Below are 55922 nucleotides of genomic sequence, written 5' to 3'. Positions count from 1 at the left end.
CACGTTGCGCTGGATTGCCGAGGTATGGGCGCTTTATGCCGATACGCTCTGGCGTACGCTGATCGTGGCGCTTTCCACCCTGGCCATCGTCACGCTCGTCGGGGTGCCGTTGGCCTGGATCCTGACGTTGATGCGCGGCCGGCTGGCGCGCGCAATCGAAGAGTTGATCACGCTGCCGGTCGCCGTACCGGGTCTGGCCACGGCGCTGGCCCTCATCGTGTCGTGGGGCACCGTGGGCGGCCTTCGGGCCAGCACGGCCTTCATCGTCATCGGCCATGTGCTCTTCACGCTGCCCTTCATGGTGCGGGCCGCCGGCGCCACGATGCAGGGGCGCGACCTGCCCGCGCTGGACCAGGCCGCTGCCACACTGGGGGCACGGCCGATCGTCCGGTTCCTGACGTTGATCGTCCCCAATGCCGCGCCTGGCATCGTGAGCGGTGCCCTGACGGTACTCACCTTGTCGATCGGCGAATTCAATCTCACGTGGCTGCTGCACACCCCACTCACAAAAACGTTGCCCGTGGGCCTGGCCGACAGCTATGCGTCGATGCGGCTCGAGATCGCCTCGGCCTACACCCTCATCTTCCTGGTGCTTCTGATGCCGCTCCTGATCGGCCTGCAATGGCTGGGCGCACGCGGTAACCGCGCCAACACTTTTCCCACTGCGCCTCGCGCGACTTCCCTATGACGACGCCTCCTGTGAACGTGGCCCTGCGTGCCTGCGCCAAAACCTGGCCCGACGGCACGCGCGCCCTGCACCCGGTCGATCTGGACATCCCCGGCGGCGAGATCCTCGCCTTGCTGGGACCTTCCGGCTGCGGCAAAACCACCCTGCTGCGCATGATCTGCGGCCTGGAAACGCCGGATCGCGGCGGTACGATTCTGCTCGATGGCGAGGACGTGGCGGCCCAACCGCCCGAACGCCGCGGCATTGGGGTCGTGTTCCAGAACTACGCCCTGTTTCCCAATATGAGCGTGCTGGAGAATGCCGCCTATGGCTTGCGCGTGCGGGGCTGGCCTGCCGCCAAGCGCGATGCGCGAGCGCGCGAAATGCTCGAACGGGTTCGCTTGCAGGACTTCGCCGATCGGCGCATTACGCAGCTCTCCGGCGGGCAGCGCCAGCGTGTGGCGCTTGCCCGTGCATTGGCGATCGAGCCGCGCGTGCTGCTGCTCGATGAGCCGCTCACGGCGCTGGACGCCAAACTACGCGAACACCTGCGCGTGGAACTGGCGCAGATGCTGCGCGCGTTGCGCATTACGACCGTGATCGTCACGCACGACCAGGACGAAGCGATGATGCTGGGCGACCGCATCGCCGTCATGTCGGCCGGGCGGCTTGAGCAACTCGGCACCGCCGAGTCGCTGTATCGCCAGCCCGCCACGCCATTCGTGGCCTCATTCCTGGGCACGCTGTGCACCGTGCGCGGTGCGCTGCATGACGACGTGCTGATTGCAGGCGACGCGGCGCTGCACTTCCGGCCGCATGAGGCGTCGCTGATGCCCACCACCGGGCTGCAGGCCACGATCGTCGATCGTTTTTTCTTGGGCAACACGATCCGCTACGAAGTGCGCCTGGACGATGGCCAGGCCTTTCCGGTGATCGCGCCGCCCGATAGTCCCTACGTTGCGGGCGCGCGTATCGGCGTGCGCCTGACGCCCGTCACACCGCCCGTCACACCCGCCCCTGCGTCGCCCACCCCCTCGAGCCTGCCATGCTGATCGCCCAGATTACCGACCTGCACATTCGTCTACCGGGACAAAAAGCCTATCGCGTCGTGGAAACCGACCGCTATTTGCCGCCGGCGGTGCAACGGCTGAATGCCATGCAGCCACGACCCGACCTGGTGCTGGTGTCGGGCGACCTGACCGACTTCGGCCGCCCCGCCGAGTATGCGCATTTGAAGCAGATGCTCGACCTGTTGGCGATGCCCTATTACGTCATGCCCGGCAATCACGACAGCCGCAGCGCCCTGCGTGAGGCGTTCGTGGGTCACGACTATCTGACCGGTCAGGATGGCTTCCTGCATTTCACGCTCGAGACGGGCCCGGTGCGCATCATTGCGTTGGATACGACCGTACCGGAACAAAGCCATGGTGCGCTATGCGAGCGCCGGTTGGCATGGCTGACAGCGCGGCTGGCCGAATCGCCTGAGACGCCCACGCTCGTCGCCATGCATCATCCGCCGTTCGACACAGGGATCGCCCACATGGATGCGATCGGCCTGTTGCAGGGGCGCGATGCACTCGACGCGTTGCTGCGCGGCTACCGGAATATCGAGCGGGTGATCTGCGGCCACGTGCATCGCACGGTGTTTACGCGGTTTGGCGGTACGGTCGCAAGCATCTGCCCTGGCGTGGCCCACCAAGTGGCACTGGACCTGACGGCCGCCGGGCCTTCAGCCTTCAGGCTCGAGCCACCCGGCTTTCATCTGCATCGCTGGGATGGGCGCCAACTGGTCACCCACGCAGCGGTGATCGAAACCTTCGCAGGGCCCTATCCCTTTCATGAAGATGGGGGCCTGATCGACGAATGAGGTCAGATGCGTGCTGCGGCCGTCCGAGCCGTGCCGGGCAGCTCTCGCCGCGCCAGCGCCTGATCGAGCCGTGTGCTCGCAGCACGACGCTTTACCGCACGGCTCCACCATGAACCCAGAAACCAAACAGCCAGGATGGCGATGGGCCAGAGGCCGAAAAACAGCGAGAATTCTTTGATCAGGGGGTCCATGCCAGCATTCCGAAAGCGTCGTATGGGCGCATCGTACGGACAATGCCGGCGTTTGACGTCGCTTTCTCATAGCCCGTTACAACACTCAAATATTTGAGAAGTAAAGGGGATGCCCGCAAAGTTGGTACTTTCGCAACATCAGTACAAACCCCAGGTAAGCTCGAAAACACCTGAATACCTGATGCTACAGAGTTGAAATGAATCGACTTTATTGCGTTTTTTCGAATTTTTCGTAACTGCCTATCGTCCGTCAGGGTTAAGCCTGCTTTGTGGCGGCTTCGCACGCTTGCGTCACACCCGGAAATCTTTAGCCCATAGGCCTCACAGCCCTTCGGGGGCCGAGATTACGCCTGATGCTCTAGTCTTTTCCTCGTCCGCATTGACGTTTGTCCCAAATGCAGGATCAGACGACTGTCTCCTTTGGTCCGTGCGAATCTCTTCGCACGCGTTGCGCTGTTGCAGCGCGCCATCCCTGTCAAAGGAAACACCATGTCGCCTACACCCTTTCACTCGCTCCCTGATGCTGCAACGGCTCGACAAGACCTTCTGCCTCGTCCAGAAGAACGCCTCCCCTTCACCGTTCGGGTCGTCACCGACACCGATGCACTCGGCAAGGCGATCGATATGCGCCGCGCGGCTTACGGCCGACATATCCCGACATTGGCGGCCACCATGGGCGCACCGGAACGGCACGACAACGATCCGGGCGCGGTCGTCCTGCTGGCCGAATCGAAACTCGACGGCGCGCCGTTGGGCACGATGCGAATCCAGACCAATCGCAACGGCCCGCTCTGGCTCGAACAGTCGGTTCAGTTGCCGGATTGGCTGCAAGGAAAATCACTTGCTGAGGCAACTCGTCTGGGCACCACGGCGGGCACGATCGGCCGACTGACCAAGCACGTCCTGTTCAAAGCCTACTACCTCTACTGCGTCTCCGCTGGCATCGAATGGATGGTCATTGCCGGACGTTCGCCACTCGATCGGCAGTACGACGCCTTGCTGTTTCAGGAGGTTTTCCCGGGGGCTGGATACATTCCGATGCGTCATGCCGGTAACATTCCCCACCGCGTGCTCGCGTTCCATATCCCGACGGCGCAAGCAAAATGGGAGGCAGCCGATCATCCGCTCTACGACTTTATCGTCCGAACGGTGCATCCAGACATTACAATCGTCCCTACTGTCTCGCCTGCAGGTGACCTGAGCGTCGAAAAGCTGTTGCTGGCTGCCGCGCGAGGGATTGAGCATTGATCATAAATACGGTGGGGCTTCGTGAGCGAAAGGAACGACGCGTTTCAAGTGATCGATTTTGTCGATGCGCTCGTTCGCAGGTTTTCGTATTACGTGATCCCTGCCGCGATCGCAGTGTTTTCGCTGTTCATGCTCTTTTCGGGGGGCAGCGTCTACCAGCCGCATGGCGGGATGACGCTGCCCTTCCAGGTGCTGGCGGATCCCGAAGCCGCCCTTACCCCTGAGGCCGCGCGCGCGCAATTGACGGCGCCCACGGCCTCTACCGTCACGTTCGAAGATACCCACCTGGCCGAAAGCCCATTCTGGGTGACCGTGGCGATGAAGCCCGCGCCGCGCGAGCATGACGTCGTCCTCGACTGGCCGTCGCGCCATCTGCGTACCCTACAGTGCTGGGACAACGCCACCCTGGCGCCGTTGGGGAGTGGCGATCGGCACGGGACGCAAGGCGTGGTTGTGGTCGAACGCGCGGGCTTCATGCTCCATCGAGCCATCGACGGCCTGCCGCCGCAGATTCTTTGCCGGGCCACTTTTTCAGGGCCCGCCCGCATCGCCCTCTCGCAATGGCCCCGTGCCCAGATGATGACGGCCAACGAAGCCTTCCATCACAGCGCCGGCTTGCTCGAAGGCGGTTTGCTCACGCTTGCCGCGTTCGTGCTGATGACGGCGCTGATCAATCGCGAATCGCGCTATGTGCTGTTCGGCGCCTGGCTGGTCGGCAATCTCCGCCTGGGTGCCATCTCGATGGGCTGGGATACGCAATGGCTCGGGCGTCCCATCGATCCGGAATGGATCGCGCTCACGCGCCAGATCACGATCGCCAGCTACTACCTCCTTACCTATACGCTTTTCACGCAATTCTTCAAAAGCGAACTCAAAACCCTGGGCTACGGCTGGCTGCTGCGCGCCGTGATGTTCTCGGGCATCGCGCTGCTGGCGCTGTCGTTCGTATTGCCGTTCGCCCTGTTCCTTCCGGTCATGTGGACCATCGTCGCCTTCGGTATCGTGGCGGTGATCTTCTGCCTGGGCCGCATCATCGTGCTGCGCCGCTCGGGCATCGCCATCTGGTATGCGGCTGCGCTGGGCACCGTGCTGGCGGCATCGATCTCCGAAGTGATTGCCGCGGCCTGGGATTTCAAGGGCCTCGTCGGATCGTTCAACAGCGTGACCGCCGCGCTGGCATCGAGTCTGATGGCGGCTTGTGCTTTTGCCGAACAGATGCGCGAAGAGCGCGATTCCCGGATCGACGCGCAGCGTGAATTGCTGCGCACCTACGATGTCACCCCTGTGGGGCTGTTCACGCTGGAATCCGACGGCCGCTTCGTGCGGTTGAACACGGCAATGCAGCGCAAGCTCGCCATCTCGCAAGAGGATCTGGACCACCTGAACTGGCGCGACTTTTTCGAGCCCAGCGCCTGGGAAGCGCTGCGTGCGGCGGCCGCCGATACGCGCACACCCGATATCGAGATCCGCGGATTGTCGGTGCCGCCGGCCGAACCGCGCTGGTACGCCGTGCGCGCGGCGTACGCCGGCGATCGAATCGAGGGTTCGCTGCAGGACGTTACCGAACGCCGCAAAGCCACGGATCAACTGGCCTATCTGGCCGATAACGACTCCCTGACGGGCGTGCTGAACCGTCGCGGGATCGAACGCATGCTCGATGCTGCAGTCCAGGATGAACGCCAGGCGCACCCGTTGGCGTTGGCCTACCTCGATCTGGACCGCTTCAAGCTCGTCAACGATCTGTATGGCCACCAGACCGGCGATGAGGTGCTGCGCGAAGTCTGCCGTCGGGTCAATCTCGTGATCGACGCGCATCACTCGCTGGGCCGCATCGGTGGCGACGAGTTCATCATCGTGATGCGCGACACCACCATGGCGCAAGCGCAAGCCGTCAGCCGGCGCATCGTGGAAGCCATTTGCGACCAGGCCGTGCAAGTGCGCCACCGCGCCTTCCAGATTCGTGTGTCGATCGGCGTGATCGAAATCGTGGCGGAGCTTGCCCCGCAGGATGCCATCGCGGCCGCCGATCATGCTTGCCGCCAGGCCAAACAAGGCGCGCGGGGGCACATCGTGGCCTACGATCGCAACGCATCGGCCTTCGCCGAGCGGGTCGAAGCCATGCGGGTCATCGAAGCGCTCGGGACAACATTCACGCCACACGGGCTGTTCCTCGAGATGCAGCCGATCATGTCGCTGCGCAATCCGTTCGACGCGCTGGACTTCGAGGTGCTGCTGCGCATGCGCGCCGACGACGGCAGCATCGTGCCGGCCAACCGTGTGATTGCAGCGGCGGAAAGTAGCGGCCACATGGGCGAGCTCGATGCCTGGGTGCTGGACACCACGTTGACATGGATGGGCCGCAACGAAACAGCGCTGGCCCATACCCGCTTCGTGTGCGTCAATCTGAGTGGCGCATCGCTCAACGACGAAGCATTCATCGACACCGTCTTCAAAGTGCTGGCACGTCATCGGCGCAGCATGCAGAAGCTGTGCATCGAAATCACCGAGAGCGTTGCCCTGCACGATCTGGAAAACAGCCGCCGGTTCATCGACCGGGTACGTGGCCAGGGGGCCAAGATTGCGCTGGACGACTTCGGCGCCGGATATACGTCGTTTTCATATTTGAAAGCGCTGTCGGCCGATGCACTGAAGATCGATGGTTCGTTCGTTCGGAGCATGAATCAGCATCCGGCCAACGTCGCCATCGTCGAAGCCATCGTGGAACTGGCGCGCAACCTGGGCATGCGCAGCATCGCCGAGTGGGCCGAAGACGCCGCCACGCTCGAAACATTGATCGAGCTCGGGGTGGACTATGTGCAGGGTTGGGCCGTCGCCCGGCCGATGTTGCCCGAAAAGCTGTTGAGCGGCACATCGGCCGCGTCATTCATCACCGATCCTGAGGTCGCAGCGGTCGTCGCGCGTCTGGTTGCGCCCGACGAGGATGCGGCCAGCGTGGCGCGCCCGCCTCGCACGGGCTATCACTGAGCCGGGCGCGCGGGTTGCGGGGCGCGTTACACTCGCGCCAACGCGCACACGCGCCCTAACTAAGAGTGATGCATTCATGTCGCCGCAAGACCGCTTGTTTTTGGCTGGCCAATACCTGTTGCCGCACCGACTCGTCACCGGCGTATTCGGATTGGCTGCCGAATGCCGATATCCCGCCTACAAAAACTGGATGATCGATCGATTCATCCGTAAATACGGCGTCGATATGAGTGAGTCGGCGATCCAGGATTCGCACGCGTTCGAGCATTTCAACGCATTCTTCACGCGGGCACTCAAACCCGGCGCCCGACCGCTGGATGCGACGCCCGGCGCCGTCTTGAGCCCGGCCGATGGGGCCATCAGCCAGCTGGGCCGTGTGCGCGATGGCCGCGTCTTTCAGGCCAAGGGACATGACTACAGCGTGACCGAGTTGCTCGGGGGCAGCGAACGTCGTGCAGCGCCGTTCGCCGGCGGCGACTTCGCCACCATCTACCTCGCGCCCAAGGACTATCACCGCGTGCACATGCCCGTGACGGGCACGCTGCGCGAGACGATCTACATCCCTGGCCGCCAGTTCTCGGTGAATCCGCTGACCGCGTCGAATGTGCATGCCCTCTTCGCGCGTAACGAACGTCTGGTCTGTATGTTCGACACCGATTACGGCCCGGTGGCGGTGGTGCTCGTGGGTGCGATGATCGTGGCCGGCATCGAAACCGTATGGGGTGGCCGCGCCGGCCCCACCGCCGATACCGTGCACACGCAAACCTATGGCCCGCATGCCGAAACGCCGATCACGCTGCAAAAAGGCGACGAGCTGGGGCGCTTCAAACTTGGCTCCACGGTCATCATGCTCTTCGGCCCGGGTCAGGTGCCCTGGCCCGCCACGCCCACCGCGCTGGGTCCGGTGAAGATGGGCCAGGCACTCTCGCTGACCTCGCTGTAATCGCTGGCTGACCGCCCTCGTCTCACCGACGTGGGTTTTTTTCGTTCAATTAGGTGGTATGCCACCTAAATGCGCCATAACCGTGCATGACGGCGTGCGCTGTGCGCCAACGTTGTGCAGACGCATGAGCCGCCGCCGTGAACAACCTGCCGATCATCCTTGGGGCATACCCTAATGCGGGGTATACCACGTATTTTTATAGACGCTGATAATCAAAAATTCCTATTATTTATCAACGCATTAGAAAATTCTCGATCTCGCGAACGCCGAAAGTTGGCATACATATTGCTTTGCATCCTGCATGTCTCAAGACGATGCGAGGATCATCATGACAACAACGGTGCTGAGCGGTGGACGGATCATCGATCCGGCTTCACACACCGATCGGGTAGGCGATCTCGTCATCGTCGACGGCAAGATCGCGGGCATCGATGTGCCCGCTTCGGACGCGGCCGAACGTATCGATTGTCGCGGCAATCTCGTACTGCCTGGCCTGATCGATACCCACGCGCATGTGTTCCGCTACGTCACCGGCCGCTTCGGGCTCGATGCCGACATGTGCGGCGTGCATTCGGGCGTGACCACGCTCATCGACCAGGGCGGTGCGAGCTGTATCACCCTGCCCGCCTTCCGGCATTTCATTGCCGAGCCTGCGGCCACGCGCGTGCTGTCGTCGCTGTCCGCCTATCTCGTCGGCGGCCTGGAAGGCCACTACTACCCTGAGCTGTATCGCCCCGAGTGTCTGGATCGCGCCGCCACCGTGAAGGCCGCGCTCAGCAACCGCGATCTGGTCGTGGGCATCAAGGCGCACGCCGAACTCGGCGGCTTTCGCCGCTGGGGGCTCGACGTCATGCGCGTGGCGGCCCAGATCGGCCACGACACGGGATTGCCGCTCTACATCCATTTCGGCCAGCTCTGGCCCGATCCCAGTGCCAACACGCACGATATCGATCCCGACACGATCCTGCCGCAAGTGCTCGATCTGCTCAAACCGGGCGACGTGCTGGCCCACCCCTTCAGCCGTCATCCGGGCGGCTTCGTCGAGCAGAACGGCAGCGTGCATCCGCTGGTGAAAGAAGCTGTCGATCGTGGGCTGAAAATCGACGTTGGCCACGGTTCGCACTTCAGTTTCGATATGGCGCGCCGCGTGCTCGACGCGGGCTTCGTGCCGCATACGCTGGGCGCCGACATGCACGGCTACAACACGCCCATTCCGCCGCCCGCCGGCACGCCGGACGAGCATCCGGATGAAGGCGACCACATGTTTGCCAGTGCCATCCGCTTCTCGCTGGTGTCGACCATGACCAGCATGCTGGCCTTGGGGCTGACGTTGGAACAAGTGATTCCCATGGTGACCACGCATGCGGCGCAATTGGCGGGCATGGCTGGCACGCTGGGCCATCTTGGCGCGGGCGCGGTGGCCGATGTGACGGTGCTGGCCGACGAACGCGGCAAATGGACCTTGCGCGACAACGAGCACAATCAAGTGGTGGCGCAACGCATGCTGCGCCCGCGCTTCTGCCTGCGCGCGGGCACGCGGTACGACGCCGAAGCGGCCATCCTGCCGTCGGCCAAAGCGGCATGAGCCCGCGCGACCTCCCCGCTCATACCGATGCGACCGACACCGGCCGCGGGATCGGTGCACGCCTGCCGCGCAAGGAAGATGCGCGGTTCCTGCTGGGTCGCGGCCAATACGTGGGCGACCTGCGGATGCCCGATATGCTCGACGTGGCGTTCGTGCGATCGCCAGTCGCGCACGCCTTCGTGCGCGGCATCGAAAAACCTGCCGGGTATGAGTCGCTGGTGTACACCATGGCCGATCTGGTGGATGTCAAACCCATTCTTGCCGCCTCGGGCCTGCCCGGCTTTCGCAGCTCGGTGCAGCATCCGTTGGCGCACGACAAGGTGCGTTTCGTAGGTGAAATGGTGGCGATGTGCGTGGCGCCCACGCGCGCGCAAGCCGAGGATCTCGCCGGCATGGTGATGGTCGATTACGACGATCTGCCGGTGATCGCCGACATGCAGACCGCCACCGATGCCGGCGCCGCGACGCGCCTGCACGATGGATGGGACGGCAACGTATTTCTCGAAACGCATGTCAATCATGGCCCCGCCGAGCTGCCGCCCGGCACGATCTCGGTCACGCGTCAGTTGGCCACGTCGCGCCAATGCATGGCCCCGCTGGAAGGCCGCGGTGTGGTGTGCTGGTGGGACGATCGGCTCGATCAGCTGGTGGTGACGAGCGCGGCGCAATTGCCGCATATCAACCGCACGGGCCTGGCTGAATGCCTGGGCTTGAACGAGGGGCAGGTGCGCGTCGTATCGCCGGACGTAGGCGGCGGCTTTGGCTACAAAGGCATTCTGCTGCCGGAAGAAATCTGCTGCGCATGGCTCGCCATGCGGTTGCGCCGACCCATCCGCTGGCTTGAAGACCGTCGTGAGCACCTCGGGGCCAACGCCAATTGCCGCGAGCATGCCTACGACATTACCGTGCACGTGACGCCGGAAGGCCGGCTGGTCGGCATCGATTGCGACGCCATCGTCGACTCCGGGGCCTACTCGTCGTATCCGTTTTCGGCGTGCCTGGAAGCCGCGCAAGTGGGGTCGATCCTGCCCGGCCCCTACAAGATGGATCATTTTCGTTGCCACACCCGGTCGGCCGCCACAAACAAGCCGCCGATCCTGCCCTACCGCGGCGTAGCACGCACGGGGGTGTGTTTCGCCCTGGAAGTGGCGCTCGACGCGGCTGCGCGCACCCTCGGCATCGAGCCGCAAGTGTTGCGTGCGCGCAGCCTGGTCGAGGCGCGCGACATGCCGTTCACCAATATCACCGGCAAGCTGTTCGATTCGGGCGATTACGGCCAGTGCATGGCACGCGCGCTCGATAGCCTGGATTGGACCGGTTGGCGGGCGCGCCAAGCCTCGCGCCATGCGCAAGCGCAGCCGCAGAAGCGGCTCGGCCTCGGGCTGGCCGTGTTTTGCGAACAAGGCGCTCACGGCACCTCCGTTTATCACGGCTGGGGCATCCCGATGGTGCCAGGCTATGAACAATGCAGCGCTCGCATGACGGCCGACGGCATTCTCGAGTTGCAGTTGGGCGTGCATTCGCACGGTCAGAGCATGGAAACCACCATGGCGCAGATCGCCCACAGCGTGCTGGGCATCGATCCCGCCCGCGTGCGCATTCTGCACGGTGATACGGCCACCTCGCCTTACTCCACGGGCACCTGGGGCTCGCGCTGCGCCGTCATGGCGGGCGGCGCCGTCGGCAGCGCCTGTGAAGCGCTGGGCGAACGGCTCAAAGCGATCGCAGCGGCGCTGCTGGCGGTACCGGCCGAGCATCTGGTGTTTGACGACGGCGCCATTGCCGCCGTGCAGGGTCCAGAACGGATGACGTTGGCGCAGGTTGCGCACACCTGGTACCGCGCGCCGCAGCGCTTGCCGGCCGATGTGAACCCCGGCGGCCTGGGACTCACCGCGGGCTATCGGATGCAGCCCGACTCCGGCACGTTCAGCTATGCCTGTCATGCCTGTGCGGTCGAAGTGGATACCGTGACGGGGCACGTGGCCATCCTCGATTACGCCGTGTGCGAAGACGGCGGCGTGCTGCTCAACCCGATGGTCGTCGAAGGCCAGCTCCTGGGCGGCTTGGCGCAAGGTATCGGCACGGCGCTCTACGAAGAGATGCCGTTCGACGATCAGGCGCAGCCGCTGGCGTCGACGCTGGCCGACTACATCCTGCCGGGTGCGGGCGAGATGCCGGACGTGCGGCTGGACCACATGGAAACGCCCAGCCCCTTCTCCAAGTTCGGCCAGAAGGGTATCGGCGAAGGCGGCGCGATCGCGCCGCCCGCCGCCATCACCAATGCCATCAACGATGCGCTTGCCGGCCTGGGCGCCGAGATCCACACCATTCCTGCGAGTCCGCAACGCGTGTTGGCCGCGCTGCAACGCGCCCGGGGCATCGTATGAAAGCCGTCACCTATACGCTTGAACGCCAGCCCGATCTACCCGGCGCCTGTGCCCAACTCACCCGTGAGACGTACACCAAACCGATCGCAGGCGGCCAGTCCCTGGGCGCCATGCTCAACCTGCGTCTCGCGCAACCCGAGGCGCTCGTCGACCTCGATGCCATCGCTTCATTGCGCGCGTGCGATGAAAGCCCGCACGGCCTCACCCTGGGCGCAATGACCGCGCATGCCGCCGTCGAAGATGGCGTGGTGCCGGACGTCACACAAGGCTTTCTACCCAAGGTGGCACGCGGCATCGCATATCGCGCCGTGCGCAATCGCGGCACGGTGGGTGGCAGCCTCTGCCATGCCGATCCGGCGGCCGACTGGATCACCGCCATGGCGGCAGTGGGCGCCGTCTACACCGTACAAAGCGCGACCGGTACGCGCCGCATCGAGGCCGGCGATTTCATGGTGTCCGCATTCGAAACCCAACTGGCGGCCGACGAACTGCTTACGGCGATCGACGTGCCGCGGTTGAGCCCGGACGCCCGCTGGGCCTACGTCAAGTTTTGCCGCAAGACCGGCGAGTTCGCCCTGGCGATCGTTGCCGTGGTGATCGACCCCGCCCGCGACGTGACGCGCTGGGTCGTGGGTGCGCTCGACGGTGCACCCCGGGTGTTCGACGATCCCCGGTTGGCGACGATGTTCGCCGATCCGCTGGCACGCGCCGCCTGGCTGGCGAATCCCGCATTGGATCTGGACACCACCCGCCGCGCCTTGCTCGACGATCTGATCGCGCAGGCCGTGCGCGAGCTTCACCCCTGACCCGAGGCCAATCGATGCGACCCGAACTGGTTTTTCCGCCTACGCACGAGATCGACATTCGCTTGTCGGTCAACGGCCGCCAATATGCCGTGCGCACGGAAGCGCGTACGCATCTGGCCGATGTGCTGCGCGAGCATTGCGGACTTACGGCCACCCATATCGGCTGCGAACAAGGCGTGTGCGGCGCCTGCACGGTGGAGGTCGATGGCGCCCCACAACGGGCCTGTTTGCAGTCGGCCGCGCGATTCGAGGGCAAAACGGTGCGCACGCTCGAGGCCTTCGATGACGATGCCTTGACCGCTGAATTGCGCGCCGCCTTTACCGCCGAACATGCGCTGCAATGCGGCTACTGCACGCCGGGCATGTTGATGACCGCGCGCGACATCGTGCAACGACTCCCTGACGCCAACGAGGCACGGATTCGCGAAGAACTGGCGGGCAATCTGTGCCGCTGTACCGGTTACCGCGGCATCGTCCGCGCCATCGCGCATGTGCTGGCCGCACGTCGCATTCAGGAACCCGCCCATGCAACTTGAACAGCACTTCCTCGTCGCCGTACCGCTTGCGCGCGTGTGGGAGGCCTTTCACGACCCCGAATTGCTCGTGTCGTGCCTGCCCGGTGCCTCCCTGCGCGGTCCGGCCGAAGGCAGCACGCTGCCGCTGCTGTTCAAGGTCAAACTGGGACCGATCGCTGCGGCGTTCGCCGGATCCGGCGAACTCACGCTCGATGAGGCGGCGCACTGCGGCGCGTTGAGCGGCCAGGCCGCCGATGGCAAGAGCAACAGCCGCGTCAAAGGCGATGCCGCGTTCGATCTGACTGAAGCCGAAGGCGGCACGCGGGTGGGCGTGAACGTCACCTTCTCGATCACGGGGTCGCTCGCGCAATTCAGCCGCGAAGGCATTGTGCGCGCGCTGGCCGATCAACTGACAAGGCAGTTCGCCGACAACCTGCAGGGCGTGCTGGCGCAGGATGCGATCGGCGAAGACGCGCTATCGGACGCATCCTCGTCCCCACTTCCCGCTCATGCGCATGCCCATGCCGATGCGGCGAGTGCAGCGACGCCGTCTTTTGCCGCAGCATCACCCGCTACGACGGCACCGGCATCGTCCGGCCCGGTTCACGCACCTGCCGTCGCACCGCCGAGCGCAGCAGCGACCGCCAAGGCGGCTGCAAAGGCGAGACCGGCCGCAGAGGCCCCTGCGCTCAACCTCTTCACGCTGATCGGCGCGGTCATCCGCGATTACTGGCGCAAGTTCTTCAACCGGAAGCCCTCGTGATGACCGCCTTGCCCCACCTGGATGCGGTCGCAGCCGCCACTGACCACGCGGCTCCCGCCCGCACAGCGGCCACGCTCGCGGCCGTCTTCGCCGGCGCCCGCTGGCAAGACGTTCGACGCCTGCGCGACGCGCTCCCCGACCTGCCCGACACCCTGCTGCTGCACGCCGGTCCCACTTACGGCGACCAGGCGGTGCCGGCCCCTGTGCGCCATGCCGCCGCACACGCCATCGTGTACGAAGGCGCCGCCGGCAGCCTGGCACAGGCGCTTGGATTGATCGACGACGGCACCTATCGTTTCGTGCCCGCGCAAGACTACGGCGTGGTCACGCCGCTGGCGCAAGTCGTGACCCTCGGCATGCCCGTATTGGTCGTGGGCGACGGCGACACTGCCTCGTATGCACCCATTGCCGAAGGACCGCCGCCGGCATTGCGTTTCGGCTCGCCCGATCCGGTGTGTGTGGCCAACATGCAATCGATGAGCGCCCTGGTGCTCGGCCCGGTCGCCCGCGCCGTGCGCGCCGCGCCGGTCGCCCTGACTGCCGTCATCGAAAACGCCTTGCAGGGCCAGGATGAATGTCACGCACGCACTGGCGCTGCCAACGCCACCCTGCTTACGCAACTCCCTGCCTTGGACGACGTCAGTCGCGCCGCCCTGGCTGCCAACCCCGGCTTCGTGCTCACACTGATCATGGCCGCAAGCGCGTGGGTATTGCGTTACGGCCAAGGCCCGCTCCTGTCCGCCGGCGGCAATGGCTTGGCGTTCGGCATTCGAATGAAAAACGAAACGGTGTGGCGCACGGTTGCCGCCACGCCGCCCGTAGGCAACCTTTTCCCGGCACACGCCGCAAGTACGCCAATTGGCGCGATCGGCGATAGCGCCGTCATCGATTGCTGCGGCCTTGGCGGCCAGGCGATCGCATTCGCGCCGGCGCTGCTGCAAGAATGGGCGGCGAGCTTGCCCGCAGACGCCGCCGCACGCGGCGCACAGGTCATCGACCCCGCAACCGGTGTCATCGATCCCGCACGCATCGCCGCCACCGGCCATGCGCCCGCCATCCACTTGGCAATGGTCGACCGCGCGGGGATGGCCGGGTTGATCGGCCGCGGTGCCTACACACCACCCGTGTCGCTCTTCGCGCCCAAGGATCCATCATGAGTCTCGACCACGCCGTGGCCATCGTGACCGGCGGTGCCATGGGCATCGGGCGCGCCATCGTCCTCCGCTTGCTCGAACGCGGCGCGCGCGTCGTGATTGCCGATCGCGCCGGCGCCGAAACCACCGCGACCGAACTGCGCGCGCAAGGCCACGATGTGCTGGGCGTCGCTGTGGACGTGTCCGACGAAGACCAGGTGCAGGCCATGGCCGACGCCGCCTGCGCAGCCTATGGCCGCATCGATGTGCTCGTCAACAACGCCGGTATTTACTCGTCGCTCACGCCCACGCCCTTCGACGCCCTCACTGTGGCCGATTGGAGGCAGGTACTGGACGTGAACGTGATCGGCACCTTCCTCGCCTGTCGCGCCGTGACGCCTGCGTTCAAACGCGCGGGCGGCGGACGCATCGTCAATATCTCATCGGGCGTGGCGTTCAAGGGCAACCCGCTGATGGCCCATTACGTGGCGAGCAAAGGCGCCGTGATTTCATTGACCCGCGCCCTCGCCACCGAAATGGGCGCTTTCAACGTGCTGGTCAACAGCGTGGCACCTGGCTTTACGTTGAGCGAAGGCGTAACGCGCAACCCCACCCTGGTCGACGGCGTCAAGGGGCCCTCGCTGCGCAATCGCATCCTGGCGCGCGATATGGTGCCCGAAGACCTCGTCGGCGCGGTCGAGTTCTTCGCCGGCAATCAATCCGCATTCATCACCGGCCAGACGCTGGTGGTGGATGGCGGCGCGTACTTTCACTGATCGGAGCGCCCATGTCCGCCACCCTTCCCGTTATCGATCTGACGCCGGCCTTGCACGGCAGTGCCGCCGACCGATTGCACGTTGCGCAGCACATCGACCGCACCTGCCGCGAAATCGGTTTCTTCACGATCTGCGGCCATGGCGTACCGCGCGAGTTGATGACCAACCTGCGCGCGCGCGCCTACGATTTCTTCAATCAACCGGTGGAGCAGAAACTGCTTGCGGCGCCCGCCGATCCCAAAGTGCCGCGCGGTTATCGCGCGTTGGGTTTCGAAGCGCTGTCGTTCGGCAACGCGCAAGAGACGCCGCCGGACTTGAAGGAGTATTTCCACTTCGGACGGGAGTCCTGGCCCGATGACGCGTACTACACCACCGGCGAAGGTCCACGCTACTTCATCCCCAACGTCTGGCCCGCGACACCGCTCGGATGGCGCGACGCCGCCCACGCTTATTACGCCGCGATGGAGGGCCTCACCGAGCAGATGATGGCGCTGACCGCACTGGGCCTCGGGCTGAACGAATCGTTCTTCGCCGACAAAATCGATCGCCACATCACGGCCATGCGCATCAATCATTATCCGGCGGCCACCGCGCCGCCAATACCGGGCCAATTGCGTGCCGGCGCCCACACCGACTACGGCTTGCTCACGATCCTCAATGGCGAAAACGTGCCCGGCGGCCTGCAGGTACAAACCCGCGCGGGCGACTGGCTCGGCGTGGAGACCGATCCGGACACCTTCGTCGTCAATATCGGCGACCTGCTGATGCGCTGGACCAACGACCGCTGGGTGTCCAACACGCACCGCGTCGTCAACCCGCCCGACGACGGCCGGCCCGCGCAAGCGCGCCTGTCCATTGCCTTCTTTCATCATCCCAACTACGACGCGCAGATCGAATGCGTGGCGGGCGATGACGAGCCCAAATATCCCCCGGTGTCATCCGGGGCGTATCGCGATCTCAGATACCGGCAAACCCGCGTTTGAGCCCGACGCATTGCGAGCTGTTCCCTCTCACCCTCAGGAGTGTGCATTATGTGGACGACTACCCGGCTGTTTGCCCTGTTGACGCTGGCGGCCAGTACTGCTGCGCCAGCCCTGGCCCAGGAAACCATCAAGATCGGCGTCACCCAGCCGTTGACCGGCGCCGTCGCGGCGTCGGGTAACTACGTGACCAACGGCGCGCGCATTGCCGCCGAGCAGATCAACGCCCAGGGCGGCGTACTGGGCAAGAAAATCGAACTCATCATCGAGGACAACAAGTCCAATCCGCGCGAGGCCGTCAACTCGGTCGAAAAATTGATCTTGCGTGACAAAGTGCCCGTGCTGATGGGCGCATGGAGCTCGACGTTTACGCTGGCCATCATGCCCAAGCTGATCGAATACAACGTGCCGATGGTGGTTGAAACGGCATCGTCGAGCAAGATCACGACGGCCGGCAACCCCTGGATCTTTCGCGTCAGCCCCACGTCGAAAATGGAAGCGCTGGCCTTCGCGAAAGAACTGAAGAACGTCCAGCCCGCCATCAAGAAGGTCGATTTCCTTTCGGTGAACAACGACTGGGGCCTGGGTGCCGCCACCGAGTTCCGCGCCATGTTCGCCGAACAAGGCATTCAGGTCGGCCGGATCGAAACCATGGCCCCGGATGCGACCGATCTGTCGGCCCAGTTGGCCACGCTGCGCGATTCCGGCGCCGACACGCTGATCGTGACCTCGGGCGTGGAGCAATTGACGCTGGCCATTCGCCAGGCCGCTGAGCAACGCCTGCCCCAACGCATCATCACCACCGGCGGCTCGTTCCCCGAACCCCTGCTGGATAACCCCGGTCCCAAAGGCTACGCCAGCACCCATCTGCTGTTTTTCGCGCCTTGGGCGGTCGAACGCGCCAAGTACCCGGAGGTTGCCAACGCCTACGTGAACGCGTGGAAGGCCAAGAACCTGCCGTTCGCTGGCTTGACGGAAGGCTTCCGCGGCTATGACGGTATCAAGACGATCGCGGCGGCCATCACGTCGGCCGGCAAAGCCGATTCCGAGTCGATCCGCGCCGCCTTATGGAAGGTCAACGTGCAAGGCGTCAACGGCGACATTGCCTTCATCAAGGAAGGTCCGGAAGGCAAGGAAAGCGGCCAGAACTCGCCCAATGTGTATGTGGTCAAGTTGATGGACGGCAAGGTCACCGTGCAGTAAGACGCCGGCGGGTGGTGGCATGTTGCCGCTGCCTGCCCTCAGTACTGTCCGGCGGCTGCGGGCCGCCGGCTTCGGGAGATCGACGTGGATCAATTTTTACAGCACCTGGTCAATGGTGCCGTGCTGGGCGCCACCTACGCCCTCCTGGGCATCGGCCTGACGCTGATCTTCGGCATCATGAAGGTCGTGAACTTCGCCCACGGCGAGTTGTACACCCTTGGCGCCTATGTGGCCTACGGCCTCGTCTCGGTGCTCAAGCTGGATTTCTTTTCATCGTTGCTGATTGCGGCAGCGGTGGGCTTCATTTTCGGCGCGATCGTCGAATTCGTCTTGCTGCGGCGTCGCGATCTGGCCAATATCGATGAGGTCATGCTCATCATGATCGGTGTCATGATCATCATGCAGAACGCTGAATTGTTGTTCTGGGGCGGCGTGGCCAAGATCGTGCCGTCCCCCTTCTCGCAAGAACCGCTGGTCTTCGGCAGCGTCGCCATTTCGGCCACGCGTCTGTTCGTGCTGGCGGCCGCTGCGGTGTTGCTGGTGGTGTTCTATTTCGGCATCGAGCGCTCGCGCCTGGGCATGGCCATGCGTGCGACCTTTCAGGACCGCGACGCGGCCAAGATCGTGGGCGTGAACGTCTCGCGCATCTATACGCTCACGTTTGCGCTGGGGTCGGCGCTGGCGGCCACGGCCGGCGCGCTGCTGGCGCCGGTATTCATGGTGAGTCCGGCCATGGGCGATCTCGCCAGCCTGAAAGCTTTCGCCATCGTGATTCTCGGTGGATTGGGCAATCTGGCGGGCGCCGCGCTCGGCGGCTTCGCGTTGGCCATGATCGAAGAATTCGGCGCGGGTTTTGTGTCCACCGCCTATCGCGATGCACTGGGCTTTGCCGTCATTCTCTTTGTGATGATCGTGCGCCCGCAGGGCCTTTTCGCAATCAAAGAACGGGTGGGCTGACACATGCGACGTCTTGTCTTCATTCTTTGCGCCCTCGCGCTCGCCGCCCTGCCCTTGATCTGGCCCGATCCCTACATGCTGTCGGTCGTGGCGGCCGCGGGCATCATGATCATCGCCGCCATGAGCTTGAACCTGCTGTTGGGCTTCACCGGCCAGCTGAGCCTGGGGCATGCCGCGTTCTTCGGCATCGGCGCCTACACCAGCGCTTTGCTCTCGCTGGGCTTCGATGTGGATCTGGGAGTGGGCGTGCTCGTCGTGACCCCAAAGCCGGTATGGCTGGCCTTCATCTCGGGCATGGCGGTCGCCGGTTTCTTCGGATGGCTGGTGGGCCGCGTGGCGTTTCGCGTGCGCGGCGCGTACTTCGTGATCGTCACGATCAGCTTTGCCCAGGTCATGCGCATGGTGGCGCTCAACTGGGTCGATCTCACCGAAGGCCCGATGGCCCTCACTTCGATTCCACCCCTCACGTTCTGGACCCCCTCGGGCATCGCCGACGTCACCACCAAGGCCGGCACCTACTGGCTGGTGCTCGGCGTGGCGGTGGTCGCCTATATCGCCATTGCCCGTCTCGTGCATTCGCGACCCGGGCGCGCCATGATCGCCCTGCGCGAAAACGAAACGCTCGCGCGCTCGATCGGCATCCGCGTCACGCACTACCTCGTCATCGCCTCCATCGTGTCGGCGGCCATCGCAGGCGCGGCTGGCGGCCTCTATGCCCACACCGTACGCATCATCGATCCGGATGTTTTCCTCTTCATCTACACCATCACGATGGTCATCATGGTGATCGCCGGCGGCAAAGGCACGCTGGCCGGCCCGGTAGTGGGCGGCCTGATCTTCGGGCTCCTGCCCGAGATGCAGCGCGGCTATGTGGCGCCCGAAGTGCAGTGGATGCTATACGGCGCCCTGATGATTCTGATCCTGCTCTTCCTGCCGCGCGGGATTGTGCCGTCGGGTGCCGCGCTCTACGCGCGACTGCGCCGGCGATCCGCCACCGAACCTGGCGATCCGCCCCGCGCCGATGCGCCGCTCAACACCACGTCCGCATCGGGAGTTCGCTCATGACGACCGCTACGCTCGCCGCACCTACGCCGGGTGCCATGACGCCACCTGCCCATCCCCGCGCCGCGGATGGCATGGCGCCCGTGCTTGCCCTGGAGGGGGTGACCATGAAGATCGCCGGGCTCACGGCCTTGAATGACGTCAGTTTCGACGTCATGCCCGGACAGATCGTGAGCCTCATCGGCCCCAATGGTGCCGGAAAAACCACCGCATTCAATGTGATCTCCGGCTACATGCGCCCGACCTCCGGACGCGTTCTGCTGTTCGGCGAGAACATCGTGGGCAAGAAACCCGAGGCCATCGCGCAACGCGGACTGGTACGCAGTTTTCAACGCACCAGCGTGTTCGACAACGCCACCGTTTTCGACAACCTGCTGACGGCGTTTCATCTGCAGGGCGCAAGCGGCCTGGTAGGCGCATGGCTGCGCACGCCGTCATTCAAGCGCGATGAAGCCCGCCAGCGCGAACGCGCACTCGAGATGATGGCCTTTCTCGGCCTTACCCGACGGGCAGACGAGGTGGCCAAAACGCTCTCGTACGGCGAGCAACGCTTGCTGGGCGTAGGCATCGCGCTGGCCGCGCAGCCCAAACTCCTGCTGCTCGATGAACCGGCAGCGGGCCTGAATCCGTCGGAAACCGAAGCGTTCAAGGCGCGGATTCATGAGATCGGCGCACGCGGCGTGACGGTGCTGCTGGTCGAACACGATATGCACATGGTCATGTCCATCTCGGACCACATCATCGTGCTCAATCAAGGACAACGCATCGCACAGGGCATCCCCCGGGCGATTCAGGAAAATCCGGAAGTCATCAGGGCTTATCTGGGATCGGGGTTGAAACGTGCTCAAACTTGAAGACATCACCGTGCGCTACGGCGCCACCGTCGGCGTCGATCGCGTGTCGCTCTCAGTGGGCGAAGGCGAACTGGTCACCCTCATCGGCGCGAACGGCGCCGGAAAATCGACCACGCTGCGCGCCATCGGCGGACTCGAGCCGTTGGTATCTGGCCGCATCACCTTCGAAGGCACGACGATCAGCGGCGCGCCCACCCCTGAAATCATTGAACGCGGTATCGCGCACTGCCCCGAAGGCCGGCGTGTGTTCCCCCAGCTCACCGTGCGCGAAAACCTTGAAATGGGGGCCTACCGCCGCCGCGACCGGCAACGCGCGCGCGACGACATGGAAAAAATGCTCGATCGCTTTCCGCGCCTGCGCGAGCGCATCAAGCAACCCGCCGGCACGCTCTCGGGCGGCGAGCAGCAGATGCTCGCCATTGCGCGCGCACTCATGTCCAGGCCTCGACTCATCATGTTCGACGAGCCGTCACTGGGGCTGGCGCCCAATTTCGTCGAACAGGTGTTTGGCCTCGTCATGGACATCCGCGCAGAAGGCACGACGGTACTCATGGTGGAACAGAACGCCTATGCTGCACTCGAGATGTGCGACCGGTCCTATCTCCTGGAAACGGGCCGCGTGGTCTCGCACGGGAGCGCAGCCGAGATGCTGGCCAATCCGGATATCCGAAAGGCTTATCTGGGGGGATAGCGGTTGATCACAACCGGAACGGCACCGCGCCCGCGTCGTTGTTGGCCTCAACCAGCCGGATCAACTGCAGCATCAACGCATCGCGCCCCTCGGGCGCCAACGCCTCCAGCGTGCGGTCGTGTGCGCGCTGAACGGCCGGCGCCATCTTGGTCACCAGCAACTTGCCCTTGCGCGCCAGCTTGACCAAACGCACCCGACCGTCTTCCGGACTCACCCGCCGCGTGATCAGTCCACGCGCCTCAAGTCGCGTCAGCACTTCGGCCACGGTGGTGCGTTCCAGCCCCACTTCGCGTGCGATCGAAATCTGATCGCTCTCGCCACGCCGGTCCAACGCGGTCATCAAACTGAACTGCACCGGCGTGATGTTGAAGGTCGCCGTCTCTTCAAGAAACAGCGAGCAGTGAATCTGATGCAACCGCCGAATCAAAAAGCCCGGCCGACCCAACAACGGCGACCGCTCACGCGCCGCCGCCAGATGTGCGGCCGCAGAAACGTCGGCTGGAGGTGCCTCCACGGCAGACGCATCCCCTGCCGACGACACCGTGGTTGACGTCGCCTTCGACCGTGTCTTGGTGTTTGTCATCAGATCGTCGCGATACGAATGCCGTCATGCGTCAAGGCCTCGCGGATGCGGCGCGCAAACACGGCCGCACCCGGCTGATCGCCATGAATGCACAGCGTATCGGCGCGCACAGGCACCCGCTTGCCGGTTTGCGACGTCACGTACCCGCCCACCACCATACCCTTGACCTGCGCGATCGAAAGATCGGGATCTTCGATCATGGCATCCGCCTGCGAACGCGGCGTGAGCGTGGCGTCGTCCTGATAAGTGCGATCCGCAAACACCTCGTAGGCGACAGGCAAGCCCAACGCCGTGGCGGCATCGGCCATCGTCGAGGTCGCCACGTAGACAATGAGCGAGGGATCCACATCGCGCGTGGCGCGTGCCACGGCGTCGGCGATCGCAGGATCCTTTGCAGTCATGTTGTAGAGCGCGCCGTGCGCTTTCACGTGATGCAATGTGGTGCCGGCCGCGCGCGTGAACGCCCAAAGCGCGCCGATCTGATACACGGTGAGGTCGTACACTTCTGCCGGCGACAGCGCCATCACCCGGCGGCCGAAGCCTTGCAGATCCGGCAAGCCTGGATGGGCACCCACTGCCACGCCACGCTCGACGGCGGCCTCCACGGTGCGATGCATCACGCCCGGGTCGCCGGCATGCATGCCGCACGCGATGTTGGCTGACGTCACGTGCGCCAGGACTTCCAGATCGTTGCCCATCACAAAGGCGCCGAAGCTCTCGCCCATATCGCAATTGATATCGAGCGTGGGCGCAGTTCTGGCCGGGGATGCATCGGTTGGCGCAGCGGCGTCGCCGTCAGCCGGGCGTTGCGTTTCAGCGGATCTGGATGAAGATGCGGACAGTGCGGATGCGGTTGATGTGGTCATCGCGATTCCTAGTGAGCGATCGATTCGAGTGTGGCGGCAGCCGCAGCGGCGAAACGCGCCAGGTCGGCAGCGCGCTGCTGTGCCAGCTGTTGGGCCTGGGCCAGCGAGACAAGGTGAAAGCGTACGACATCTTCGGGCATGGCTTGCGCGAGCTGCGGAAGGTCGACGCTGGCCACATAAGCAATCTTGGGATAGCCGCCGGCAGTCTGGCGATCCGCCATCAACACGATCGGCTGCCCATCGGGCGGCACCTGCACCGTACCGAACGGCGTGCCTTCGGAAATCATCTCGAGCGGTGCGGCCAGCGCCAACGGTTCGCCGCTCAAGCGATACCCCATACGATCCGAACGGCTGTCGATCTTGTAGCCCAGCTCGGCGAACGCAGTGTGCGACGTCGGTGAAAACGCCGCCCATTGCGGCCCGGCCACCACCCGCAACGTGGCGACCGCGTCGCCGGCATCAGGCATCGGCCACGGCACCACGGGCGCTGCGGCGAACGGCACGCCGGCCTGCACCATCAATCGCAGCAATCCGCGATACGGCACCGCCGGCGCACCCGTGGGGACCCGGTCGTCGCGCTGCAGCGCCCGGCCCTCGAAGCCGCCGTATCCTGCGCGCACGAAGGTGCTGCGGCTGCCCATGACCATCGGCACATCGAATCCGCCGGACACCGCAAGATACGCCCGCGCACCGGTTCGGCGCGCGCCGAAATGCACGGTCACGCCCGCACGCAGCAGCACGGCACACTCGCGCGGCAAGGCAACGTCATCGACGCGCGCATCCAGATCGCCGCCCGTGATCGCGATCAGCGCGTCGCGCTCGAAACGCAATACCGGCCCTTGCAGCGTGCATTCGAGCGTTGCCACGTCCGGTGCGTTACCGACCAGGGCGTTGGCACGACGATGCGCATCGTTATCCATCGCGCCGTTGACGGGCACACCGAATTGTTGGTAGCCAGTGCGGCCCAGATCCTGCAAGGTGCTGAGCGGACCCGGTTTGATCACGCGCATCATGCCCATGTCTGCGCTCCCGCGTCCAAGGCCGCGTATTCGGCTTGCGATATCGGGACGAAACGGAGACGGTCACCGAGGCGCAACCGCACGGGAGGCGTCTGCGCCAGATCGAAAAAACGCATCGGCGTACGACCGATGATGCTCCATCCACCCGGCGTTTCGAGCGTATAGACAGTGGCCTGATTGTTGGCGATGGCCACCGAGCCTTTCGGCACACGGGTGCGCGGCGTCTTACGGCGCGGCACCGACAACGTCGGGTCCAGGCCCACGGCAAACGGCGTTCCGGGCGAAAAGAAAAAGGTGCACACGATGAGTTCGGACGCGCCGTGACGGGCGATCACGTCTTCGCGTTCGATCCCGCAACGCATGGCCACATCGTCGAGATCCGGCGCAAAGGTGCCGTCGTAGCACACGGGAATCTCGATCGTGCGGCCACCGGTGGCGACCGCCGGCAAGCCCGCCCGCAATGCGCCGTCGATCGCTGCGGACAACACGTCGAACGGCGCATCTTCAGGCCCGTACGCGCTTGGATCGTAATGCACCGCGAGCGTGGTGAAGGCCGGCACGATATCGGTCACACCGTTGAGCGGATGCGCCAGGAAGTGGGCCGCGGCTGCCTGCACGCGCAAGCTGGTCGCGATATCGACACGGTCGCCGAATGCGATGATCAGGCAGCGATCGCCGCCGGCCACAATGCGCCAATCGGCAGGCGTTTCAGACAATGGGATGTGAGACATGAGAAACCGTCAGGGACGCAACACGCGCCGAATGCAACAGAACAGCCAAGGATGCATTCTACGGTAGCAATCCGAGGTAAGCCACGCTTTCACCCGCGCGGATGATGTTGAGCGTGCAACGCTTTCAGGCGTTCGCGCGCAACGTGCGTGTAGATCTGCGTGGTGGAGATATCGGCGTGTCCGAGCAGCATCTGCACCACCCGCAGATCGGCACCGTGGTTGACCAGATGCGTGGCAAAAGCATGGCGCAATACGTGGGGCGACACCGGTGCCACGATACCTGCGCGACGGGCACAGGCGCCAATCATCAGCCAGAAGGTCTGCCGATGCATGCTATCGCCCCGAATGGTGACGAACATCGCATCCGAGCGCATGCCGTTGAGAATGCCGGTGCGCGCCTCATCGAGGTAACGCGCAATCCAGTGTGCGGCTTCCGCGCCCAGCGGCACCAGCCGGTCCTTGCCGCCCTTCCCATGCACCACGCGCACCACGCCCTCGTTCAAGCTCACATCCAGCACATTGAGCCCCACCAGTTCCGAGACGCGCAACCCGGTGGCATACAACGTTTCGAGCATGGCCTTATCGCGCAGTCCCAGTGGCGTCGCCACATCGGGCGCATTGAGCAAGGCGTCGACTTGCGCTTCGGACAAGGTTTTGGGCAATCGGCTGCCGGCCTTGGCCGACACCAGCGATTGACAGGGATCACCCGTAACGACCCCAGCCCGTAACGCCCATTGGAAATAACGACGTAACGACGACAGTCGCCGGTTGGCCGTGGCGGGCTTGGTATGCGTGTGCACTGCGGCAAACCAGTCTTGAATGTCGATCGTCGTGGCTTGCGATAGCGCCGTGGCCGAGCGCTCACGCATCCAGATGTCGAAACTCGCGAGATCGTTGCGATAACTCGTGCGGGTGTTCTCGGCCAAACCATCTTCAAGCCACAACCCATCGAGAAAGCGATCGATATTCGGGTCGACATCGGTGCGGCTTTGCACCGACGGCACGGCATCGGTGGGACCGGTCAAACGGCGGCGCGGCATTGCGAACACCCATCAAGGAACATCGCGAAAGTGTAGGCCATGCGCGAGCCATCTGCGACAACGCAGCGTAAGTGCCACTCGCCGATGCCGTGGTGGACGAGCGATCAGGCCGCCTGCTTATCGCGCTCGGCGATGGGATACGTCAATCCAACCAGGCGCTCGATAAGCTTGGCGCGCGACGTGCCCCCAATGGATGGCGTGCCGAAAAGTTCGGCCGACCAAAGACTATCCACGGCAAGGCGAGCGATCCACGCGCTTTCGCATGCCTGGGTTTCCGATTCGACGGCTTGCTGGTAGCGCCGCAAGGTATCGCGCCACAGATGCAGCAACGACGGATCCACGACGAACGCCGTCGCCAGCCCGCCCCAGCGCCGATTCTGCTTCTCGCCCAGACGGGCGATCGTGAGGATATACGCCCGCGTCATGCGGCAATTCGGCTCGCTGTCTTCCAGCGCAGCTGCTTGCACATCGTTCCAGAACTGATCGACGAGATCGCGCACGACCGCCTCGACCAGCACGCTTTTGGTGGGAAAGTGATGCAGCAATGCCCCTTTGCTGAGACCCGCCCGTTTGGCGACGCCATCGAGCGTAAAGGTGGTGGCACCCGCTTCCGAGATCGCGTCGCCCGCGGCACGGATCAGGAGCGTACGCGTAACATCAGCTTGTCGTTTGATCATGTCGGACTCCTCGTTCAAGAGACGCCACCATACCGGCCAGACGGTTACCAACCTAGTAAAATCGTCACTCTGGAGTTACTTTCAGATTTTTCCCAAATGCGCATGATAAAGGCCGGCGCAACGTGCACCGGCCTTCACGATCGTGACGCCGCAGTGATGCGGCGTCGTGCTTCGATCAGGGCGAGATCTTGTTGATCTTGGCACCCGTCAACGACACGCCAGCCATCAGGCCGGTGTTGTTGACCACGAAGCCCACGATGGGCTGACGAATCGTGTTGCTGTCGATGCTGCCGTTCGCGCCAATCGTGGCGACTGCGATCGTGGCGTCAGCGCCAACCGTCCAACCATTGCTATTGCGGAAGTTATCCAGCGACTGTTGGGTCATGAACAGAACGATGATGCTCTTGTCCTGGGCGCCAGCCTGGAAGCCGATCGAGCCGGCGGTGGTGCTGTAGTAACCCGTGGTCTTGCCATCGACGCGCAAGGCGCCACGGCCGTACTCACCGCCGACCACGAAGCTCGCGCCGACGACCGACGGGAACACCAGCACGCCCTTGGCACGCGACACCAGGTCACGCGAAGCCGGTGCCGAAGCGTAGAGCTTGGACAGCGCTGCATCCACACCCGAATTGATCTGGGCGCGTTCGGTGGCCGGCGTGGCGGCGTCGTGCGGTTTGGTCGTCGTGCAGCCCGTGAAGGCGAGGCTCGCGGCGACGAGGGCCAGCGCAATTCCGGAGGAGCGGAAGGTTGTACGATTTTTTTGCATAGTAAAGCTCCATTGAGAAAAAGTCGGCCGGTCTTCATAGACTTCGCACGACGAGACAACTTCGACGGGGTAACCCGCCAAAAATAAATCAGGGTGTGGTGGTTCTGGGCTGTTGATTGATCGTGTCGGTTAGTTCGGGCGCCTTGACCGGATCGAAATCCGTCCAGGCCCCCTGAGACCAACGCCCTTGAGCGCGCTCCACATCCATGCCGCCGCTATCGCGCAGAATGCGCGCCACAGTGGCTTCCTTGGCAGGATCGCACTGCACAGCCAACAATACGCCCGCTTGACGCAGCGGCGCATGCTCCATCTCAGGATCTTGCGCCGGCACTGAATTGCCGCGTTTTGCAGTCACATTCCGCTTGCGGCCACGGCCGGCAAGTTGCATGGCACCGATAAGCGAGCCCAGATAGGCGCCTACGGCTGCCGCAATAATGCTGACGATGCCCGACTGACCCGTACTGAATGCGATCAGCGCACCGATCGCAGCACCTGCCATGCCAATCACAGCAGCGCCCGCGATCGCACCAAATTGCGCACCGCTGGCATCGGGATCACTCGTACGATCGCCGCCCACAGGATGACGGTCGTGCGCGCCCGCGCTATTGACGTAGAACGTATGCAAGGCATCGTCGTGAAATCCTTCTCGATGCAGCAACTGGGCAGCATTGGCTGCCTTGTCCCAACTTTCGAATCGAGCCGCAACGATCAATGACATACGTTCCTCCAACGCGATACGCGGTCACCGGGCATCGCCCGGTTACCCGATATCATTCCCAGCGGCCGCCCGTTTTTTTCACAGCGGTGCGAGCCAAAAGGCTGACGCCAATACCAACCAACGCAGCGATGCCCATCGACTTCCATGCGTTTTCGTGCACATACGCATCGGTTTCCTTCGACAGACGGGCCGCGCGATCGGCAGCCACATCTTTCCAGTCGCTGGCGCGACCACGCAGGCTTTCAAGTTGGCCCTTCAGCTTGCGGCGTGCGTCGTCGACGCCTTCGCCGGTCTTGTCGGCCGTGGAACGCAGGAGTTCTTCGCTGGCGGCGAGCAGGTCGTCCAGATCGCGCCCGAGGCGTTCCTGGCCGTTTTGTGCTTCATCACGTGCGCGTTTCAGACTGAATTTCATACGTTCTCCTTATCCGGTTCAAATAGTGTCGATCGCCGCAATCGACTGACGCGTGTTACCTAGCAGGTAGCGTGCCTGAGCAAGTTCCCGTCGTCACAAAAAAGAATTCCGCATCCCAAAAATATTCGCGAACCTCATTGCCACGGCTGCGGCACCGGCACGCCCACGTAGAATGCAAAAGCCCCGCCCATCCACCCCCCCTATGGTTCCCATGCGTCCCTCATCCTTTCTCGTCCGTTTCATCGCCATGGGCGTCGCGCTTCATGTTTATGTTGGCGTGCGTCTGATTCCCGCGCTTGGGTTGTCGGGCGCGGGAGTCGCAGGTGCGGTGCTGGCCCTCGTCGCCTTGGTGTGCATTGCGCCAGCCGGCATGCTGAGTCGTCGCATCGTTCGCCAGCCACTCTCGGACCGCGTGGCATGGGTTGGCTTCATGGCAATGGGATTTTTCTCATCGCTGTTCGTGCTGACACTATTGCGCGATGTGGGTCTGATGCTCTACCGGGTCACATGCTGGGCAGGCGGTTGGACTGAACCGGCCATGCTCGCTCGTGATACCGCTGGGCTGGTACCGATCGCCGCGATCCTGATTACGATGGTCGGCCTTTACAACGCGCGCCGCCGTGCCCCATTAAGGCACGTCACGGTGCCGCATGCCGAACTCCCTGCGGCCCTGGCATCCCTGCGCATTGTGCAACTGAGCGATATTCACGTTGGACCAACGATCAAACGCGGCTACGTGCAAGCTATCGTTGACGCTGTGAACGCACAGCAGCCGGATGTGGTGGTGATTACGGGCGACCTGGTAGACGGCAGCGTCGCAGCGCTTGCACCGCACATTGCACCCTTGGCTGCCCTGCGCGCACGCTACGGCGTCTTCGTCGTCACCGGCAATCACGAGTACTACGCTGGCGCGCCGGCATGGGTCGCGCATTTTCAGGTGCTGGGCATGCGCCCATTGATGAACGAACACGTCGTCATCCACCATGAAGGCGCTGCATTCATCTTGGGTGGCATCACCGATTACAACGCTGGCGGCTTCGTTGCCGGGCATCGCAGCGACCCCATGAAAGCCATGGCCGGCGCGCCCACGGATCTTGCCGTGCGTATTTTGCTTGCGCACCAGCCACGTAGTGCGCCCGCCGCCGCAGACGCAGGATTTACGCTGCAGCTTTCGGGCCACACCCACGGAGGGCAATTCCTGCCTTGGCCCGCGTTCGTCCGGTTTCAACAGCCTTTTGTGTTTGGACTGCGGCAACTGAATGGGATGTGGGTATATATCAGCCGCGGCACGGGGTATTGGGGACCGCCAAAGCGCTTCTTCGCGCCCTCGGAAATTACGTGTCTGCGCCTGCGGGCAGCGTAACGCTCAGCCTATCCCTAGTGACCACTTGTTAGCTCGCAACGACTTGATTTCGGCCCTGATGTTTGGCGGCGTAGAGATTGCGATCGGCGGCATCCACCAGCGCAGTGAATGTTGTGCCCTGCTGAGGCACCATCGTCGCGGCGCCAATACTCACCGATAAGATATCGCCGGTGGTTGATGCCTTGTGTTCGACAGCGAGCGCTGCCACTGCACGGCGCAACTTCTCGCCGATCAAGCGCGCGCCGCCGAGCGAGGTATTGGGCATCACCAACGAAAACTCCTCGCCGCCGTAGCGCGCGGCCAAGTCGGTCGAGCGATCGGCCGCGCCCTGCAGAGCCTGCGCGACCTGCTTGAGCGCCCCATCGCCGGCGAGGTGCCCGTAGGTATCGTTGTAGCGCTTGAAGTGATCGACATCGACCATCATGAGCGCAATATCCCGCTGCTCGCGCATGGCGCGTTGCCACTCCGCACCCAGGTACTCGTCAAAATAGCGGCGATTTGCCAAGCCGGTGAGGCCATCGAGATTGCTCAGTCGGCGCAGCTCCAGATTCATCTCCAGCAATTGCTGCTGGCTGGCGTGCAGCGCACGATACGCTTCGTCGCGTTCGCGCAGCGCAAGATAGGATCTCGAGTGATAGCGTATGCGAGCGATGAGCTCGATCGCATCAGGCAGTTTGACGAGATAATCATTGGCGCCGGCGGCAAATGCCGCGCTCTTGGTGATGGGATCTTCTTTGGTCGACAACACGATGATCGGCACGTCGCGCAAGGTCGGGGTATCGCGATAAGCACGCACCAGTGTCAGTCCGTCCACCCGCGGCAGGACGAGATCCTGAAGAATCACCGTCGGTTTCAGACGCTGCGCCTCACTCACGGCATCGTCGGGATTCGGACAAAAGTGATAGACCACATCGCGTTCTTGCACCAGTGCCCGCCGGATCGCCTCGCCCACCATGATCTGATCGTCCACCAGGAGAACGGTGACGGGCAATATTGGTGCAAGCGGGGTGTCGGCGACTGCTGCCATAGGTTGAAACTCCAGAATCAATATCGTTGCGAAGGCGATGGATACATGGCACACAATCGCGGGCCGATGCTGGCGAGCGGCTTGATTTCAACCGCTGCCCCCAACTCGGCTGCCGCTTTCGGCATGCCGTATACCGCACAGCTATCCTTGTCTTGGGCGATGGTGAGCATGCCGCGATCGCGCAAGGCCTTCAGCCCGAGCGCACCATCGCGGCCCATGCCGGTCAGCAACACGCCGACCGCGTCGCCGCGCCAATGAGCGGCCACACTTTCAAAAAACACATCGATCGATGGGCGGTACAACATCTCGCGCGGCGCGGCGCTGTACGACAACACGCCGCTCGCACACAGCCGCAAATGATCGTTGGTGCCGGCCAGCAAAGCGGATCCCGCGCGCGGCATCTCACCTTCGCGCGCAATCCGCACGTTCAACGGCACCTGGTCGTTCAACCACTTCGCCATGCCTTCCGCAAACATCGCATCCACGTGTTGGACCAGGACGATCGGCACGGGGAAATCGGCCGGCAACGCTGCCAGCAATTGGGCGAGCGCCGGTGGCCCGCCCGCGCTTGCGCCCACCGCGATCAGTGCCCGCGATCCCGACGACGGCGTGGCCACGCGCACGCTTTCGTTGCGCGGCGCAACGCGCTCGCCGATCAGCCACGCCACATTGCGAATCTTGCGCAAGAGCGGCGCGGCGGCCTGTTGCGGATCGACCCCGCCCAATGCCGGCGTGTCGACCGCGTCGACGGCACCGTGCCCCATCGCTTCGAATACGCGCGCGGTGTGCCGTCCCACATCGACCGTGACGATCACGATCGCGCAAGGCGACTCGGCCATGATGCGGCGGGTGGCCTCAACGCCGTCCATCACCGGCATCATCAAATCCATCAGCACCACGTCGGGCTTGTCGCGGGCGCACAGGTCCACCGCTTGAGCGCCGTCTTCGGCCACCCATGCCACCTCGAGCGACGGATCCAGCATCAGCGCACGCCGCAGGGACGCAACGGCCAGAGGCAAATCGTTGACGATGCCGACTCTCATGCGCTTGCCCCGCCGATCAGATCTTCGACCGCATCGAGGAGTGTTTCGTCGTGGAAACTGCCTTTCGCCAGGTAGTAATCGGCGCCAGCGTTCAACCCCCGTTGGCGGTCTTCCTCACGGTCTTTGTAAGACACGATCATGACCGGCAAATTATGCAAACGCGGATCGTTCTTGATCATCGTGACGAGCTCGATGCCATCCATTCGCGGCATATCCACATCCGAGACGACGAGATCGAACGACTCGGCGCGCAATTGATTCCAGCCGTCGATGCCGTCAACGGCCACCGCGACGTCGTACCCGCGATTGGACAGGAGCTTGCGTTCCAGTTCGCGCACGGTCAGCGAGTCGTCGACCACCAGCACCCGCTTGCGGCGCTTGCCGCGCTCGTCTTGAGCGTGTGCGGCAATCTGCGACAGGCGCCCGTCGCTGACCAATTTCTCGATCGACCGCAGCAGATCCTCGACGTCCAGAATCAAGGCCGGCGTGCCGTCATCGAGCAAGGCGCCCGCGGTCACATCCTGCAGTTTGCCCAGGCGCGCATCCAGCGGCTGCACGACCAGCGTGCGCTCGCCCAGGAACCGGTCGATCGCCACGCCGTAGAGGCGCTCGGTATCGCCGATCACGACGACGGCGATGTCGCCGTCAATATCGCGGCTGGGCGCATATTGCAGCAGTTGGCGCGCCGACACGAGGCCGATATGCCGGTCGAAAAAGCGGAAATGCTGATGCCCTTCGAGCTGCTCGATTTCGGTGCGCGGCACGCGCAACGTATGATTGACGAAGCCCAACGGCAATGCATACGCTTCATCGCCGATCTCCACGAGCAGGCTGCGCACGACCGACAGCGACAGCGGCATCTCGAGTGTGAAGCGGCTGCCCTGCCCGTACCGCTGCTCGACGCGCACGGCGCCGCGCAACTGCCGCATCGTCTCGTGCACGGCATCGAGACCCACGCCGCGTCCGGAAATCTGGGTAACGGATTTCTTGGTGCTGAAGCCGGGCAGGAACAGAAATGCCAGCAGTTCCGACTCGCTCATGCGCGCCGCGGTATCGGCCGTCGACAACTGCCGCTCGACCACGGCGGTGCGCAACGCCTCGACATCGATGCCGGCGCCATCGTCGCTGATATCGATGATGAGCATTCCTGCGCTATGCCGCGCTTCGAGCGTAAGCACGCCATCTGCGGATTTGCCCGCCTCGCGGCGTTCTTCAGGCGACTCTATGCCGTGATCGATTGCGTTGCGCAGCAGATGCGCGAGTGGCGCGTCCAGCTTCTCGAGAATGTCGCGATCGACCGGCGTGCGTTCGCCGATGATGTCCAGGCATACCGGTTTGCCCAGTTCGCGCCCCAGATCGCGCACCATGCGCGCCAAGCCGCCCACGCCGTCGGCGAGCGGCCGCATCCGCGACGCGAGCGCGGTGTCATAGAGACGCTGCGACAGATTGCCGATGCGCCAGCTGAATTCGTCGATATCGGTGAGACGCTGTGTCAGCGCCTGTTGAGTTTCGGTCGTGACGCGCCGCACTTCCGCCAGCGCCGTGGCGACAACCGGATCGACGGCGCGCTCGCCCAACGTCAGCCGCAGCGTATCGAGCAGATGATCCACCTGCCCGTGCTGTCGCTTCAACCGCAGCATGTTGCCAGCGAACGGCGTGAGCCACTGCGTTTCAACCAACGCCTCGCTCGACAATCCCAGCAGGCGATTGAGCGTGCCGGCGGTGACGCGCAATACGCGCTCACCACTCGTATCCACGTCCGCCACGTCAGCCACCGTGACGGCCCGACGATCGACGAACGACTCGTTCCAGCCGCCCGTGGCATCCCGCGCAGGCACGGGCGCACCTGGCGCGGCCGCCGAAATCGGTTCCACGATCGGTGTCGTCGTCTCGTGTGCGCGCCCCACGGTGTCGCGTTCCGACGCTTGCACGCCCGTGTCCATTGGCGCCACGGTGTCCGCGTAGATTGGTAGCGGCGCAGGTGACAGCGTGGCGGCGTCGCCCAACAGCGCGCTCAGCTTCAGCACATAAGCGTCGACGTCGGCAGGCGTGGGATCGGGCGACGTGGCGGCGGGATCCGACGCGCCGATGCGCAGCAGCAAGTCCACCCCGGCCAAGAGCGCATCGATATGCTCGGGGGTAAGCCTCAACCGCCCTTCTTGCGCCGCGACGAACGCGTCTTCCATGACGTGCGCCACGGGCACCGCCACTTTCAAATCGACGATCCGCGCTGCACCCTTGAGAGAATGCGCAGCACGCATGCAGGCTTCGAGATGGTCGGCCGCTACAGGATCGCGTTCGAGGGCGATCAACCCCGCACTGAGCACATCCGCTTGCGCGCGCGCTTCCATCTGGAAAAGTTCCAGCATGGATGCATCGATGTAGGACGAGGGACTCATCGCAAACTCCGGGCGATGTGATCTCGCAAGCGGCCATCATCCAGCACGCCGATATCGCGATCGCCTTCGCGAATCAAGCCGCGCGCCAGGCTCGATGACGCGCCCGACACCGTGGACGGCAACGGGCGAATGGCCTCCGACTTGATCCGTCGTGCGCCATCGACCTGATCCACCGGAAGCACCACACTGCTTGCACCCGTCGTCACCATCAGCATGCGCCCTTGCGAAGCGACCTGGGCATGAACGCTATCCGTGCCATAGGCTTGTGCGCCGCCCAGACCGAGCAGCACGGTCGGCGATAAACAGACGGTCAGATTGCCCCGTACGTTGGCCACGCCCAGAATGGCGCCGCCGCGACGATGGGGTAACGAGTGGATGCGGCGCAACGTACCCACCTCTTCGAGCGCACGCGCGGGTAAAGCCAGCCATTCGCGCCCTACCCTGAAAACGATGAGTACTTCGTCGGGCTGTTCACGCGCGCCCTCACCCGCCAGATGCGCATGCAGCACATCGGTCGCAAACGACGTGGTCATAGAATCGGCGTGCGCCTGCCCCGCCGGCAGCCGGTCGAGCAAGGTTTTTGCGGCAGCGGCATACACCGGGCAGTTGCGGCACAGGACATGATCGGTCAACCGCGCACACGAGTGGTCGCCGTGATTGCCGATGCGATTCCAGCAGTCGTCGATCGCGTTGGCGGGGGCCTGATCCGGGCGCGATTCAAGCATTGCGGTTCACCCGTTTTGCGCGCCGCGCACGCAGACGCTGCGCGCCGTCGACGTCACCCGCCGCCTCGCACAAGGCGGCAAGGTGCAGCAAGGCTTCGTCGTGATCGGGCGTCAGATAAAGGGCTTTGCGATAGAACGCGCGCGCCTGCACGGTGTTGCCCTGGGCGTCGTGGAACAAACCGACGAGATAGAAACCGTCGGCGTCAGGTCCGTGCGTGTCGAGAAACTGCTGGGTTTGCGTCAATGCATCGCCGATGCGCCCGGCATCGGCCATGCGGCGCACCGTGGCGAGAATGGCCTGCCGGTCATGCGCCACGGACTCAGCAGACCCCTCGGTTCGCGACGGTTGATGGGCGGAGTGCGGTACGCGTTGAGCCGCTTGCGCCATCTGGGCGGAGCGAATTGGGCGCGACCGGTCGCGCTCGTGAAACGTGCGGCCGATCAAGGGCGCGGCACCGGCGGACAACGGCCGCGCCGATGCCGCGGTCGCAACCGTTGCTGATGAAGACAATGCCGCAGCGCTCGATCCGGGCGCTGTCGATGCGCCCTCGTTGGATCGGGGGACTCCTGGGCGGGCCCCCTTATCGCCCACCCGGTTGTGGCGTGCCTGTTCAACCAGCGGCGCCACAGGAATCTTGAAGGCGAACGAGCGCGGCGCACCCGACACTTCCAACCCATGCTGGCTGGCAAGCGCGGCTTCGGCCGGGCCGACGAACATCCCGCTTCCTGCGTGGCAGGCGCGCAGCAGCACCCGCAAGCCGCGCGATTGCGTCTCGCGATCGAAATAAATGAGCAGATTGCGACAGAACACGAAGTCGTAGGCAGCGGCCTCCAGCGCCAGTCCTGGATCGAGCAGATTGCCGGTTCGAAACCGCACGCGCTCGCGGACAGCATCGGCCAGCACAAATCCGGACGGGGTGTCGGTGAAATGTCGATCGCGAAACGTGAGGTCGTCGCCGCGAAACGAATTGCGGCCGTAACGGGCGATTTGGGCCACCTCAATCACGCGCGGGCTGATGTCGATCGCTTCGATCACGAAGCGCGCGGGCGCCACGCCGGCGTCGATCAGCGCCATCGCCAACGTGTAGGGTTCCTCGCCCGTCGAGCATGGCAGGCTGAGGATGCGCAAGACCGGCTTCGCACCCGATGCAGCCAACTGCGCCGTCGCCCACGATGCGAACAGGGCAATCGACTCGGGATAACGGAAAAACCAGGTTTCCGGCACCACGACGGCTTCGATCAGCGCCTGCAATTCCCCCGGCGAACTCTGCAGCATCGACCAGTATGCGTCGATATCGCCCTGCGCGCGCGCTTGCGCCCGCGTGCGAATCGCCCGCTGCACGGTGCTCACGCCGATGGAGCCCGCATCGAGCCCGATCTTGTTTTTCAGGAGCGTTTCGAACGGTCCGAAATTCATGCGGGGTGCTCCGTAAAGAGCAGCGCACGCGCCGAGGGGGGCACCACGTCGGGCAGCTCGAGCCATTGCACCAATCCCGAGGCGGTTTGACAGACCGGGCCGAGGTAAGGCGCACAATGGCTTTGCACCGCGGCCGGGACAAACTCGTCGGCGTTCAAGTGCAGCGTTTCGGTGGCGTGTTCGAGCATGAGACCCAGCAAGGGCGCCGTCGCGGCGGCGCGGCCGTCAAACGTGTAGCGCACCACGGCGATACGCGTGCTGGTCAGACGCGGCGACGGCACGCCGGACGCCAGCGCAGACACATCGATCACCGGTATCGCGCGCGTGCCGACCGACATCAAGCCTTCCACCCAAGCGGGTGTGCCAGGCAACGCTTTCACCGGACTCAACGGCAGCACGCGCACGATGTCGTCCGCCGCCAGCACATAGCCGTCGCGACCGATGCGAAAACGCAAGAACAGCTTGCGCCGTCCGGCGTTCGCACGCGCTGCGGCGCCGAATGCGGTGGGCGCGAAGGCGGCCATGGCGCGATGCCGCCTTAAACCTTGAAGCGCGACACGCCGCTGCGCAAGCCGTTCGCGACGTGATTCAACTCTTCGATGGCGAGGCTCGACTGGCGCAGCGACTCGACGGTCTGCTGCGTGGCATCGCTCAATTGCACCAGCGCCTGATTGATCTGCTCGGCGCCCGTGGCCTGGGCTTGCATGCCCTCGTTGACCATCAACACGCGTGGGGCCAGCAATTGCACCTGCGCAATGATCTGCGAAAGCTGCTCGCCCACCAGTTGCACGTCGCCGATGCCGCGGCGCACTTCTTCGGAGAACTTGTCCATTCCCATCACGCCGGCCGACACGGCCGACTGGATTTCACGCACCATCTGCTCGATGTCGTAGGTCGCGACCGCCGTCTGATCGGCCAATCGGCGGATCTCGGTCGCCACCACGACGAAGCCGCGGCCGTACTCACCCGCCTTCTCGGCTTCGATCGCTGCGTTCAGCGACAGGAGGTTCGTTTGATCGGCCACCTTGTTGATGGTGGTAACCACTTGCGTGATGTTGCTGGCTTTCTCGTTCAGAATCGCGAGTTTGCCGTTGACCGACCCCGCCGCGCTCATCACGTTGCGCATCGTGTCTTCCATGCGCGCCAGACCCGACTGGCTGGTGCCGGCGAGCAACGAACTTTGTTCGGCGGCCGACGACACCTCGGTCATGGTGCGCACGAGATCGCGCGAAGTGGCCGAAATCTCGCGCGACGTGGCACCGATCTCGGTGGTCGTGGCCGCGACTTCGGACGCCGTGGCCTGCTGCTGCTTCGACGTGGCGGCAATCTCGGTCACCGACGTGGCAACCTGAATGGCGGAGCGCTGGGCCTGGCCGACCAGCCCGGTGAGCTCGTCGGCCATGCTGTTGAAACCCGCTTCGACGGCCGCGTACTCGTCGCGGCGCTTGAGCTCGAGGCGGCGCGTGAGATCGCCCGAGCCCAGGCCGTGCAAGGTATCGACCAGCTTGCCCATCGGCTCGGTGATCGCACGCATCAACAGATACCCGCAAAATCCGGCCGCGATGATCGCGACGATCACGGCGATGAGCATGCTGACTTCGGCTTGCTTGAGCGACGTGCCGATCTGCGCCACCGAAAGCTCGGCCGACAAGCGGTTGCTGTCGACCATCGTGCGCAGGATGTCGCGCCCTTTCTGCCAGATCGGGCGCACGGTGCCGCGCACTTGAAGTGCGGCCGCATCGAGTTCGTTGCGGGTGGACATCTCAAGAATCGATGCCTCGATCACATCGAACTGCTGCCGCACAGCCTTGAAATCTCGGACGCGTACCTGATCTTCTTCGGTGGTCGCCGTTTTCTCGTACATCGCGATCTGTTGATCCAGATTGCGTTGCTGCACCTGCAACTGCGTCACGTAATTGGCCCGAAGATCGGGGGAGCTCAATTCGACGAGCTCTTGCAGCAACTGGTACGAATCGTTCCAGGCGGCGCGAACGTTGGTGCTGTAATACAGTCCCGGCATCGAGTCTGTGCTCAGATCGTCGGCTTCGCGCTCGATCAGATTGAGCCTTGAAGCCGCCAGCGCCGCCATCAATCCCATGATCGCGAGGATGATGACAAAGCTGAACAAAATGCGTTGCTTGAGCGATCCGTTACTCATCCCACCACCAGTCACAAAAAGGGGAAAGCGACCGGCATTTATCGACCGCCCGCCGCTCGAAGGATGATACAGGAGGTCATCCGCTTGGCCTATGATTACAGCCTTGGCACACCTCCAATTGCCGCGAGCGCGGCTTGCGCGCGACAAGGATCGAACATGACCGACCGCTTCATCACCATCCTGGCCGCTCTGAACATGATTGCCGCCGTCGGCGCCGGCGCGTTCGGGGCGCATGGACTAAAGCGTCTGCTTACCCCCGAGATGCTCGGGGTGTGGCAGACGGCCGTGACGTATCACATCGCGCACGCGCTTGGCCTGTTCGTTCTGGCGGGGTTGGCAGCGCGGCTGCAGCAACCCCTGATAGGGACGGCAGCGTGGGTGATGTTTGCCGGCATCGTCATGTTCAGCGGCAGTTTGTACCTGCTCGCCACGACCGGGATGCGTTGGCTCGGCCCGATTACCCCGATTGGCGGACTGGCGTTCATGGCCGCCTGGGCCATGGTGGCATGGGCCGCTTACCGCGCGGTGTAGGCGTGCCTGTTGTCAGATCGTCGCGCTCCAGCCCTTGCAATTGGCCGGTCGACTGACCCGCGCACAGCGGCGCGCAGGTCGTGCGGCATCAGGGCTTCAAGCCGATCTTCAGCAGCTTGCCGTTGCTTTCGTCGGTCAGCGCATACACGTAACCATCCGGGCCTACGCGCACATCGCGCACGCGCTCGCCGCGATCCGCCAGCAAGCGTTCCTCGCCCACGACCTTGTTGCCGTCCAGCTTCACGCGGATCAGTTCCTGAGTGGCCAAGGCGCCGATGAAGATGCTGTTTTTCCATTGCGGAAAGCGATCCGCCGTGTAGAACGCCATACCGCTCAGGCCCGGCGACTTTTCCCACACGAAGTGCGGGTCTTCCATGCCGGCCGCGCTTTTTCCCTTGGCTTCGGGGATCGGCTGACCCGAGTAGTTGATGCCGTGCGTGGCGATCGGCCAGCCATAATTCTTGCCCGGCGACAGAATATTGATCTCATCGCCGCCGCGCGGGCCGTGCTCGTTTTCCCACACGGCACCCGTAACGGGGTGAATCGCCATGCCTTGCGGGTTGCGCATGCCGTAGGTCCAGATTTCCGGCCGCGCGCCCGCCTTGTTCACGAACGGGTTGTCGGGCGGTACTTTGCCATCGGCGCGCAATCGCACCACCTTGCCCTGCAGTTTGTCCAGGTCCTGCGCCGTAGGTCGTTGGTTGTTCTCACCCAGCGTGATGAACAGGTAGCCGTCACGATCGAAGGCCAGACGCGAGCCGAAATGATTGCCCACCGACAGCTTCGGCATCTGACGGAAGATCACCGCCACGTCTGTCAACGCGGTGCGCTCGGCGTTGAGCTTGCCGCGTGCGACGGCCGTACCCGCCTTGCCGTCGCCCGCCTCGGCATAACTGAAATATACCCAGCGCGATGTCGCAAAGTCAGGCGCCAGCACCACATCCAGCAGCCCGCCCTGGCCGCTCGACCAGACTTTGGGCACGCCCGAAATGGGTTTACCGGCACCCTTGCCTTCCTGCCAGAGGCGCATGGCGCCGGAGCGTTCGGTAATCAATGCGGCACCGTCAGGCAGAAAGGCAAGTGCCCAAGGACGATCGAGCCCCTCGGCCATCACCGTCACCGCGAGCGGTGCTTGAGCCGCCGTTGCGGCCGGCGCGCTATGCGCGAACGTTGGAATGACCAAGGCTGCCGTCAGCAGACTCAACGAAAGACTTTGGGCGGCCAGGCGGGCCGATAGGCGTCGTGCGACTCGGGTCAAGATAGGTGTCCTTTAAGCGGTACGATAAGCGGGATGATGTTGGCGCTCAGGCGAGCAAAACGATGCCGCCGAGCACCCATCCTGAACAGGAGCTGAATAGATGAGACTGTACACCATGCCCGGCGCGTGCTCGCTGGCCGGACACATCGTGCTCGAATGGGCCGGATTGCCGTATGAACTGGAAATCGTGACCCGAGAACAAATCAAGCAGCCTGCGTTCCTGGCCTTGAACCCCGTGGGCTCCGTACCCGTGCTCACCGAGGGCGACTGGTCACTTACGCAAAATGCAGCCATCCTGGAATACATTGCCGAGCAGGCGCCCGAATCTGGGCTGTTGGGCGACGGCAGCGCCCGGTCGCGCGCCGAGGTGCGCCGCTGGGTGGGGTTCATCAATTCGGATGTTCACAAAACGTTTGGCGCCATCTTCGGGGCGCAGAGCCTGGTGGCCAGCGACGACGCCCAGGCCGAGTTGCGTGCCAACTCCGCAAAAAAATTGGTCACGCTCTTCGGCATTCTCGATAAGCAGTTGGACGGCTCGCCCTACCTCGCCGGCAGTGCGCCATCGATTGCCGACGCTTATCTTTTCGTCGTGCTGCGCTGGGCCCGCGCCAAGGAGATCGCAATCGGCAGCATGTCGAACCTGAGCACGTTCTTCGATCGGATGCGCGCCGATGAGCATGTGAAAGCCGCGATGAAAGCAGAAGGCCTGGAATAATCCAGGCCCGAAGCGCATACCTCGGCCCTTTCGGGCCGTTTTTGCTTATGCGCCCAGATAGGCGCGCCGCACTTCCGGATTCACAAGCAGATTAGCGCCGGAATCGGCCAGCACGACCCGGCCGGTTTCGAGCACATAGCCGCGATCGGCAACCTGCAGCGCCTTGTTCGCATTTTGCTCGACGAGAAACACCGTGATGCCCTGATCGCGGATCGTACGGATGATGTCGAAGATCTGCGCGATGATCAGCGGTGCCAGCCCCAGGGTGGGCTCGTCCAGCAACAGCAAGGTGGGCCGCGACATCAGTGCGCGACCGATGGCCAGCATCTGCTGTTCGCCACCCGACATCGTGCCCGCGCGTTGCGCCGCCCGTTCCTTCAATCGCGGAAATAGCCCATACACGTACTCAAGACCCTTCTGGATCTCGTCGCGCGACAGGAAGAAACCGCCCATCATCAGGTTTTCCGCGACGGTCAGGTCTTTGAACACCCGCCGTCCCTCGGGCGACACGGCGATGCCGCTGCGCATGATGTGATGCGTGTCTTTCTTCGAGATATCTTCGCCCTGGAACTCGATCCGCCCTTCCCGGATGCGCGGATTGCCGCAGATACTCATCAACAGCGTCGTCTTGCCGGCGCCGTTGCTGCCGATCAGCGTCACGATCTCGCCTTTGTTGACCTCGACCGAGACCCCGTTGAGCGCCTGGATCGCCCCATAGTAGGTGTGTACGTTCTCAAGCTTCAGCATCACTCTTCCCCCAGATACGCTTTGATCACGCGCTCGTCGCTCTGCACTTGTTCGGGGGTGCCGGTGGTGATGGTCTTGCCATGCTCCATAACGAGAATACGATCCGAAATACCCATGATGAGACTCATATCGTGCTCGATCAGCAGCACCGCCACGCCAAACTCGCGGCGCAAGCGGTCGATCAAGCCTTGCAGATCGCGCTTTTCCTGTGGGTTGAGGCCGGCCGCGGGCTCATCGAGCATCAGCAGGCGCGGTTTGGTGATCATGCAGCGCGCGATCTCCAGCCGCCGCTGATGCCCGTAGGCCAGATTGCCCGCCTCGCGGTTGGCGAACTCGCGCAAGCCCATGAAATCGAGCCACTCGGCCGCGCGGTCCATCGCCTCTTCTTCGGCGCGCCGATACGACTTGAGCTTGAGCAGGCCGGGCAGCAAGCGCGTTTCGACTTGCGTGTGCTGCGCGACCAGCAGGTTCTCGAGCACAGTGAGCTGCTTGAACAACCGAACGTTCTGGAACGTACGCACCAGCCCCTGACGCGCCACATTGTGGCTCGGCATCCCGGTGATGGACTTGCCGTCCATCGTGATGGTGCCGGCCGTGGGCTTGTAGAACCCGCCCACGCAGTTGAACACCGTGGTCTTGCCGGCGCCATTGGGGCCGATGATGGCGAACACTTCGTCGCGCCGCACGTCGAACGCCACGCTGTCGACGGCCAGCAGACCGCCAAAGCGCATCGACAATCCTGAAACTTCCAACAACGACTGCGTCATGACTTCAGCTCCCGGTGCGGACGCTTCATGGGAAGCAAACCTTGGGGACGCCACATCATCATCAGCACCATCACTAAGCCGAACAGCAACATCCGATACTCTGCAAATTCGCGCGCCAACTCCGGCAGCACGGTCAAGATGATCGCCGCGAGAATCACGCCCACCTGCGAGCCCATGCCGCCCAGCACCACGATGGCGAGGATGAGCGCGGACTCGATGAACGTGAACGATTCCGGATTGACCAACCCCTGGCGGGCGGCGAAGAACGCGCCGCCAAACCCGGCGAACATGGCGCCCAGCGTAAAGGCCGACAGCTTGATGCGTGTGGGATTCAGACCCAGCGAGCGGCACGCGATTTCGTCTTCCCGCAAGGCCTCCCAGGCACGCCCGACCGGCATGCGAATCAAACGGGTGGAGACCCCCAAGGTGATCAAGGCCAGCAGCAAGGCCATCAAATACAGATAAACCACCATGTGCTGATTATTGAACGTCCAGCCCAGGATCTCGTGGAAGGTACTCACGCCCTCTTCGCTCGATCGTCGCGCCATTTCCATGCCGAAGACGGTCGGCTTGGGCACGCCGGAGATGCCGTCGGGCCCGCCGGTGAACTGATTCAGGTTGATCAGCAGCAGCCGGATGATTTCGCCGAAGCCCAGCGTGACGATCGCCAGATAATCGCCGCGTAGCCTGAGCACCGGAAAGCCGAGCACGAAGCCGAACAGCGCCGACATCGCACCGGCCAGCGGCAGCGCTTCCCAGAAGCCCCACCCCGCCCAGTGATACAGCAAGGCATAGGTGTAGGCGCCAACGGCGTAGAAACCGACGAAACCGAGATCGAGCAGCCCGGCGAAGCCCACCACGATGTTCAGACCAAGGGCGAGCATCACGTAGATCAGCACCAGCGTGGCGATGTCCACCGAGCTGCGGCCGCCGAAGAACGGCCAGATGACCGCAGCGGCAATCGCCAGCGCGATGATCCACTTGTTGCCGCGCGCGGGCGACGCCGGCAGCACCGGCAGCGCACCGCGCAATGCCTTGAATGGCAACGCCAGCCAGGGCCGCAGCAGTTGGCCGACGAACACCACGGCCATCGCGATCATCACGATGTGCCAGTTGGGCGCCATGATGGTCTGGGCGCCTTGACGCGTGAGGTGCAGACCGAACACGGGCGTCACGATCACGGCCGTGAGGATGGCCGCGATGAATGCGTTTTTGAACGAGATCTGCATCAGACTTTCTCCACCTCAGGCTTGCCCAACAGACCCGTGGGGCGAAACAACAGGATCAGCACGAGCAGGCCGAACGCCACGATATCCTTGTATTGCGACGAGATATAGGCTGCTGCGAACGTTTCCGCCAGACCCAGCAAGACGCCGCCGAGCATGGCGCCGGGAATGCTGCCGATGCCACCCAGCACGGCTGCGGTGAAGGCCTTGATGCCGACGATGAAGCCGATGAAGGGGTTGAGCTTGCCGATGGTGACGGCAATGAGCACGCCGCCCACGGCGGCCAGCATGGCACCGAGCACGAACGTGAACGAGATCACGCGATTGGTGTCGATGCCCAGCAGGTTTGCCATATGCATATCCTGCGAGCAGGCGCGCGAAGCGCGGCCCATGCGCGAATACTTGATGAAGAGCGTCAGCCCGATCATCAGCACGACAGTCACCAGAATGATCATGATGCGCGAGTACGGCATCGTGACCTGGAAATCCGTACCCAATGTAAACGTTACGGCACCCGACATCAGGGCGGGTACGGCCATGTCGCGTGCGCCTTGGCCCAGGGCGACCCAGTTCTGCAAAAAGATCGACATCCCGATCGCCGAGATCAAAGCGACCAGCCGGGGGCTGCCGCGTACCGGCCGATAGGCGATGCGCTCGAGCGTGTAGCCGTACACGCCGGTGACCACCATGGCCACCACCAGCATCGCGCCGATGATGAACGGCAACGGCAAACCGCTTTGCGTGCCGATGGCCGTGAGGGTGACGAGACCGACGTAAGCGCCGATCATATAGATTTCGCCGTGGGCGAAATTGATCATACCGATGATGCCATAGACCATTGTGTAGCCAATGGCGATCAGCGCGTAGATCGCGCCCAGCGACAGACCGTTGAAGATCTGCTGGGACATTTGTGGGATAAGGTCGGACATGTTGCTTGTGCTCCAAAAGGCACCGGCCCCGGAAGAACCACCCGGGACCGGCGACCTGGCCCTGCGTATCCGCCCGTGTTGTGGACGGGCGGTTTTGTTCTACTTAAAGTTGCGTTTTCGCGCCACTCTTGTCCCACTTGTACACGGCGAATTCGAAGTTCTTCAAATCGCCCTTGGCATCGTATTCGACCTTGCCGATGGCGGTATTGAAGGTGTTCTTGTGCAGATAGTCGGCGACCTTGGTGGGATCTTCGCCCACGGCGTTGATGCCGTCGACGATGAGCTGCACCGCGGCGTAAGCCGGCATCTGGAAGGCACCATCCGGATCGCGCTTGGCATCCTTGAACGCCTTCACGATGCCTTCGTTACCCGGCAACTTGGTGAAGTCGGCCGGCAACGTGACCAGCAGGCCCTCGATGGCCGGACCGGCAATCGCCACCAGATCCTGGTTGGCCGTACCTTCCGGGCCCATGAACTGCACGTTCAGCCCTTGCTCGCGCGATTGGCGCAGCAACAGGCCGAGTTCGGGGTGATAACCGCCGAAGTAGACCAGATCGACGCCTGCGGATTTCAGCTTGGTGATGACAGCCGAGTAATCGCTGTCACCAACGTTGATGCCTTCGAAGATGGCGATCGGCACATTGGCTTTTTCAAGCGAGTTCTTGACCTGCGTGGCCACGCCCGAGCCGTAGGTTTGCTTGTCGTGCAGGACGGCAACCTTCTTCGGCTTGAGCTGGGTGGCGATGTAGTTGGCGGCGTACGGGCCTTGCTGATCGTCGCGGCCGATCGTGCGGAAGAAGAAATGCGGCTTCGTGGTATCGGTGACCAGGGGCGACGTCGCGCCCGGGGTGATGGCGACGATGCCTTCCTGTTCGTAGACATTGACGGCAGGCACCGTCACGCCCGAGCACGCATGGGCCACGGCGAACTTGGCGCCGGAATTGACCACGCGGTTGGCGGCCGGCACGGCCTGCTTGGGTTCGCAACCGTCATCGATCAGGATGGGTTCGAGTTTTTTACCTTTGACGCCGCCCTTGGCGTTGACGGTTTCGATGGCGGTGAGCGCACCGGCCTGGATCTGCGTGCCGTACTGTGTGTTGGGCCCCGTCATGGGTTGCGGAATGCCGATCTTGATGGTGTCGGCAGCATGCGCGGCGCCAGCCAGGGCCAGCGCGCCCAGCAGGATGCTGGGGGTAAAACGAGGCAACAGTTTCATTACGGAACTCTCCAGAGGAACTACGTGGCCGGTATTCTGGAAGGAAGCCCGATACGTGTCACTGCGTGTATTCCCGTAGGCCGTAATACACGCGTAAGCCTGGGCACTTTTTCAGTGGCAATGACGCGTCATTTTCGCATCTGCCGGGCGCGCGATCGACCACATCAGTGCCCGGAACGGCGCGAGCATGCACGCGTTGATCAAGAGCTTGATCGCCAGATCGCCGAGCAGCCACGTCACCCACGGCGTGCCGGTCGCGGCAAAGGCGATGCTGAAAAACAGGACGGTATCCAGCGTGGCCGACAGCAATCCGGAGATGAGCGGCGCGCGCCACCAACGTTGGTCGCGGAGCCGGTCGAATATCCGGATATCCAGCAATTGCGCGCAGATGTACGCCACGCCAGAGGCCAGCGCGATGCGCGGGGCGGCAAACCAGATCGATGCCACCACGGCGACCGCAAATCCGCACCAGGCTACCCGGCGTGCCGCCGCCGGTCCAAATCGCCGGTTCAGCAGGTCGGTAACCAGGAAGGCGATCGGATACGTCAGGGCGCCCCAGGTCACCCAGTCGCTCAACGGCACTTGCACCAGAATATTCGAGGCCAGCACCACCAGCCCCATGATGGCGACGGCGATGCCGAAGTGCGCCGCGCGCAGCGGCTCGAAGCGCCGCACGGGGGTGTCGCTCACGTCAGGCTCCTGCCGCCAGTTCGCGCGACCGTTCGGCCGCCGCTGCCACTGCCGTGGCGACGATCCCGGTAAAGTCCGCCTTCTCGAACGCAGCCAGCGCGGCGGCCGTGGTGCCGCCCTTGGACGTGACGCGCTCGCGCAACGTGGCCGGCGTTTCATCCGACTCGGCCGCGAGCCTCGTCGCGCCCGCCAGTGTGGCCAAGGCCAACTCCCGCGCCTGGCCGGCGGTGAGCCCCACTTTCACGCCACCGGCAATCAGCGCCTCGATAAAAAGAAATACGTAGGCAGGACCGCTGCCCGATACCGCGGTCACGGCGTCCAGACCCGCATCGTCATCGACCCACACGGTGGTGCCCACGGCACCCATGATGGCTTCGACCTGATCGCGATCGGCCGCCGAGACGCCCGGCAAGGCAGCCAGCCCTGTTGCGCCTGCGCCCACGAGCGCGGGCGTATTCGGCATGCAGCGCACCAGGCGCGACCAGGGGGCACCCGCCTCGCCCAGCCACTCGGCCAAGGTGTCGCTGCGCACGCCGGCCGCAATGCTGACCGCCAGCGTCTTGTCGCGCAACCAGGGCTTGCACGCCGCGACGACGTCGCGCATCACTTGCGGCTTGACGGCAAAAATCCAGATGTCGGCTTGAGCCAGCATGTGGTCGGGCGCCGAGGCAACCGATACGCCACGGGCCTGCCAGGCCGCATGGGCCGCCGTATTGATCTCGACGACGTGGATATTGCCCGCGGGCAGGATGCGGTCGGCCATGCCGGCGGCGAGTGCCGCGGCCATGTTGCCGCCGCCGATGAAGGCGATGTGAAGGTGCGGATTCATAGCGCTGGATTGTAGCCCGCGTCAACCCCGACGGCAGACGTCGGCACAGCGGTGTTGTACGCCACATACCCGCCCGAGGGCGTTACACTTCGCCGCGCTGAAATGTGTCGATAACGTTTGACACTTCAAGCGTTGAATGTGACATTCACGGTTTTGTCACATACTGTACATAAAGTGCCTAGCCTTGCTGGCACATTTGCGCCGCAATAGGCCAATCTGGAGGAACAACTCATGGCAACCCACCGTCTCGCGCTCACCGCTGCGGCGCTCATCGCCGCGCTCGCCGGCAGCGCTGCACACGCTGCTACCGACATTCAATGGTGGCACTCGATGGAAGGCGCATTGGGCGAACGCGTCAATGAACTCGCCAACGAGTTCAACAAGAGTCAATCGGATTACCAGGTCAAGCCCGTCTACAAGGGTAATTACGGCGAGTCGATGAACGCCGGCATCGCCGCGTTCCGCGCCGGCAATGCCCCCGACATCCTCCAGGTGTTCGAAGTCGGCACGGCCACGATGATGAACGCCAAGGGCGCCATCAAGCCCGTGCAGCAGATGTCCGAAGAAGCGGGCGACCCGATCGATCCGAAGGCCTTCATCGGCGCCGTGGCCGGCTACTACTCGGCCGCCGACGGCAAGCTGGTGTCGATGCCCTTCAACAGCTCGACCGTCGTCTTCTACTACAACAAAGATGCCTTCACCAAGGCCGGCCTCGACGCCGAAAAGCCGCCCAAGACCTGGGAAGAACTGGCTGCCGCCGCGCAAAAGCTGAAGGCTTCCGGCCAGGAGTGCGGCTACACGACGTCCTGGCCGTCGTGGACCCAGCTGGAAACGTTCTCGTCGTGGCACAACGTGCCGTACGCGACCAAGGACAATGGTTTCGGCGGTCTGGATGCCCGTCTGGCCATTACCTCCGATCTGCACGTGCGTCACATGGAAAACCTCGCCAAGATGGGCAAGGAAGGCATGTTCATGTACGGCGGCCGCGGCGACGAGCCGAACTCGCTCTTCATTTCGGGCAAGTGCGCGATGATCACCGGTTCGAGCGGCCTGCGCGCGAACATTTCCAAGAACGCAAAGTTTGCGTTCGGTACGTCGACGGTTCCCTACTATGCCGACGTCAAGGGAGCGCCGCAGAACACCATCATCGGTGGCGCGTCGCTGTGGGTCTTCGCCAACAAGTCGCCCGAGGTCTACAAGGGCGTGACGAAGTTCTTCAAGTTCCTGTCGAGCCCCGAGATCGCCGCACGCTGGCACCAGCAAACCGGCTATGTGCCGGCAACGATCGCCGCCTACGACCTGACCAAGAAAGCCGGTTTCTATGAAAAGAACCCGGGTACGGAAGTCGGCGTGACGCAGTTGAACGTGCAGACCACCGCGCAATCGCGTGGCGTGCGCCTGGGCTTCCTGCCCCAGATCCGCGAAATCGAGGATGCCGAGATCGAGCGTATCGTGTCGGGCAAGACCTCGGCCAAGGAAGGTCTGGAAAGCATGAAGAAACGTGGTGACGACTTGCTGGAGCGCTTTGAAAAGAGCGTGAAGTAATCCCCCGGAGCGCGGGCAGTGGCCAGTCAGTATGGCCGCCCTCCCCGCGCGCCGTCATGAACGCCCGGCGCGTGTCCGCGTCGGGCTCTATTGTTTTTAGAGCATTATGGAAAAGCGCGTCGTTTTCGGAAACAAGGCTCTGCCTTATCTGCTGCTTGCGCCGCAGTTGATCGTCACGGTCGTTTTCTTTTTCTGGCCGGCCGGTCAGGCCATGTGGCAGTCGATGCGTCTGGAAGATGCCTTCGGGCTCTCGTCGCAATTCGTCGGCCTGGATAACTTCAAAGAGTTGTTCAACCAGCCCACTTATCTGCTGTCGTTTCGCACGACGGCCGTGTTCTCCATTCTCGTTGCCGTATTGGGCTTGACGGTGTCGCTGCTGCTGGCCGTGATGGCCAACCGCGTGATCCGCGCCGCGAACGTCTACAAGACCTTGTTGATCTGGCCCTATGCCGTCGCGCCCGCCGTGGTCGGCGTGCTGTGGCTGTTCCTGTTCTCGCCGTCGGTGGGCATCATGGCCGTGTATCTGCGCGACGTGGGTGTGGCCTGGAATCCCCGGCTGGACGGCGATCAGGCGCTGGCGCTGGTGGTCGTGGCGTCCGTGTGGAAACAGGTCTCGTACAACTTCCTCTTTTTCCTGGCCGGTTTGCAGTCGATTCCGAAATCGCTCATCGAAGCGGCTGCGATCGATGGCGCATCGCCCACCCGCCGCTTCTGGTCCATCGTATTTCCGTTGCTGTCGCCCACGACGTTCTTCCTGCTCGTGGTCAACATCATCTACGCCTTCTTCGATACCTTCGCCGTGATCGATACGACCACCCAGGGCGGTCCGGGCACGTCGACCAGCATCCTGGTCTACAAGGTGTACAGCGACGGTTTCCGCGGATTGGACCTGGGTTCGTCGGCCGCACAGTCGGTGATTCTGATGATCATCGTCGTGGCCCTGACTGCCATTCAATTCCGATATATCGACCGCAAGGTGAATTACTGATGTCTACCGAGGTTTGCCGTCATGGTTGAACGCCGCCCCTGGCTCGATTTCTTTGCCCACGCCATTCTGATCCTGGGCATCGTGATCGTCGCTTTCCCCCTTTACGTCACATTCGTGGCGTCCACTCAAACCGCGCAGGAAGTCGCCAGCGCGCCGATGTCGTTGATCCCCGGCTCGCACTTCATCGACAACTACACGCGGGTGCTGTTCGGCGGCACCGAAGGCGCGGGCGCCGCGCCGCCGGTGTTCCGGATGATGACCGTCAGCCTGATCATGGCGTTGGCGATCGCGATCGGCAAGATCGTGATCTCGATGCTGTCGGCGTTTGCGGTCGTGTACTTCCGCTTTCCGTTCCGCATGTTCTTCTTCTGGATGATCTTCGTCACGTTGATGTTGCCGGTGGAAGTCCGTATCGCGCCCACGTACAAGGTGGTGGCCGATCTCGGCATGCTCAACAGCTACGCGGGTTTGACGTTGCCGTTGATTGCGTCGGCCACGGCGACCTTCCTGTTCCGGCAGTTCTTCCTGACGGTGCCGGATGAACTCGTCGAAGCGGCACGCATCGATGGCGCGGGCGCGCTGCGCTTTCTCCGCGACGTGCTGCTGCCGTTGTCCAAGACCAGCATCGCCGCGCTCTTCGTCATTCAATTCATCTACGGCTGGAACCAGTATCTGTGGCCGCTGCTCGTCACCACGCAGGAAGATATGTATCCCGTGGTGATCGGCATCAAACGCATGATCAGCGGTGGCGATAGCGTGACCGAGTGGAATCTCACCATGGCGACCGCCATGCTGGCGATGCTGCCGCCCGCGCTGGTCGTGATCCTGATGCAGAAATGGTTCGTCAAGGGCCTGGTCGATACCGAGAAGTAAGCTTCTCCCAAAATTCAAGAACATCTATGGCAACCCTAAGCTTTCGCTCGCTCACCAAAACCTACGCCGGCGACATCAAAGTCATCCATGGCATCAACATGGAAGTCGCCGATGGCGAGTTCATCGTTATCGTCGGGCCCTCGGGCTGCGGCAAGTCGACGCTGATGCGCATGGTCGCCGGTCTCGAATCGGTGACCGGCGGTGAAATCCTGATCGACGACAAGGTCGTCAATACGCTCGAACCTGGCGAGCGCGACATCGCGATGGTGTTTCAGAACTACGCGCTGTATCCGCACATGAGCGTGTTCGAGAACATGGCCTACGGCCTGAAGATCCGCAAGTTCTCGAAGGCCGAGATCAAGACGCGGGTGGATGCCGCCGCGCAGATCCTCGAACTCTCCGCCCTCCTCGACCGGCGTCCGCGCCAGTTGTCGGGCGGTCAACGCCAGCGTGTGGCCATGGGCCGTGCCATCGTGCGCGAACCCAAGGTGTTCCTGTTCGATGAGCCGCTCTCGAACCTGGACGCCAAGCTGCGCGTGGCCATGCGCCTGGAGATCATCAAGCTGCATCGCCGTTTGAGCACCACCAGCCTGTACGTGACGCACGATCAGGTCGAAGCCATGACCTTGGCCGATCGCATGATCGTCATGAACCTGGGCGTGCCCGAACAGATCGGTACGCCGATGGAAGTGTTCGAGAAGCCTGCTTCCACCTTCGTTGCCAGCTTCATCGGCTCGCCGCCGATGAACCTGGCCACCGTCGAGGTGAGCGGCGACGGCACGATGAAGAGCGTGGACGGCATTTCGCTGGATATTCCTCCCACCGTGGTGCCGCAAGCGGTACGCGGCCGCAAGATCGTCGTCGGCATGCGCCCCGAGCATCTGGTACTGGGTGGACGCGGCGTGCGCGCTGAAGTCGAGATGGTCGAAACCCTGGGTTCGGAGCAACTGGTGCATGCGCGTTACGGCAGCACCCAATTGGTGGTGCGCTGCGCGACCCGCCAACTGGCCGAGTCGGCGATCAGCACTGGCGACACGATCGAGATCGGCCCAGACGGCCGTCATCCGCTGCATTGGTTCGAGGCCGACACCGGCCGTCGCGTCGAAGGCACCTGAACGGCTGCCTTCCATGGGAAGGCCTGCTTCCGATGTGAATAGACCCGCCTTGGTGCGGGTCTATTTTTTTGCAGTGCCGGGCCGGCACTACCGATGCGTGCGCCGGCGTTACCTTACTTGGCGACGGTCTTGCTGCCGTCCTTGTGCCACGTGAACACATCGAACTCGAAGTTGTTCAAGTCGCCCTGCTTGTTCCACGATGCCTTGCCGATCGGGGTATCGAAGGTGTTGGCATGCATGTACTTCGCCACCGCATCGGCATCGGTGCTCTTGGCACCCTTGATGGCATCGGCGATGACTTGCGTGGCGGCATAGGCCGACAACTGGAATGCGCCGGAAGCATTGCGCTTCTTGGCTTCGAACGCCTTCACGATCTCGGCATTGGCCGGATTTTGCGAGAAGTCGGCCGGCAAGGTGAGCAGCATGCCTTCGACGGCGGCACCGGCAATCGCGTTGATGTCCGGATTGCCCACGCCTTCAGGGCCCATGAACTTGGCCTTCAAGCCTTGCTCCGAGGCTTGGCGCAGCAGCAGACCCATCTCGGGGTGGTAACCGCCGTAATAGACAAAATCCGCGCCGGCGCTCTTGAGCTTGGTGATGACGGCCGAGAAGTCGCTGTCACCGGCGTTGATGCCTTCGAACATGGCGACCTTGGTACCCGCTTTCTCGAGCGTGTCACGCACCGAGGTCGCGACGCCTTGGCCATACGACTGCTTGTCGTGCAGTACCGCAACCGTCTTGGGCTTGGCCACTTCCAGGATGAACTTGGCGGCGGCAGGACCCTGCTGGTCGTCGCGGCCGATCGTGCGGAAAATGAAATCGTAGCGCTTGCCATCGGTGAGCGCAGGTGCGGTAGCGGCCGGGGTCACCATCACCACGCCTTCGTTGTTGTAGATATCGGCGGCAGCGATCGTCGCGCCCGAGCACACATGGCCCACCACGAAACCGATTTTGCTGTTGACCACGCGGTTGGCCGCGACCGGCCCCTGCTTGGGCTCGCAGCCATCGTCGATCACAACTGTTTCAAGCGTTTTACCCATGACGCCACCCGTGGCGTTGATGCGTTCGACGGCGGTATCGATGCCTTCGCGCACCATCAGACCGTATTGCGTCAGGGGGCCGGTGGTGGGACCGACGACCCCGATCTTGATCGTATCGGCATGTGCAGCACCACCGATCGCCAGACCGGCGGTCAGACTGAGCATGGCGGCCATCGGGGCCAGACGGGAAAGCTTGCGGATGGACATATTCATGGTTGACTCCTTGTTATGGGTGAGGCCGCAGTCCGGCGCAATCGTGTCGCGGGGCATGCGCTGCGAGCGTCTCCTGGATCGTCGCAGGCGTCGAGCATACCTGAGGGCAGGCCGCATTTGCCGGGCAAACGTCCGAATCGGCTTCGGGGATTACCCCAATCTCTTATATCGAAAGCGGTATAAACAAACGTGCAAAACGTCGTTGTTTTCATACCGGACGCGGGGGATGATGACGTTCATGCGATTCCAACCCATCATCGTTCCAGGCTGGAAGAATTCCGGTCCCGACCACTGGCAAAGCCGTTGGCAGCAGGTGTTGCCACACGCAGTGCGCGTGGACCAGAAAGACTGGGACCACCCCACCCGGAACGAATGGGTCGGCACGCTATCGGCCGCGATCGACGCGGCCACGTGTCCGGTGCTGCTGATCGCACACAGCCTGGGATGCGTCACCAGCGCGGCCGTGCCCACGGCACTGCGCCAGAAAATCGCCGGCGCCTTGCTGGTGGCCCCCGCCGACGTCGAACGCGTCAACGCGCCAGAATGCCTGCGCGATTTCATTCCGATCGCGCGTCAACCCCTGCCGTTTCAAAGTGTGGTGGTGGCAAGCGACAACGATCCTTATTGCACCCTGCCGCGCGCACGCGAGTTTGCCGATGCCTGGGGAAGCCGTTTCGTGGTGGTTCCGGAAGGCGGGCACCTCAATGCCGAGGCCGGCTTGGCCGACTGGCCGCAAGGCTGGAAGCTGCTCACCGCCCTGCGCCGCCGTTGCGCGTGGCGGGTGACCACGCCCCCGCCCCGGATTGCCCCGCTGCACGGGCTGTCGGCGATTAACACGCACTGATTCATCCAGACTTGCCTCACGGCGCTGCTGGCCGACGGCACGCTGCTGCGGCACCTCCCCTCACTATCCTGGCCTGGCCCCCCGGCCAGGCGCGTCAGGCAAAAAAAATCGCCGGATATTCCGGCGATTGCACGATTCGCGATCGACGGCGCGGCGCACCGATCGAGGTGCCCACACGCGCGTTGACCGTTTACTCGAGCAGGCTGCGCAACATCCACGCATTCTTTTCATGCACATCGAGGCGGCGCGTCAACAGGTCGGCCGTCGGCAGATCGTTGGCTTCGTCGGCATGGATAGCGGCGGCACGGGCTGTTTGCGCGACGGCTTCGTTGCCCTTGACGAGCAAACGCACCATCTCAAGCGCTTCCGGCACCGATTCCGGCTCGGAGATGGACGAGAGCTTGGCGTATTCGCGATACGTGCCCGGGGCATGGTGGCCCACGGCGCGGATACGCTCGGCGATATCGTCCAATGCCGTCCACTCTTCCGTGTACTGCTCCATGAACATCACGTGCAGGGTGTTGAACAACGGGCCGGTGACGTTCCAATGGAAGTTGTGCGTCATCAGATACAGCGTGTACGAGTCGGCCAACACTTTCGACAACTCGCCGGCGATCTTTGCGCGATTGTCATCGCTGATGCCGATGTTGACGTGCGGAGCAGATCCGCTCTTATTCGGTTTCTTGGACATTCGAACTCCCTGTTGGTTAAAGACGATGCAAAAAGAATACCACTGCTGCGTGACGCATTCAGCCTACGTGCGAAGGCGTTGCCTCCGGCAACATCTTGACGCCCTGCAGGCCACAGTTGTAAACCGCTTGCGACAGCGCTTCGATGGCGGCCATGCGCGGGAAACTGCGGCGCCAGGCCAGCACCACACGGCGCTCCGAGGCCGGCGGCGTGAACGGGATGTAGCTCAACAGGCGGTCGTTTTCGGGGTGCTCGGGCACGGCCGTGATCGGCAGCACGGTGACGCCGATGCCGGCTGCCACCATGTGCCGGATGGTCTCGAGCGACGACCCTTCGAAGGTGCGTTGGATACCGTCGCTTGCCGCCGAAAAACGCGACAGCTCCGGACAGACCTCCAGCACCTGATCGCGAAAACAATGACCCGACCCCAGCAACAGCATCGTCTCTTGCTTGAGATCGTGCGCGTCGATCAGCTTGCGTTGCGCGAACGGGTGGCTATGCGGCACGGCCACGATGAACGGTTCATCGTAAAGCGGCTGGGTGACCAGCCCCGCCTCGGGTAACGGCAATGCCATGATGGCGCAATCGATCTCGCCCTGGCGCAACAATTCGACCAGCCGCAGCGTGAAATTCTCTTGCAACAGCAACGGCATCTGCGGCGTGCGTGAGATTTGCAGCGGAACCAATTTCGGCAGCAAGTATGGCCCGATCGTATGGATCACCCCCACGCGCAACGGCCCCGCCAGCGGGTCATGGCCCTGGCGCGCGATTTCCTTGATGCTGGCGCTTTCTTCCAACACTTTCTGCGCTTGCGCGACGATGCGCTGCCCGATCGGGGTCACCCCCACCTCGACCCCGCCACGCTCGAACAGGGTGACCCCCAGCTCGTCCTCGAGCTTGCGGATTGCCACCGACAATGTCGGCTGGCTGACGAAACAGGCTTCCGCCGCACGTCCGAAATGACGTTCGCGCGCGACTGCAACGATGTACTTGAGTTCGGTCAACGTCATGACTAGTCCAAAGGATCAGGTTCGCAAAAAATCTTCTCGCCCACGCATCCAGCGCGCTAGATGGGCGTCGACGGCGGCAGGATGATGGGCACGCATATGGCCGGCGGCTTCGCGCGCGGCCTCGGCAATTTCGGTGTCG

The 55922-nt window shown here is 63.4% G+C and carries 56 protein-coding genes (2 of these 56 only partly in view); 27 read left to right on the top strand and 29 right to left on the bottom strand.

Annotated elements, in window-relative coordinates; translation table 11 throughout:
• The 3 genes in view from EYW45_RS16410 to EYW45_RS16400 are tightly spaced (each overlapping or abutting the next) and all read left to right on the top strand, a layout consistent with a single transcriptional unit that may run on beyond the window.
• Positions 1-688, top strand: the 3' portion of a protein-coding gene (locus EYW45_RS16410) for an ABC transporter permease (protein ID WP_161136510.1). Its footprint begins 155 nt before the window's first position; only the last 688 of its 843 coding nucleotides appear in the window; its start codon lies off the left edge, out of view; it ends in the stop codon at positions 686-688.
• Positions 685-1719 carry an ABC transporter ATP-binding protein gene (locus EYW45_RS16405; protein WP_161136509.1) on the top strand — a complete coding sequence of 345 codons (1035 nt, stop codon included), beginning with the start codon at positions 685-687 and terminating at the stop codon, positions 1717-1719. Before EYW45_RS16410 ends, EYW45_RS16405 begins: the two co-directional genes overlap by 4 nt.
• Complete coding sequence (locus EYW45_RS16400) at positions 1713-2534, top strand: phosphodiesterase (protein WP_161136508.1); 822 nt, start codon at positions 1713-1715, stop codon at positions 2532-2534. Before EYW45_RS16405 ends, EYW45_RS16400 begins: the two co-directional genes overlap by 7 nt.
• A gap of 2 nt (positions 2535-2536) precedes the next feature.
• On the opposite strand, the gene EYW45_RS16395 is transcribed toward EYW45_RS16400, so the two are convergent.
• Positions 2537-2725: a hypothetical protein gene (locus tag EYW45_RS16395; protein WP_161136507.1), complete on the bottom strand. Its 189-nt coding sequence runs from the start codon at positions 2723-2725 to the stop codon at positions 2537-2539.
• A gap of 456 nt (positions 2726-3181) precedes the next feature.
• Between EYW45_RS16395 and EYW45_RS16390 the strand changes: the two genes are divergently transcribed.
• From EYW45_RS16390 to EYW45_RS16315, 16 genes are all read left to right on the top strand, one after another.
• Positions 3182-3973, top strand: a complete 792-nt coding sequence (locus tag EYW45_RS16390) for a hypothetical protein (protein ID WP_161136506.1) — start codon at positions 3182-3184, stop codon at positions 3971-3973.
• Positions 3974-3994: 21 nt separating this feature from the next.
• Positions 3995-6958: a putative bifunctional diguanylate cyclase/phosphodiesterase gene (locus EYW45_RS24880; RefSeq protein ID WP_161136505.1), complete on the top strand. Its 2964-nt coding sequence runs from the start codon at positions 3995-3997 to the stop codon at positions 6956-6958.
• Between the two features lie 76 nt (positions 6959-7034).
• Positions 7035-7901: an archaetidylserine decarboxylase gene (gene asd / locus EYW45_RS16380; RefSeq protein WP_161136504.1), complete on the top strand. Its 867-nt coding sequence runs from the start codon at positions 7035-7037 to the stop codon at positions 7899-7901.
• 328 nt (positions 7902-8229) lie between these two features.
• Positions 8230-9486, top strand: a complete 1257-nt coding sequence (locus EYW45_RS16375) for an amidohydrolase/deacetylase family metallohydrolase (protein WP_161136503.1) — start codon at positions 8230-8232, stop codon at positions 9484-9486.
• A complete protein-coding gene (locus tag EYW45_RS16370) occupies positions 9483-11873 on the top strand; it encodes a xanthine dehydrogenase family protein molybdopterin-binding subunit (protein ID WP_161136502.1) in 2391 nt (796 codons plus the stop codon). Before EYW45_RS16375 ends, EYW45_RS16370 begins: the two co-directional genes overlap by 4 nt.
• The gene (locus EYW45_RS16365) at positions 11870-12679 is read left to right on the top strand and encodes an FAD binding domain-containing protein (RefSeq protein ID WP_161136501.1); all 810 of its coding nucleotides are present in this window, start codon (positions 11870-11872) and stop codon (positions 12677-12679) included. Before EYW45_RS16370 ends, EYW45_RS16365 begins: the two co-directional genes overlap by 4 nt.
• A gap of 14 nt (positions 12680-12693) precedes the next feature.
• Positions 12694-13215, top strand: coding sequence for a (2Fe-2S)-binding protein (locus EYW45_RS16360; RefSeq protein ID WP_161136500.1), 522 nt, complete (start codon positions 12694-12696; stop codon positions 13213-13215).
• Entirely contained in the window at positions 13205-13957 is a 753-nt protein-coding gene (locus EYW45_RS16355; RefSeq protein WP_161136499.1) for an SRPBCC family protein, read from the top strand. Before EYW45_RS16360 ends, EYW45_RS16355 begins: the two co-directional genes overlap by 11 nt.
• Positions 13957-15114 (top strand): oxamate carbamoyltransferase subunit AllG family protein, encoded by a 1158-nt coding sequence (locus tag EYW45_RS16350; protein ID WP_161136498.1) that lies wholly within the window; start codon positions 13957-13959, stop codon positions 15112-15114. Before EYW45_RS16355 ends, EYW45_RS16350 begins: the two co-directional genes overlap by 1 nt.
• Entirely contained in the window at positions 15111-15866 is a 756-nt protein-coding gene (locus EYW45_RS16345; RefSeq protein WP_161136497.1) for an SDR family NAD(P)-dependent oxidoreductase, read from the top strand. The genes EYW45_RS16350 and EYW45_RS16345 overlap by 4 nt, the downstream gene beginning before the upstream one ends.
• 11 nt (positions 15867-15877) lie before the next feature.
• Complete coding sequence (locus tag EYW45_RS16340) at positions 15878-16849, top strand: isopenicillin N synthase family dioxygenase (RefSeq protein WP_161136496.1); 972 nt, start codon at positions 15878-15880, stop codon at positions 16847-16849.
• A 48-nt stretch (positions 16850-16897) separates the two neighbouring features.
• Entirely contained in the window at positions 16898-18049 is a 1152-nt protein-coding gene (locus tag EYW45_RS16335) for an ABC transporter substrate-binding protein (protein ID WP_161136495.1), read from the top strand.
• Between the two features lie 84 nt (positions 18050-18133).
• A complete protein-coding gene (locus EYW45_RS16330; RefSeq protein ID WP_161136494.1) occupies positions 18134-19006 on the top strand; it encodes a branched-chain amino acid ABC transporter permease in 873 nt (290 codons plus the stop codon).
• Positions 19007-19009: 3 nt separating this feature from the next.
• Positions 19010-20071 carry a branched-chain amino acid ABC transporter permease gene (locus EYW45_RS16325; RefSeq protein ID WP_161136493.1) on the top strand — a complete coding sequence of 354 codons (1062 nt, stop codon included), beginning with the start codon at positions 19010-19012 and terminating at the stop codon, positions 20069-20071.
• Positions 20068-20922: an ABC transporter ATP-binding protein gene (locus tag EYW45_RS16320; protein WP_235939096.1), complete on the top strand. Its 855-nt coding sequence runs from the start codon at positions 20068-20070 to the stop codon at positions 20920-20922. The genes EYW45_RS16325 and EYW45_RS16320 overlap by 4 nt, the downstream gene beginning before the upstream one ends.
• Complete coding sequence (locus tag EYW45_RS16315; RefSeq protein ID WP_161136492.1) at positions 20909-21613, top strand: ABC transporter ATP-binding protein; 705 nt, start codon at positions 20909-20911, stop codon at positions 21611-21613. Before EYW45_RS16320 ends, EYW45_RS16315 begins: the two co-directional genes overlap by 14 nt.
• 7 nt (positions 21614-21620) lie before the next feature.
• Here the strand turns inward: EYW45_RS16315 and EYW45_RS16310 are convergent, their stop codons facing one another.
• The 9 genes from EYW45_RS16310 to EYW45_RS16270 all read right to left on the bottom strand — a co-directional run bounded on the left by EYW45_RS16310 (position 21621) and on the right by EYW45_RS16270 (position 28425).
• Positions 21621-22196: a MarR family winged helix-turn-helix transcriptional regulator gene (locus tag EYW45_RS16310; protein ID WP_161136491.1), complete on the bottom strand. Its 576-nt coding sequence runs from the start codon at positions 22194-22196 to the stop codon at positions 21621-21623.
• Complete coding sequence (locus tag EYW45_RS16305; RefSeq protein ID WP_161136490.1) at positions 22196-23062, bottom strand: LamB/YcsF family protein; 867 nt, start codon at positions 23060-23062, stop codon at positions 22196-22198. The genes EYW45_RS16310 and EYW45_RS16305 overlap by 1 nt, the downstream gene beginning before the upstream one ends.
• An 8-nt stretch (positions 23063-23070) precedes the next feature.
• Positions 23071-24081 (bottom strand): 5-oxoprolinase subunit C family protein, encoded by a 1011-nt coding sequence (locus EYW45_RS16300; protein ID WP_235939095.1) that lies wholly within the window; start codon positions 24079-24081, stop codon positions 23071-23073.
• Positions 24072-24812 (bottom strand): 5-oxoprolinase subunit PxpB, encoded by a 741-nt coding sequence (gene pxpB, locus EYW45_RS16295; protein WP_161136489.1) that lies wholly within the window; start codon positions 24810-24812, stop codon positions 24072-24074. The genes EYW45_RS16300 and pxpB overlap by 10 nt, the downstream gene beginning before the upstream one ends.
• A gap of 89 nt (positions 24813-24901) precedes the next feature.
• Positions 24902-25852, bottom strand: coding sequence for a site-specific tyrosine recombinase XerD (gene xerD, locus EYW45_RS16290; protein ID WP_161136488.1), 951 nt, complete (start codon positions 25850-25852; stop codon positions 24902-24904).
• 104 nt (positions 25853-25956) lie between these two features.
• Complete coding sequence (locus EYW45_RS16285; RefSeq protein WP_161136487.1) at positions 25957-26529, bottom strand: TetR/AcrR family transcriptional regulator; 573 nt, start codon at positions 26527-26529, stop codon at positions 25957-25959.
• Between the two features lie 175 nt (positions 26530-26704).
• Positions 26705-27295 carry a BPSL1445 family SYLF domain-containing lipoprotein gene (locus EYW45_RS16280; RefSeq protein ID WP_161136486.1) on the bottom strand — a complete coding sequence of 197 codons (591 nt, stop codon included), beginning with the start codon at positions 27293-27295 and terminating at the stop codon, positions 26705-26707.
• Positions 27296-27383: 88 nt separating this feature from the next.
• Positions 27384-28013: a glycine zipper domain-containing protein gene (locus EYW45_RS16275; RefSeq protein WP_161136485.1), complete on the bottom strand. Its 630-nt coding sequence runs from the start codon at positions 28011-28013 to the stop codon at positions 27384-27386.
• A gap of 52 nt (positions 28014-28065) precedes the next feature.
• Positions 28066-28425, bottom strand: a complete 360-nt coding sequence (locus tag EYW45_RS16270; RefSeq protein WP_161136484.1) for a DUF883 family protein — start codon at positions 28423-28425, stop codon at positions 28066-28068.
• Positions 28426-28636: 211 nt separating this feature from the next.
• On the opposite strand from EYW45_RS16270, the gene EYW45_RS16265 reads away from it, so the two are divergent.
• Positions 28637-29788 (top strand): metallophosphoesterase, encoded by a 1152-nt coding sequence (locus tag EYW45_RS16265; protein WP_161136483.1) that lies wholly within the window; start codon positions 28637-28639, stop codon positions 29786-29788.
• A 28-nt stretch (positions 29789-29816) separates the two neighbouring features.
• On the opposite strand, the gene EYW45_RS16260 is transcribed toward EYW45_RS16265, so the two are convergent.
• The 7 genes from EYW45_RS16260 to EYW45_RS16230 are packed head-to-tail and all read right to left on the bottom strand — an operon-like array spanning position 29817 to position 38557.
• A complete protein-coding gene (locus EYW45_RS16260; RefSeq protein ID WP_161136482.1) occupies positions 29817-30815 on the bottom strand; it encodes a diguanylate cyclase domain-containing protein in 999 nt (332 codons plus the stop codon).
• A gap of 17 nt (positions 30816-30832) precedes the next feature.
• On the bottom strand, positions 30833-31858 hold the full coding sequence (cheB, locus tag EYW45_RS16255; protein WP_161136481.1) for a chemotaxis response regulator protein-glutamate methylesterase: 1026 nt from the start codon (positions 31856-31858) through the stop codon (positions 30833-30835).
• Positions 31855-34257, bottom strand: a complete 2403-nt coding sequence (locus EYW45_RS16250) for a hybrid sensor histidine kinase/response regulator (protein WP_161136480.1) — start codon at positions 34255-34257, stop codon at positions 31855-31857. The genes cheB and EYW45_RS16250 overlap by 4 nt, the downstream gene beginning before the upstream one ends.
• On the bottom strand, positions 34254-34982 hold the full coding sequence (locus EYW45_RS16245) for a chemotaxis protein CheW (protein ID WP_161136479.1): 729 nt from the start codon (positions 34980-34982) through the stop codon (positions 34254-34256). Before EYW45_RS16245 ends, EYW45_RS16250 begins: the two co-directional genes overlap by 4 nt.
• Positions 34975-36399, bottom strand: coding sequence for a CheR family methyltransferase (locus EYW45_RS16240; RefSeq protein ID WP_161136478.1), 1425 nt, complete (start codon positions 36397-36399; stop codon positions 34975-34977). The genes EYW45_RS16245 and EYW45_RS16240 overlap by 8 nt, the downstream gene beginning before the upstream one ends.
• On the bottom strand, positions 36396-36923 hold the full coding sequence (locus tag EYW45_RS16235) for a chemotaxis protein CheW (RefSeq protein ID WP_161136477.1): 528 nt from the start codon (positions 36921-36923) through the stop codon (positions 36396-36398). Before EYW45_RS16235 ends, EYW45_RS16240 begins: the two co-directional genes overlap by 4 nt.
• A 14-nt stretch (positions 36924-36937) precedes the next feature.
• Positions 36938-38557, bottom strand: a complete 1620-nt coding sequence (locus EYW45_RS16230; RefSeq protein ID WP_161136476.1) for a methyl-accepting chemotaxis protein — start codon at positions 38555-38557, stop codon at positions 36938-36940.
• A 156-nt stretch (positions 38558-38713) separates the two neighbouring features.
• Between EYW45_RS16230 and EYW45_RS16225 the strand changes: the two genes are divergently transcribed.
• Positions 38714-39088 (top strand): DUF423 domain-containing protein, encoded by a 375-nt coding sequence (locus tag EYW45_RS16225; protein ID WP_161136475.1) that lies wholly within the window; start codon positions 38714-38716, stop codon positions 39086-39088.
• Between the two features lie 88 nt (positions 39089-39176).
• Here the strand turns inward: EYW45_RS16225 and EYW45_RS16220 are convergent, their stop codons facing one another.
• Positions 39177-40346 carry a PQQ-dependent sugar dehydrogenase gene (locus EYW45_RS16220; protein WP_407924930.1) on the bottom strand — a complete coding sequence of 390 codons (1170 nt, stop codon included), beginning with the start codon at positions 40344-40346 and terminating at the stop codon, positions 39177-39179.
• 100 nt (positions 40347-40446) lie between these two features.
• Between EYW45_RS16220 and EYW45_RS16215 the strand changes: the two genes are divergently transcribed.
• Positions 40447-41061 (top strand): glutathione S-transferase family protein, encoded by a 615-nt coding sequence (locus tag EYW45_RS16215; protein ID WP_161136474.1) that lies wholly within the window; start codon positions 40447-40449, stop codon positions 41059-41061.
• A 45-nt stretch (positions 41062-41106) separates the two neighbouring features.
• On the opposite strand, the gene EYW45_RS16210 is transcribed toward EYW45_RS16215, so the two are convergent.
• The 7 genes from EYW45_RS16210 to proC form a co-directional block, all read right to left on the bottom strand.
• Entirely contained in the window at positions 41107-41808 is a 702-nt protein-coding gene (locus EYW45_RS16210; protein ID WP_161136473.1) for an ABC transporter ATP-binding protein, read from the bottom strand.
• Positions 41808-42575, bottom strand: coding sequence for a high-affinity branched-chain amino acid ABC transporter ATP-binding protein LivG (gene livG, locus EYW45_RS16205; RefSeq protein ID WP_161136472.1), 768 nt, complete (start codon positions 42573-42575; stop codon positions 41808-41810). Before livG ends, EYW45_RS16210 begins: the two co-directional genes overlap by 1 nt.
• On the bottom strand, positions 42572-43804 hold the full coding sequence (locus EYW45_RS16200) for a high-affinity branched-chain amino acid ABC transporter permease LivM (RefSeq protein WP_202444762.1): 1233 nt from the start codon (positions 43802-43804) through the stop codon (positions 42572-42574). Before EYW45_RS16200 ends, livG begins: the two co-directional genes overlap by 4 nt.
• On the bottom strand, positions 43804-44730 hold the full coding sequence (livH, locus tag EYW45_RS16195) for a high-affinity branched-chain amino acid ABC transporter permease LivH (RefSeq protein ID WP_161136471.1): 927 nt from the start codon (positions 44728-44730) through the stop codon (positions 43804-43806). Before livH ends, EYW45_RS16200 begins: the two co-directional genes overlap by 1 nt.
• A gap of 103 nt (positions 44731-44833) precedes the next feature.
• Positions 44834-45946: a high-affinity branched-chain amino acid ABC transporter substrate-binding protein gene (locus EYW45_RS16190; protein WP_161136470.1), complete on the bottom strand. Its 1113-nt coding sequence runs from the start codon at positions 45944-45946 to the stop codon at positions 44834-44836.
• Between the two features lie 111 nt (positions 45947-46057).
• Positions 46058-46567: a queuosine precursor transporter gene (locus EYW45_RS16185; RefSeq protein WP_202444803.1), complete on the bottom strand. Its 510-nt coding sequence runs from the start codon at positions 46565-46567 to the stop codon at positions 46058-46060.
• A 70-nt stretch (positions 46568-46637) separates the two neighbouring features.
• A complete protein-coding gene (gene proC / locus EYW45_RS16180; protein WP_161136469.1) occupies positions 46638-47465 on the bottom strand; it encodes a pyrroline-5-carboxylate reductase in 828 nt (275 codons plus the stop codon).
• A gap of 231 nt (positions 47466-47696) precedes the next feature.
• On the opposite strand from proC, the gene ugpB reads away from it, so the two are divergent.
• The 4 genes from ugpB (at position 47697) to EYW45_RS16160 (ending at position 51986) form a co-directional block, all read left to right on the top strand.
• Entirely contained in the window at positions 47697-49010 is a 1314-nt protein-coding gene (gene ugpB, locus EYW45_RS16175; protein WP_161136468.1) for a sn-glycerol-3-phosphate ABC transporter substrate-binding protein UgpB, read from the top strand.
• A gap of 106 nt (positions 49011-49116) precedes the next feature.
• Positions 49117-49998, top strand: a complete 882-nt coding sequence (gene ugpA, locus EYW45_RS16170; RefSeq protein WP_161136467.1) for a sn-glycerol-3-phosphate ABC transporter permease UgpA — start codon at positions 49117-49119, stop codon at positions 49996-49998.
• 21 nt (positions 49999-50019) lie between these two features.
• Positions 50020-50871 carry a sn-glycerol-3-phosphate ABC transporter permease UgpE gene (gene ugpE, locus EYW45_RS16165; protein WP_161136466.1) on the top strand — a complete coding sequence of 284 codons (852 nt, stop codon included), beginning with the start codon at positions 50020-50022 and terminating at the stop codon, positions 50869-50871.
• 26 nt (positions 50872-50897) lie between these two features.
• The gene (locus EYW45_RS16160; protein WP_161136465.1) at positions 50898-51986 is read left to right on the top strand and encodes a sn-glycerol-3-phosphate import ATP-binding protein UgpC; all 1089 of its coding nucleotides are present in this window, start codon (positions 50898-50900) and stop codon (positions 51984-51986) included.
• 113 nt (positions 51987-52099) lie between these two features.
• On the opposite strand, the gene EYW45_RS16155 is transcribed toward EYW45_RS16160, so the two are convergent.
• A complete protein-coding gene (locus EYW45_RS16155; protein ID WP_161137063.1) occupies positions 52100-53233 on the bottom strand; it encodes a branched-chain amino acid ABC transporter substrate-binding protein in 1134 nt (377 codons plus the stop codon).
• Positions 53234-53477: 244 nt separating this feature from the next.
• Between EYW45_RS16155 and EYW45_RS16150 the strand changes: the two genes are divergently transcribed.
• On the top strand, positions 53478-54083 hold the full coding sequence (locus tag EYW45_RS16150) for an RBBP9/YdeN family alpha/beta hydrolase (RefSeq protein WP_161136464.1): 606 nt from the start codon (positions 53478-53480) through the stop codon (positions 54081-54083).
• A gap of 190 nt (positions 54084-54273) precedes the next feature.
• On the opposite strand, the gene EYW45_RS16145 is transcribed toward EYW45_RS16150, so the two are convergent.
• The 3 genes in view from EYW45_RS16145 to recG are tightly spaced (at most 58 nt apart) and all read right to left on the bottom strand, a layout consistent with a single transcriptional unit that may run on beyond the window.
• Entirely contained in the window at positions 54274-54774 is a 501-nt protein-coding gene (locus EYW45_RS16145) for a Dps family protein (RefSeq protein ID WP_161136463.1), read from the bottom strand.
• A gap of 58 nt (positions 54775-54832) precedes the next feature.
• Positions 54833-55783, bottom strand: a complete 951-nt coding sequence (locus tag EYW45_RS16140) for a LysR substrate-binding domain-containing protein (protein WP_161136462.1) — start codon at positions 55781-55783, stop codon at positions 54833-54835.
• A 15-nt stretch (positions 55784-55798) separates the two neighbouring features.
• Positions 55799-55922: the 3' portion of an ATP-dependent DNA helicase RecG gene (recG, locus tag EYW45_RS16135; protein ID WP_161136461.1), read on the bottom strand. 1985 nt of this gene lie beyond the right edge of the window; only the last 124 of its 2109 coding nucleotides appear in the window; its start codon lies beyond the right edge, outside the window — the gene reads right to left on this strand; the stop codon is at positions 55799-55801.

Source organism: Schauerella aestuarii (assembly GCF_009866805.1).
In the GTDB taxonomy this organism is placed as follows: Bacteria; Pseudomonadota; Gammaproteobacteria; order Burkholderiales; family Burkholderiaceae_B; genus Schauerella; species Schauerella aestuarii.
The sequence above is the reverse complement of the archived record's forward strand: the minus strand, read 5'-3'. Positions and strand labels throughout refer to the sequence as shown.

What these genes read in the sequence shown, in the direction of transcription:
- EYW45_RS16405 (WP_161136509.1), top strand. Translation starts at nt 685, where the DNA reads ATGACGACGCCTCCTGTGAACGTGGCCCTGCGTGCCTGCGCCAAAACC.
- EYW45_RS16400 (WP_161136508.1), top strand. Translation starts at nt 1,713, where the DNA reads ATGCTGATCGCCCAGATTACCGACCTGCACATTCGTCTACCGGGACAA.
- EYW45_RS16395 (WP_161136507.1), bottom strand. Translation starts at nt 2,725, where the DNA reads ATGGACCCCCTGATCAAAGAATTCTCGCTGTTTTTCGGCCTCTGGCCC.
- asd (WP_161136504.1), top strand. Translation starts at nt 7,035, where the DNA reads ATGTCGCCGCAAGACCGCTTGTTTTTGGCTGGCCAATACCTGTTGCCG.
- EYW45_RS16375 (WP_161136503.1), top strand. Translation starts at nt 8,230, where the DNA reads ATGACAACAACGGTGCTGAGCGGTGGACGGATCATCGATCCGGCTTCA.
- EYW45_RS16370 (WP_161136502.1), top strand. Translation starts at nt 9,483, where the DNA reads ATGAGCCCGCGCGACCTCCCCGCTCATACCGATGCGACCGACACCGGC.
- EYW45_RS16365 (WP_161136501.1), top strand. Translation starts at nt 11,870, where the DNA reads ATGAAAGCCGTCACCTATACGCTTGAACGCCAGCCCGATCTACCCGGC.
- EYW45_RS16360 (WP_161136500.1), top strand. Translation starts at nt 12,694, where the DNA reads ATGCGACCCGAACTGGTTTTTCCGCCTACGCACGAGATCGACATTCGC.
- EYW45_RS16355 (WP_161136499.1), top strand. Translation starts at nt 13,205, where the DNA reads ATGCAACTTGAACAGCACTTCCTCGTCGCCGTACCGCTTGCGCGCGTG.
- EYW45_RS16350 (WP_161136498.1), top strand. Translation starts at nt 13,957, where the DNA reads ATGACCGCCTTGCCCCACCTGGATGCGGTCGCAGCCGCCACTGACCAC.
- EYW45_RS16345 (WP_161136497.1), top strand. Translation starts at nt 15,111, where the DNA reads ATGAGTCTCGACCACGCCGTGGCCATCGTGACCGGCGGTGCCATGGGC.
- EYW45_RS16340 (WP_161136496.1), top strand. Translation starts at nt 15,878, where the DNA reads ATGTCCGCCACCCTTCCCGTTATCGATCTGACGCCGGCCTTGCACGGC.
- EYW45_RS16335 (WP_161136495.1), top strand. Translation starts at nt 16,898, where the DNA reads ATGTGGACGACTACCCGGCTGTTTGCCCTGTTGACGCTGGCGGCCAGT.
- EYW45_RS16325 (WP_161136493.1), top strand. Translation starts at nt 19,010, where the DNA reads ATGCGACGTCTTGTCTTCATTCTTTGCGCCCTCGCGCTCGCCGCCCTG.
- EYW45_RS16320 (WP_235939096.1), top strand. Translation starts at nt 20,068, where the DNA reads ATGACGACCGCTACGCTCGCCGCACCTACGCCGGGTGCCATGACGCCA.
- EYW45_RS16310 (WP_161136491.1), bottom strand. Translation starts at nt 22,196, where the DNA reads ATGACAAACACCAAGACACGGTCGAAGGCGACGTCAACCACGGTGTCG.
- EYW45_RS16305 (WP_161136490.1), bottom strand. Translation starts at nt 23,062, where the DNA reads ATGACCACATCAACCGCATCCGCACTGTCCGCATCTTCATCCAGATCC.
- EYW45_RS16300 (WP_235939095.1), bottom strand. Translation starts at nt 24,081, where the DNA reads ATGGGCATGATGCGCGTGATCAAACCGGGTCCGCTCAGCACCTTGCAG.
- pxpB (WP_161136489.1), bottom strand. Translation starts at nt 24,812, where the DNA reads ATGTCTCACATCCCATTGTCTGAAACGCCTGCCGATTGGCGCATTGTG.
- xerD (WP_161136488.1), bottom strand. Translation starts at nt 25,852, where the DNA reads ATGCCGCGCCGCCGTTTGACCGGTCCCACCGATGCCGTGCCGTCGGTG.
- EYW45_RS16285 (WP_161136487.1), bottom strand. Translation starts at nt 26,529, where the DNA reads ATGATCAAACGACAAGCTGATGTTACGCGTACGCTCCTGATCCGTGCC.
- EYW45_RS16280 (WP_161136486.1), bottom strand. Translation starts at nt 27,295, where the DNA reads ATGCAAAAAAATCGTACAACCTTCCGCTCCTCCGGAATTGCGCTGGCC.
- EYW45_RS16275 (WP_161136485.1), bottom strand. Translation starts at nt 28,013, where the DNA reads ATGTCATTGATCGTTGCGGCTCGATTCGAAAGTTGGGACAAGGCAGCC.
- EYW45_RS16270 (WP_161136484.1), bottom strand. Translation starts at nt 28,425, where the DNA reads ATGAAATTCAGTCTGAAACGCGCACGTGATGAAGCACAAAACGGCCAG.
- EYW45_RS16265 (WP_161136483.1), top strand. Translation starts at nt 28,637, where the DNA reads ATGCGTCCCTCATCCTTTCTCGTCCGTTTCATCGCCATGGGCGTCGCG.
- EYW45_RS16260 (WP_161136482.1), bottom strand. Translation starts at nt 30,815, where the DNA reads ATGGCAGCAGTCGCCGACACCCCGCTTGCACCAATATTGCCCGTCACC.
- cheB (WP_161136481.1), bottom strand. Translation starts at nt 31,858, where the DNA reads ATGAGAGTCGGCATCGTCAACGATTTGCCTCTGGCCGTTGCGTCCCTG.
- EYW45_RS16250 (WP_161136480.1), bottom strand. Translation starts at nt 34,257, where the DNA reads ATGAGTCCCTCGTCCTACATCGATGCATCCATGCTGGAACTTTTCCAG.
- EYW45_RS16245 (WP_161136479.1), bottom strand. Translation starts at nt 34,982, where the DNA reads ATGCTTGAATCGCGCCCGGATCAGGCCCCCGCCAACGCGATCGACGAC.
- EYW45_RS16240 (WP_161136478.1), bottom strand. Translation starts at nt 36,399, where the DNA reads ATGAATTTCGGACCGTTCGAAACGCTCCTGAAAAACAAGATCGGGCTC.
- EYW45_RS16235 (WP_161136477.1), bottom strand. Translation starts at nt 36,923, where the DNA reads ATGGCCGCCTTCGCGCCCACCGCATTCGGCGCCGCAGCGCGTGCGAAC.
- EYW45_RS16230 (WP_161136476.1), bottom strand. Translation starts at nt 38,557, where the DNA reads ATGAGTAACGGATCGCTCAAGCAACGCATTTTGTTCAGCTTTGTCATC.
- EYW45_RS16225 (WP_161136475.1), top strand. Translation starts at nt 38,714, where the DNA reads ATGACCGACCGCTTCATCACCATCCTGGCCGCTCTGAACATGATTGCC.
- EYW45_RS16215 (WP_161136474.1), top strand. Translation starts at nt 40,447, where the DNA reads ATGAGACTGTACACCATGCCCGGCGCGTGCTCGCTGGCCGGACACATC.
- EYW45_RS16210 (WP_161136473.1), bottom strand. Translation starts at nt 41,808, where the DNA reads ATGCTGAAGCTTGAGAACGTACACACCTACTATGGGGCGATCCAGGCG.
- livG (WP_161136472.1), bottom strand. Translation starts at nt 42,575, where the DNA reads ATGACGCAGTCGTTGTTGGAAGTTTCAGGATTGTCGATGCGCTTTGGC.
- EYW45_RS16200 (WP_202444762.1), bottom strand. Translation starts at nt 43,804, where the DNA reads ATGCAGATCTCGTTCAAAAACGCATTCATCGCGGCCATCCTCACGGCC.
- livH (WP_161136471.1), bottom strand. Translation starts at nt 44,730, where the DNA reads ATGTCCGACCTTATCCCACAAATGTCCCAGCAGATCTTCAACGGTCTG.
- EYW45_RS16190 (WP_161136470.1), bottom strand. Translation starts at nt 45,946, where the DNA reads ATGAAACTGTTGCCTCGTTTTACCCCCAGCATCCTGCTGGGCGCGCTG.
- EYW45_RS16185 (WP_202444803.1), bottom strand. Translation starts at nt 46,567, where the DNA reads ATGGGGCTGGTGGTGCTGGCCTCGAATATTCTGGTGCAAGTGCCGTTG.
- proC (WP_161136469.1), bottom strand. Translation starts at nt 47,465, where the DNA reads ATGAATCCGCACCTTCACATCGCCTTCATCGGCGGCGGCAACATGGCC.
- ugpB (WP_161136468.1), top strand. Translation starts at nt 47,697, where the DNA reads ATGGCAACCCACCGTCTCGCGCTCACCGCTGCGGCGCTCATCGCCGCG.
- ugpA (WP_161136467.1), top strand. Translation starts at nt 49,117, where the DNA reads ATGGAAAAGCGCGTCGTTTTCGGAAACAAGGCTCTGCCTTATCTGCTG.
- ugpE (WP_161136466.1), top strand. Translation starts at nt 50,020, where the DNA reads ATGGTTGAACGCCGCCCCTGGCTCGATTTCTTTGCCCACGCCATTCTG.
- EYW45_RS16160 (WP_161136465.1), top strand. Translation starts at nt 50,898, where the DNA reads ATGGCAACCCTAAGCTTTCGCTCGCTCACCAAAACCTACGCCGGCGAC.
- EYW45_RS16155 (WP_161137063.1), bottom strand. Translation starts at nt 53,233, where the DNA reads ATGTCCATCCGCAAGCTTTCCCGTCTGGCCCCGATGGCCGCCATGCTC.
- EYW45_RS16150 (WP_161136464.1), top strand. Translation starts at nt 53,478, where the DNA reads ATGCGATTCCAACCCATCATCGTTCCAGGCTGGAAGAATTCCGGTCCC.
- EYW45_RS16145 (WP_161136463.1), bottom strand. Translation starts at nt 54,774, where the DNA reads ATGTCCAAGAAACCGAATAAGAGCGGATCTGCTCCGCACGTCAACATC.
- EYW45_RS16140 (WP_161136462.1), bottom strand. Translation starts at nt 55,783, where the DNA reads ATGACGTTGACCGAACTCAAGTACATCGTTGCAGTCGCGCGCGAACGT.